52 protein-coding genes, 2 tRNA genes, 2 pseudogenes and 1 riboswitch (1 of these 57 only partly in view) are annotated in these 55,292 nt (G+C 72.0%); of the genes and pseudogenes, 23 read left to right on the top strand and 33 right to left on the bottom strand.

What is annotated here, in order from left to right; all coding sequences use genetic code 11:
- Window positions 1–155: 155 nt before the first annotated feature.
- Complete coding sequence (locus GA0070624_RS04920; protein WP_091337024.1) at window positions 156–2,012, bottom strand: acyl-CoA dehydrogenase; 1,857 nt, start codon at window positions 2,010–2,012, stop codon at window positions 156–158.
- A gap of 138 nt (window positions 2,013–2,150) precedes the next feature.
- Entirely contained in the window at window positions 2,151–2,819 is a 669-nt protein-coding gene (locus tag GA0070624_RS04915) for an NAD(P)-dependent oxidoreductase (protein ID WP_091337023.1), read from the bottom strand.
- An 88-nt stretch (window positions 2,820–2,907) separates the two neighbouring features.
- On the opposite strand from GA0070624_RS04915, the gene GA0070624_RS04910 reads away from it, so the two are divergent.
- Complete coding sequence (locus tag GA0070624_RS04910; protein WP_091337021.1) at window positions 2,908–3,396, top strand: MarR family transcriptional regulator; 489 nt, start codon at window positions 2,908–2,910, stop codon at window positions 3,394–3,396.
- Between the two features lie 9 nt (window positions 3,397–3,405).
- Here GA0070624_RS04910 and GA0070624_RS04905 read toward each other — a convergent pair whose 3' ends face one another.
- On the bottom strand, window positions 3,406–4,533 hold the full coding sequence (locus GA0070624_RS04905; RefSeq protein WP_091337019.1) for a PP2C family protein-serine/threonine phosphatase: 1,128 nt from the start codon (window positions 4,531–4,533) through the stop codon (window positions 3,406–3,408).
- Between the two features lie 100 nt (window positions 4,534–4,633).
- The gene (locus GA0070624_RS04900) at window positions 4,634–5,269 is read right to left on the bottom strand and encodes a septal ring lytic transglycosylase RlpA family protein (RefSeq protein ID WP_176731597.1); all 636 of its coding nucleotides are present in this window, start codon (window positions 5,267–5,269) and stop codon (window positions 4,634–4,636) included.
- Window positions 5,270–5,475: 206 nt separating this feature from the next.
- Here GA0070624_RS04900 and GA0070624_RS04895 point away from each other — a divergent pair, with 206 nt between their 5' ends.
- Both GA0070624_RS04895 and GA0070624_RS04890 read left to right on the top strand, forming a co-directional pair.
- The gene (locus GA0070624_RS04895) at window positions 5,476–6,018 is read left to right on the top strand and encodes a phosphoribosyltransferase family protein (protein ID WP_091337017.1); all 543 of its coding nucleotides are present in this window, start codon (window positions 5,476–5,478) and stop codon (window positions 6,016–6,018) included.
- Between the two features lie 33 nt (window positions 6,019–6,051).
- Window positions 6,052–7,071 carry a questin oxidase family protein gene (locus GA0070624_RS04890; RefSeq protein WP_091337014.1) on the top strand — a complete coding sequence of 340 codons (1,020 nt, stop codon included), beginning with the start codon at window positions 6,052–6,054 and terminating at the stop codon, window positions 7,069–7,071.
- Here the strand turns inward: GA0070624_RS04890 and GA0070624_RS04885 are convergent.
- Both GA0070624_RS04885 and GA0070624_RS04880 read right to left on the bottom strand, forming a co-directional pair.
- Window positions 7,064–7,594 carry an alpha/beta fold hydrolase gene (locus GA0070624_RS04885; protein ID WP_091337013.1) on the bottom strand — a complete coding sequence of 177 codons (531 nt, stop codon included), beginning with the start codon at window positions 7,592–7,594 and terminating at the stop codon, window positions 7,064–7,066. The genes GA0070624_RS04890 and GA0070624_RS04885 overlap by 8 nt on opposite strands.
- 100 nt (window positions 7,595–7,694) lie before the next feature.
- Window positions 7,695–9,149 (bottom strand): NF041680 family putative transposase, encoded by a 1,455-nt coding sequence (locus GA0070624_RS04880; RefSeq protein ID WP_091337012.1) that lies wholly within the window; start codon window positions 9,147–9,149, stop codon window positions 7,695–7,697.
- A 139-nt stretch (window positions 9,150–9,288) separates the two neighbouring features.
- On the opposite strand from GA0070624_RS04880, the gene GA0070624_RS04875 reads away from it, so the two are divergent.
- Window positions 9,289–9,720: an ASCH domain-containing protein gene (locus GA0070624_RS04875; protein ID WP_091337010.1), complete on the top strand. Its 432-nt coding sequence runs from the start codon at window positions 9,289–9,291 to the stop codon at window positions 9,718–9,720.
- A gap of 12 nt (window positions 9,721–9,732) precedes the next feature.
- Here the strand turns inward: GA0070624_RS04875 and GA0070624_RS04870 are convergent, their stop codons facing one another.
- From GA0070624_RS04870 to GA0070624_RS04860, 3 genes and pseudogenes are all read right to left on the bottom strand, one after another.
- Complete coding sequence (locus tag GA0070624_RS04870; protein ID WP_245718665.1) at window positions 9,733–10,620, bottom strand: LLM class flavin-dependent oxidoreductase; 888 nt, start codon at window positions 10,618–10,620, stop codon at window positions 9,733–9,735.
- A gap of 56 nt (window positions 10,621–10,676) precedes the next feature.
- Window positions 10,677–11,057, bottom strand: a pseudogene (locus tag GA0070624_RS04865) (hypothetical protein); the annotation flags it as partial.
- A gap of 48 nt (window positions 11,058–11,105) precedes the next feature.
- Window positions 11,106–11,672, bottom strand: a complete 567-nt coding sequence (locus tag GA0070624_RS04860) for an NUDIX hydrolase (RefSeq protein WP_245718664.1) — start codon at window positions 11,670–11,672, stop codon at window positions 11,106–11,108.
- Between the two features lie 78 nt (window positions 11,673–11,750).
- On the opposite strand from GA0070624_RS04860, the gene GA0070624_RS04855 reads away from it, so the two are divergent.
- Both GA0070624_RS04855 and GA0070624_RS04850 read left to right on the top strand, forming a co-directional pair.
- Window positions 11,751–12,716, top strand: a complete 966-nt coding sequence (locus tag GA0070624_RS04855; protein WP_176731596.1) for an alpha/beta hydrolase family protein — start codon at window positions 11,751–11,753, stop codon at window positions 12,714–12,716.
- A gap of 53 nt (window positions 12,717–12,769) precedes the next feature.
- On the top strand, window positions 12,770–13,222 hold the full coding sequence (locus GA0070624_RS04850; RefSeq protein WP_141714931.1) for a hypothetical protein: 453 nt from the start codon (window positions 12,770–12,772) through the stop codon (window positions 13,220–13,222).
- Here the strand turns inward: GA0070624_RS04850 and GA0070624_RS04845 are convergent.
- Complete coding sequence (locus tag GA0070624_RS04845) at window positions 13,212–13,991, bottom strand: maleylpyruvate isomerase family mycothiol-dependent enzyme (RefSeq protein WP_091337005.1); 780 nt, start codon at window positions 13,989–13,991, stop codon at window positions 13,212–13,214. The genes GA0070624_RS04850 and GA0070624_RS04845 overlap by 11 nt on opposite strands.
- Window positions 13,992–14,185: 194 nt before the next feature.
- Between GA0070624_RS04845 and GA0070624_RS04840 the strand changes: the two genes are divergently transcribed.
- The 3 genes from GA0070624_RS04840 (at window position 14,186) to GA0070624_RS04830 (ending at window position 16,127) form a co-directional block, all read left to right on the top strand.
- A complete protein-coding gene (locus tag GA0070624_RS04840; RefSeq protein ID WP_091337003.1) occupies window positions 14,186–14,674 on the top strand; it encodes an RNA polymerase sigma factor in 489 nt (162 codons plus the stop codon).
- Window positions 14,667–15,371, top strand: coding sequence for a hypothetical protein (locus GA0070624_RS04835; RefSeq protein WP_091337002.1), 705 nt, complete (start codon window positions 14,667–14,669; stop codon window positions 15,369–15,371). Before GA0070624_RS04840 ends, GA0070624_RS04835 begins: the two co-directional genes overlap by 8 nt.
- 306 nt (window positions 15,372–15,677) lie before the next feature.
- Complete coding sequence (locus GA0070624_RS04830; protein WP_091337000.1) at window positions 15,678–16,127, top strand: iron chaperone; 450 nt, start codon at window positions 15,678–15,680, stop codon at window positions 16,125–16,127.
- 297 nt (window positions 16,128–16,424) lie between these two features.
- Here GA0070624_RS04830 and GA0070624_RS04825 read toward each other — a convergent pair.
- Window positions 16,425–16,498 (bottom strand) — tRNA-Gly (locus tag GA0070624_RS04825).
- A gap of 303 nt (window positions 16,499–16,801) precedes the next feature.
- Between GA0070624_RS04825 and GA0070624_RS04820 the strand changes: the two are divergent.
- Window positions 16,802–16,984: pseudogene (locus GA0070624_RS04820) on the top strand (zinc metalloprotease); the annotation flags it as partial.
- Between the two features lie 72 nt (window positions 16,985–17,056).
- On the opposite strand, the gene GA0070624_RS04815 reads toward GA0070624_RS04820, so the two are convergent.
- Window positions 17,057–17,617, bottom strand: coding sequence for a pyridoxamine 5'-phosphate oxidase family protein (locus GA0070624_RS04815; RefSeq protein WP_091336998.1), 561 nt, complete (start codon window positions 17,615–17,617; stop codon window positions 17,057–17,059).
- 96 nt (window positions 17,618–17,713) lie between these two features.
- Here GA0070624_RS04815 and dcd point away from each other — a divergent pair, with 96 nt between their 5' ends.
- Window positions 17,714–18,292, top strand: a complete 579-nt coding sequence (gene dcd / locus GA0070624_RS04810) for a dCTP deaminase (RefSeq protein ID WP_091336996.1) — start codon at window positions 17,714–17,716, stop codon at window positions 18,290–18,292.
- 68 nt (window positions 18,293–18,360) lie between these two features.
- Here the strand turns inward: dcd and GA0070624_RS04805 are convergent, their stop codons facing one another.
- From GA0070624_RS04805 to GA0070624_RS04780, 6 genes are all read right to left on the bottom strand, one after another.
- Window positions 18,361–19,395: a C40 family peptidase gene (locus tag GA0070624_RS04805; protein ID WP_091336995.1), complete on the bottom strand. Its 1,035-nt coding sequence runs from the start codon at window positions 19,393–19,395 to the stop codon at window positions 18,361–18,363.
- A 12-nt stretch (window positions 19,396–19,407) separates the two neighbouring features.
- Window positions 19,408–19,543, bottom strand: a riboswitch (cyclic di-AMP (ydaO/yuaA leader).
- Window positions 19,544–19,833: 290 nt separating this feature from the next.
- Entirely contained in the window at window positions 19,834–20,850 is a 1,017-nt protein-coding gene (locus tag GA0070624_RS04800) for a C40 family peptidase (protein ID WP_245718663.1), read from the bottom strand.
- 162 nt (window positions 20,851–21,012) lie between these two features.
- Entirely contained in the window at window positions 21,013–22,017 is a 1,005-nt protein-coding gene (locus tag GA0070624_RS04795; RefSeq protein ID WP_091336994.1) for a hemolysin family protein, read from the bottom strand.
- The gene (locus tag GA0070624_RS04790) at window positions 22,010–23,314 is read right to left on the bottom strand and encodes a hemolysin family protein (protein WP_091348166.1); all 1,305 of its coding nucleotides are present in this window, start codon (window positions 23,312–23,314) and stop codon (window positions 22,010–22,012) included. Before GA0070624_RS04790 ends, GA0070624_RS04795 begins: the two co-directional genes overlap by 8 nt.
- Before the next feature lie 176 nt (window positions 23,315–23,490).
- Window positions 23,491–25,689: a (Fe-S)-binding protein gene (locus GA0070624_RS04785; protein WP_091336992.1), complete on the bottom strand. Its 2,199-nt coding sequence runs from the start codon at window positions 25,687–25,689 to the stop codon at window positions 23,491–23,493.
- A 357-nt stretch (window positions 25,690–26,046) separates the two neighbouring features.
- A complete protein-coding gene (locus tag GA0070624_RS04780; RefSeq protein ID WP_091336990.1) occupies window positions 26,047–26,310 on the bottom strand; it encodes a cell division protein CrgA in 264 nt (87 codons plus the stop codon).
- Between the two features lie 230 nt (window positions 26,311–26,540).
- On the opposite strand from GA0070624_RS04780, the gene GA0070624_RS04775 reads away from it, so the two are divergent.
- From GA0070624_RS04775 to GA0070624_RS04760, 4 genes are read left to right on the top strand one after another with little or no spacing between them, the layout of a single operon-like run.
- Complete coding sequence (locus tag GA0070624_RS04775; protein WP_091336989.1) at window positions 26,541–27,347, top strand: DUF881 domain-containing protein; 807 nt, start codon at window positions 26,541–26,543, stop codon at window positions 27,345–27,347.
- Window positions 27,344–29,368 carry a class E sortase gene (locus GA0070624_RS35540; RefSeq protein WP_245718662.1) on the top strand — a complete coding sequence of 675 codons (2,025 nt, stop codon included), beginning with the start codon at window positions 27,344–27,346 and terminating at the stop codon, window positions 29,366–29,368. Before GA0070624_RS04775 ends, GA0070624_RS35540 begins: the two co-directional genes overlap by 4 nt.
- A 2-nt stretch (window positions 29,369–29,370) precedes the next feature.
- The gene (locus GA0070624_RS04765; RefSeq protein ID WP_091336988.1) at window positions 29,371–29,664 is read left to right on the top strand and encodes a hypothetical protein; all 294 of its coding nucleotides are present in this window, start codon (window positions 29,371–29,373) and stop codon (window positions 29,662–29,664) included.
- A gap of 4 nt (window positions 29,665–29,668) precedes the next feature.
- Window positions 29,669–30,319, top strand: a complete 651-nt coding sequence (locus GA0070624_RS04760; RefSeq protein WP_091336986.1) for an aminodeoxychorismate/anthranilate synthase component II — start codon at window positions 29,669–29,671, stop codon at window positions 30,317–30,319.
- A 183-nt stretch (window positions 30,320–30,502) separates the two neighbouring features.
- On the opposite strand, the gene pknB is transcribed toward GA0070624_RS04760, so the two are convergent.
- The 7 genes from pknB to GA0070624_RS04725 all read right to left on the bottom strand — a co-directional run bounded on the left by pknB (window position 30,503) and on the right by GA0070624_RS04725 (window position 39,408).
- On the bottom strand, window positions 30,503–32,314 hold the full coding sequence (pknB, locus tag GA0070624_RS04755) for a Stk1 family PASTA domain-containing Ser/Thr kinase (protein WP_091336980.1): 1,812 nt from the start codon (window positions 32,312–32,314) through the stop codon (window positions 30,503–30,505).
- Entirely contained in the window at window positions 32,311–33,678 is a 1,368-nt protein-coding gene (locus tag GA0070624_RS04750) for a serine/threonine-protein kinase (protein ID WP_091336978.1), read from the bottom strand. The genes pknB and GA0070624_RS04750 overlap by 4 nt, the downstream gene beginning before the upstream one ends.
- 1 nt (window position 33,679) lies before the next feature.
- Window positions 33,680–35,194: a peptidoglycan D,D-transpeptidase FtsI family protein gene (locus tag GA0070624_RS04745; protein ID WP_091336976.1), complete on the bottom strand. Its 1,515-nt coding sequence runs from the start codon at window positions 35,192–35,194 to the stop codon at window positions 33,680–33,682.
- Entirely contained in the window at window positions 35,191–36,624 is a 1,434-nt protein-coding gene (locus GA0070624_RS04740) for an FtsW/RodA/SpoVE family cell cycle protein (RefSeq protein WP_176731979.1), read from the bottom strand. Before GA0070624_RS04740 ends, GA0070624_RS04745 begins: the two co-directional genes overlap by 4 nt.
- An 85-nt stretch (window positions 36,625–36,709) precedes the next feature.
- A complete protein-coding gene (locus GA0070624_RS04735; RefSeq protein WP_091336970.1) occupies window positions 36,710–38,128 on the bottom strand; it encodes a PP2C family protein-serine/threonine phosphatase in 1,419 nt (472 codons plus the stop codon).
- Window positions 38,125–38,610 (bottom strand): FHA domain-containing protein FhaB/FipA, encoded by a 486-nt coding sequence (locus GA0070624_RS04730; protein ID WP_091336968.1) that lies wholly within the window; start codon window positions 38,608–38,610, stop codon window positions 38,125–38,127. Before GA0070624_RS04730 ends, GA0070624_RS04735 begins: the two co-directional genes overlap by 4 nt.
- Window positions 38,611–38,616: 6 nt before the next feature.
- A complete protein-coding gene (locus tag GA0070624_RS04725; protein ID WP_091336965.1) occupies window positions 38,617–39,408 on the bottom strand; it encodes an FHA domain-containing protein in 792 nt (263 codons plus the stop codon).
- Between the two features lie 208 nt (window positions 39,409–39,616).
- On the opposite strand from GA0070624_RS04725, the gene GA0070624_RS04720 reads away from it, so the two are divergent.
- The 3 genes from GA0070624_RS04720 to GA0070624_RS04710 all read left to right on the top strand — a co-directional run bounded on the left by GA0070624_RS04720 (window position 39,617) and on the right by GA0070624_RS04710 (window position 41,686).
- A tRNA-Leu gene (locus GA0070624_RS04720) sits at window positions 39,617–39,702 on the top strand.
- Window positions 39,703–39,809: 107 nt separating this feature from the next.
- Window positions 39,810–40,883, top strand: a complete 1,074-nt coding sequence (locus GA0070624_RS04715) for an NAD-dependent epimerase/dehydratase family protein (RefSeq protein WP_091336964.1) — start codon at window positions 39,810–39,812, stop codon at window positions 40,881–40,883.
- The gene (locus GA0070624_RS04710) at window positions 40,880–41,686 is read left to right on the top strand and encodes a WecB/TagA/CpsF family glycosyltransferase (protein WP_091348161.1); all 807 of its coding nucleotides are present in this window, start codon (window positions 40,880–40,882) and stop codon (window positions 41,684–41,686) included. The genes GA0070624_RS04715 and GA0070624_RS04710 overlap by 4 nt, the downstream gene beginning before the upstream one ends.
- Before the next feature lie 65 nt (window positions 41,687–41,751).
- On the opposite strand, the gene GA0070624_RS04705 is transcribed toward GA0070624_RS04710, so the two are convergent.
- Entirely contained in the window at window positions 41,752–43,761 is a 2,010-nt protein-coding gene (locus tag GA0070624_RS04705; protein ID WP_091336962.1) for a S8 family serine peptidase, read from the bottom strand.
- Between the two features lie 216 nt (window positions 43,762–43,977).
- Here GA0070624_RS04705 and GA0070624_RS04700 point away from each other — a divergent pair, with 216 nt between their 5' ends.
- Entirely contained in the window at window positions 43,978–44,577 is a 600-nt protein-coding gene (locus tag GA0070624_RS04700) for a hypothetical protein (RefSeq protein WP_091348157.1), read from the top strand.
- On the opposite strand, the gene GA0070624_RS04695 is transcribed toward GA0070624_RS04700, so the two are convergent.
- The 3 genes from GA0070624_RS04695 to GA0070624_RS04685 form a co-directional block, all read right to left on the bottom strand.
- Window positions 44,545–44,952 carry a hypothetical protein gene (locus GA0070624_RS04695; RefSeq protein WP_091336957.1) on the bottom strand — a complete coding sequence of 136 codons (408 nt, stop codon included), beginning with the start codon at window positions 44,950–44,952 and terminating at the stop codon, window positions 44,545–44,547. The genes GA0070624_RS04700 and GA0070624_RS04695 overlap by 33 nt on opposite strands.
- 145 nt (window positions 44,953–45,097) lie before the next feature.
- Window positions 45,098–45,319, bottom strand: a complete 222-nt coding sequence (locus GA0070624_RS04690; protein ID WP_091336956.1) for a DUF397 domain-containing protein — start codon at window positions 45,317–45,319, stop codon at window positions 45,098–45,100.
- The gene (locus GA0070624_RS04685; protein ID WP_091348154.1) at window positions 45,289–46,170 is read right to left on the bottom strand and encodes a helix-turn-helix domain-containing protein; all 882 of its coding nucleotides are present in this window, start codon (window positions 46,168–46,170) and stop codon (window positions 45,289–45,291) included. Before GA0070624_RS04685 ends, GA0070624_RS04690 begins: the two co-directional genes overlap by 31 nt.
- 618 nt (window positions 46,171–46,788) lie before the next feature.
- Here GA0070624_RS04685 and GA0070624_RS04680 point away from each other — a divergent pair.
- Both GA0070624_RS04680 and GA0070624_RS04675 read left to right on the top strand, forming a co-directional pair.
- Window positions 46,789–47,073: a hypothetical protein gene (locus GA0070624_RS04680; protein WP_091336955.1), complete on the top strand. Its 285-nt coding sequence runs from the start codon at window positions 46,789–46,791 to the stop codon at window positions 47,071–47,073.
- Between the two features lie 98 nt (window positions 47,074–47,171).
- Window positions 47,172–47,615 carry a hypothetical protein gene (locus tag GA0070624_RS04675; protein WP_176731594.1) on the top strand — a complete coding sequence of 148 codons (444 nt, stop codon included), beginning with the start codon at window positions 47,172–47,174 and terminating at the stop codon, window positions 47,613–47,615.
- 3 nt (window positions 47,616–47,618) lie between these two features.
- Here GA0070624_RS04675 and GA0070624_RS04670 read toward each other — a convergent pair whose 3' ends face one another.
- The gene (locus GA0070624_RS04670) at window positions 47,619–48,359 is read right to left on the bottom strand and encodes a PASTA domain-containing protein (protein WP_091336954.1); all 741 of its coding nucleotides are present in this window, start codon (window positions 48,357–48,359) and stop codon (window positions 47,619–47,621) included.
- A 189-nt stretch (window positions 48,360–48,548) separates the two neighbouring features.
- Between GA0070624_RS04670 and GA0070624_RS04665 the strand changes: the two genes are divergently transcribed.
- Entirely contained in the window at window positions 48,549–49,901 is a 1,353-nt protein-coding gene (locus GA0070624_RS04665; RefSeq protein ID WP_245718661.1) for a hypothetical protein, read from the top strand.
- Window positions 49,902–49,998: 97 nt separating this feature from the next.
- Here GA0070624_RS04665 and GA0070624_RS04660 read toward each other — a convergent pair whose 3' ends face one another.
- Both GA0070624_RS04660 and GA0070624_RS04655 read right to left on the bottom strand, forming a co-directional pair.
- Window positions 49,999–51,477: a glutamate-cysteine ligase family protein gene (locus tag GA0070624_RS04660; RefSeq protein ID WP_091336953.1), complete on the bottom strand. Its 1,479-nt coding sequence runs from the start codon at window positions 51,475–51,477 to the stop codon at window positions 49,999–50,001.
- 257 nt (window positions 51,478–51,734) lie between these two features.
- On the bottom strand, window positions 51,735–52,316 hold the full coding sequence (locus GA0070624_RS04655; protein ID WP_091336947.1) for a YceI family protein: 582 nt from the start codon (window positions 52,314–52,316) through the stop codon (window positions 51,735–51,737).
- 102 nt (window positions 52,317–52,418) lie between these two features.
- On the opposite strand from GA0070624_RS04655, the gene GA0070624_RS04650 reads away from it, so the two are divergent.
- Entirely contained in the window at window positions 52,419–52,919 is a 501-nt protein-coding gene (locus GA0070624_RS04650) for a MarR family winged helix-turn-helix transcriptional regulator (protein ID WP_091336946.1), read from the top strand.
- Between the two features lie 220 nt (window positions 52,920–53,139).
- Here GA0070624_RS04650 and GA0070624_RS04645 read toward each other — a convergent pair whose 3' ends face one another.
- Window positions 53,140–55,292, bottom strand: partial view of an ATP-binding protein gene (locus GA0070624_RS04645; RefSeq protein ID WP_091336945.1) — the 3' portion only. It continues 619 nt past the right edge of the window; the window shows 2,153 of its 2,772 coding nt (coding positions 620–2,772); its start codon lies beyond the right edge, outside the window — the gene reads right to left on this strand; it ends in the stop codon at window positions 53,140–53,142.

Below are 55,292 nucleotides of genomic sequence, written 5' to 3'. Positions count from 1 at the left end.
GCCCTTGGGCGTGTACCTGCGGTGGTCCGCGACGGTTACCCGCCAGCCCGCCCGGCTACCGGTCCGGGAGTCGAAATCACGACGGCGGCCGGCGAGCTCGCGCTCGCCGGCCGCCGGGTATCAGTGCCGAACCGGACTCCTCACCCCATCGGGGCTCAGAACGCCTCCTCCGGGAGGTCCATCAGCTCCAGGTCGGCGCCCTCGATGATCCGCCGGTCGGCGCCGATGCGGGGCAGCACCTCGCGAGCGAAGAACCGGGCGGCGGCCACCTTGCCGGTGTAGAACGCCTTGTCGGCGGCGGACACCTCGCCGTTCAGCGCCCGCAGGGCCACGTCGGCCTGCTTCTGCAGCAGCCAGCCGACCACCAGGTCGCCGACGGCCAGCAGGAAGCGTCGGCTGCTCAGGCCCACCTTGTAGAGGGCCCGGGCGTCGCCGCTCTGCGCCTCGCCGAGCCACCCGGTCATCACGCCGAGGATGTTCTGGATCTCGGCGAGCGCCTTGCCGAGCGCCTGCCGCTCCTCCTTGAGCTGGCCGTTGCCGCCCTCGGAGGTGATGAACTCCTGGATCTCGCCGGCGACCGCCATCAGCGCCTTGCCGTTGTCCCGGACGATCTTCCGGAAGATCAGGTCGAGGCTCTGGATCGCCGTGGTGCCCTCGTAGAGGGTGTCGATCTTGGAGTCCCGGACGTACTGCTCCAGCGGGTAGTCCTGGAGGAAGCCGGAGCCGCCGAAGGTCTGCAGCGCCTCGTGGCCGAGCAGCTCGTACGCCCGCTCGGACCCGACGCCCTTGACCAGCGGGAGGAGCAGGTCGTTGACCCGCTTGGCCAGCTTGGTGGCCTTCTCGTCGCCGGCCGCCTCGGCGATGGCGACCTTGTCCTGCCAGCCGGCGGTGTAGCAGACCAGCGCCCGCAGACCCTCGGCGTACGACTTCTGCAGCATCAGCGAGCGACGCACGTCCGGGTGGTGGGTGATGGTCACCCGCGGCGCGGTCTTGTCGGTCATCTGGATCAGGTCGGCGCCCTGCACCCGGTTCTTGGCGTACTCCAGGGCGTTCAGGTAGCCGGTCGAGAGGGTGGCGATCGCCTTGGTGCCTACCATCATCCGGGCGTACTCGATGATCATGAACATCTGCCGGATGCCGTCGTGCTTCTCGCCCAGCAGCCAGCCCTTGGCCGGTACGCCGTGCTCACCGAAGGTCACCTCGCAGGTGTTGGAGACCTTCAGGCCCATCTTGTGCTCGACGTTGGTGGCGAAGACGCCGTTGCGCTCGCCCAGCTCGCCGGTGTGCTCGTCGAAGTGGTACTTCGGCACCACGAAGAGCGACAGGCCCTTGGTACCCGGGCCGCCGACGCCCTCGACGCCGGCCGGGCGGGCCAGCACATAGTGGACGATGTTGTCGCTCAGGTCGTGCTCACCCGAGGTGATGAAGCGCTTGACGCCCTCGATGTGCCACGAGCCGTCCGGCTGCGGGACGGCGCGGGTACGGCCGGCGCCCACGTCCGAGCCGGCGTCCGGCTCGGTGAGCACCATGGTGGAGCCCCACTGCTTCTCGATGAAGAGCTTGGCCCACTTCTTCTGCTGCTCGGTGCCCTCGACGTGCAGCACGTGCGCGAACGACGGGCCGGAGGCGTACATCCAGATCGGGGCGTTCGCGCCGAGCACAAGCTCGGCGAGCGACCACCAGAGCGCCCGCGGCGCGTTGGTGCCGCCGAGCGCCTCGGGGAGGTCCAGCCGCCAGAACTCCGAGTCCATGAACGCCTGGTACGACTTCTTGAACGACTCCGGCAGCGGCGCGGTGTGCGTCGCCGGGTCGAAGACGGGCGGGTTGCGGTCGCTGTCCGTGTAGCTCGCGGCCAGGTCCTCGCGGGCCAGGCGGTCGACCTCGGAGAGGAAGCTGCGGGCGGTCTCGACGTCCAGGTCCGTGTACGGCTCCTGGCCGAACGTCCGGTCCGCCCCGAAGACCTCGAACAGGTTGAACTCGAGGTCCCGAAGGTTGCTCTTGTAGTGGGTCATGCTCGCTGGCCCCGCTTCCGGACAGGTTACCGATCAGTAACCCCGACTGTATTACTCGCGGGTAGCGGTCGACAAGCCGATCAACCAAGTGACGCCGATTACACACTTCCGGTTCAGCTTCCGACCCTCCGGCGTCCGTCAGTTCGCCACGCCGACGGTCCGCCCGACCGACTCGGGCTGGTCCAGCGAGTGAAGCATCAGCTGGGCGACGTCGGCCCGGGAGACGGTCAGGCCGCCCCGCACGTTGCGCCCGTACGCCGTCCGGTAGGCGCCGGTCAGCGGCTTGTCGGTCAGCCGGGGCGGGCGGACGACCGTCCAGTCGAGGCCGCTGTCCCGCAGTATCTCCTCCATCAGCGCGAGGTCGGCGTAGTGCCGGCGGAGCACCCGGCGAATCGCCGGCCCCAACACGAAGCGCATCAGCGGCCCGTCGCCCGGGTCCCGCTTGGGCGGGTGCGGCCGGCCGGGGGACGGCACCACGCCAACCGGCGCGGCGCTGACCACCACGATCCGTCGTACGCCGGACTCCCTCATCGCCTCGACGATCGCCCCGGTGCCCCGGGCGGCGATGCCGGCGTCGACCGCCGAGCGGGGGCCCAGGCCGGAGAGCACCGCGTCGGCCCCCGCGACCGCCGCCCGCAGCGTCGCCGGATCGGCCGTCGCCAGGTCGGCAGCGACCACCCGGACCGGTACGCCGGCCAGCCGCCCCGGCTGACGTGCCACGGCGGTGACCTCGTGGCCGGCGGCGACGGCCTGGTCGACGAGATGCCGGCCGATGCCACCGGTGGCACCGAAGACGGTGATTTTCATGGGTACGCCTTCCGTCGGCGACCGCGCCCGGCGGCCGATCCTCGTAAGATATGGGAACCGTAAACATCTGATACGAGGCTCGAACAATATGGATTCCGTAGCATCTGAGGACGCGCGTCGCCACCGCCGGACCGCCACCCGGGTCAAGGACGCGATGCGGGAACTGAGCAACCAGCTCGGGCTCCTCAACCACCACGTCGGCGTACGCCTCTCGCTGCGCGACGTGGACCTGGACTGCCTCGACCTGATCGCCCGGCACGGGCCGATCAGCCCGGGGGCGCTGGCCCGGCGGGCCGGCCTGCACCCGGCCACCGTGACCGGGATCCTCGACCGGCTGCAGCGCGGCGGATGGATCGTGCGGGAGCGGGACCCGGCCGCCGCCGACCGCCGCTCGGTCACGGTCCGGGCGCTCCGCGAGCGCAATGCGGAGGTGTACCGCCTCTACGCCGGCATGAACGCGTCGATGGACGAAATCTGCGCCGGGTACGACGCGAGCCAGCTGGAGCTGATCGCCGACTTCCTGCACCGGGCCGGCGAGGCGGGGCGACGGGCCGCCGACGAGCTGGCCGACGGCTGAGCGCCGGCGTCAGCTCTCGGCCGCGCCGACCTCCCAGCTCGGCACGGCGGCGGCCGCGCCGCTGCGCGGGCCGGTGTATTCCATCAGCACCAGCGCGATGTCGTCGTCGAGCCGGCCGTGCACCCACTCGACCAGGGCGGTTTCCAGCGACGCCAGCCCGTCGGCGACCGTGCCGTGGCCGAGCAGTCGCCAGGCCCGGTCGGCCGTCGGGAAGAACTCACCGTCCCGACGGGCCTCGCCGAGGCCGTCGGTGAAGAGCAGCAACCGGTCGCCCGGTTCCAGGCGTTCCACCCTTGGCCGGACGACCGGCATGAAGCCGAGCGGGGGCGCGGGCGCGGGCGGTTCGAGGGGGATCACCGCGCCTCGGCGCAGCAGCAGCGGTGACGGGTGTCCACAGTTGACGATGGTGAGGGTGCCGCCCCGCTCCTCCACCAACGCGGCGGTGACGAAATCCTCGTCGCCCACGTTGCGGGCCACCGCCCGGTCCAGATCGGTCACCACGGCCCGCAGGTCCGCCCGCTCGTACGCCACGTGCCGGTAGGAGCCGAGCACGATGCTGGCCAGGCGGACCGCGTCCAGCCCCTTGCCGCGGACGTCCCCGATGATCATGCGTACGCCGTACGGGGTGTCCATCGCCTCGTACAGGTCCCCGCCGATCTCCGCGGTGGCGGTGGAGGAGATGTAACGGCCCGCGACCGACAGGGTGCCCACCTGCGGGCCGAGCGGCCGGAGCACCGCCTGCTGCGCCACCGCCGCCAGCTTGGACAGCTCGGCGATCTGCTCGGCCTGCCGCTGGCGTACCGCGGCGACGGCGGCCGCGATCCCGGTGGCCAGCGCGATGCCGGCCACGTTGACCGCGGTGACCAGCGACATCGTCCGCTCGGCGAGGGCGAAGCCGGCCCCGATCACCGTGGCCAGGGCGCCCACTCCCAGCACCACCCGCCAGGAGGCCAGCGCCGCGGCAAGGAACGGAGCGCCGACCATCAGCGCGACGTAGTGGGCCGGCCGACCGTCGGCCAACTCCACTGCGGAGGCGAGTACGAGCAGCCCGAGGGCCGCGCCGAGGCCGGCGCGGGATCCGGGGCTCAGCGGGCCGCGGCCCGACTGGAAGGGTTGCGTGCGTACAACGGACAGCATGCCTGATGGACGGGAATGGGTGAATGGACCTGACCCCTCGTCCGAGGCCGTTCTGTCCGGCCGGTCCGCCCCGGCGGCCTGATCGCCGTCGGTCACCCGATCAGCCGAGCACCTCGTACGTCACGGTCAGCTCGCCGAGTCCGAGGGGGGCGATCGCCGCGAACGCGGCCCGGGAGAGGTCCAGGCAACGGCCGTCGACGAACGGGCCGCGGTCGTTGATCCGGACGGTGACGGACTTGCCGTTCGCCGGGTTGGTCACCCGGACCCTGGTGTTGAACGGCAGGGTCTTGTGTGCGGCGGTCAGCGCGTCCGGGTTGAAGCTCTCGCCGTTGGCCGTCGTCTGCCCCTCGTCGTAGAAGGACGCGCCGCAGGAGCCGCTGCTGACCACCTTGGCGGCCGCCGCGGTCCTCGTCGCGGTGACGCTGGGCTGCGGGCTGGCGGTGCGGGCCTTGCTCCGGGAGGCGGCCTGCGTGCGGGTCGGCGTCGGCGTGGCCGTCGCCTTCGGTGACGGGCTGAGGCTCGACGAGGCGGTCGCACTGGGCGACGCGGACGGGGAGGTGGGGGCGAGGGTGCTGGGCACGGCCTCGGCGACGGTCGGCTCCGGGGCGGCCTGGCCCGAGGTCAGTTGGACCGCGCCGACGGTGCCACCGACGGCGAGCGCCACGCCGACCGCCGCCGTCGCCGCGATGGCCGCGGGCGAGAACCTGCGGGTACGAATGTGGTGCTTACCAGCCACCGGCCCGGTCCTTTCGTCAGCTGAGCAAACCGGCTCGGACCGTAACGAGAGAGCTACATCCGAAGTCAACGTGATCATTGTGATATGCCCGTATTTGCGGGGATACGTGTAGACGATCATCCGGCCGACGGTGGGCCGATCGTAGGAACAGCCGCTGCCCCGCACCGGTGCCTCATCACCTCGCGTCGGTATCGCAGGATGGTGCCGTGCTGAGCGAACGCCTGGTCGAGCTGTTCCGCTGGGTCGATCCCGGTCCGGAGAGCGACCACCTGGTCAGCGACGTCTCCGGCTGGTGGCGGGACCCGGAGGTGCTGGTCGCACTCGGTCCCGCCCTGGTCGCGCCCTTCCGGTCCACCCGGCCGACGGTCGTGCTCGCCCCGGCGGTCACCGGCCTGCTGCTCGGGCCGCTGGCCGCGACCGCGCTCGGGGTCGGGTTCGTGCCGGCGTACAAGGCGGGCGACGGGCGGCTGCCGGCCGGGGCGGTCACCTGGGCGCAGAGCCCACCGGACTTCCGCGGTCGCCGGGTCGCCCTCGGAGTTCGGGACCGGCACCTCGGCCCCGGCGACCGGGTGCTGGTGGTGGACGACTGGGTGGCCACCGGCGCCCAACTGCGCGCCCTGTACGAGATCTGCGCCGACCGGGGCGCCGAGGTGATCGGCACCGCCACCGCGGTGACCGACTGCCCGCCGGAGCTCGCCGCCGAGCTGCGGGTCCATGGTCTGATCGACGCCGCCCGACTGCAGGCTTGACCTGAAGCGCGGTTGAGCTCCGAGGATCGCCGCATGGACGACGGCATCCTGGACGAGGCGTACCGACGGCTGCACGGGACCGGCCCGGAGTTCGAGGGCTGGCTCTCCAACCACGGCCCGATGGCGGTCGAGGCGCTGGTCCGGCACGGGCACGGTACGCGCGTACACCGGTGGCTGGACGACTACCTGCGCCGGCTCGACGAGCTGCCCCGCGGGCTCCGGCCGATCGACGACTGGCGCGAGGCGCTCGGCGACCCGAAGCGGGCCGGCGACTGGCTGGCCCACTTCGATCGCGAGCTGCGCGAGCGGCCCTGGCGGGCGGTGCTCGGGACCTGGTGGCCGCGGCTGCTGCCGGGGATCGCGGCCGGCGCCACCCACGGCGTGATCCGGGTCGGGCACGCCGTCCGGGTGCTGCGCGAGGACGGCGCCGCCCCGGACCGGCTGGCCGAACTGGGCCAGGCGCTGGGCTACTGGGCCGCCCGCTGGCAGCCGGTGCCCGGGGTCGGCCCGCTCACCGGCCGGTCCGACGTGGCGGCCGCGTTGGCCGGGCTGCCCCGGATCGCGGAGCGGACCGGCGGCATCCGGGAGCGGCTGGGCCGGCTGCCGGACGTATCGGAATGGCCAGGTGCGGTCGCGGCGCTCCGCCCACCGACGACCCCGGCGGAGGCGGAGCGAACGCTCACCGACCTGGTGCACCGGGCCGGCCTGGACTACCTCCGGTTCGGGCACGGCAACCCGGTGATGCTGGTGCACGCGGTGACCGCGCCGACCGCGGTGCTGCGTACGCTGCCGGCCCTGGATCCGGTGGTCTGGGCGCCGAGCGTCGCCGCGGCCTGGTCCGCCACGGCCGCCGTGACCTCGGTGTACGCCCCGCCCGCGCCCGCCTCGCTGCCGGCGGTCGCGCCCGGCGGCCCGGCGGAGATCTTCGCCCGGGCCGCCCGGCACGGCGACGCGCACGTGGTGAAGCTGGCCGACGCGGTGCTCGACGCGCACGCGGCGACCGGCGACGACCGGGTGCTGTTGGCGGCCGGCTACGCCGCTCAGCTCATCTGACGAACTCCTCGACGGCGGTGCAGACCCGGCCCAGCGCCTCGGCGGACCAGGCCAGCGGGCCCGGAACCATCAGCGCGTGGTCGCCCTCCTCGATCTCCAGCACGTGGGGGGTGAGCCGGCGGGCCAGCGACCCGTCCCAGGACGGGTCCGCCGTCCCGCCGACCAGCAGGTACGGCGCGGTGGCCCGGCGCAGCGCGTCGACCACCTCGGCCACGTGGAGCAGCGGGGTGAGCCAGACGGCGGCCAGCCCTCGGTCGGCGGCGAGCGGCGTGGCCAGTGAGCCGAGCGACTTGCCGACCAGCAGGTCGGTCGGCTCGGTCAGCGTCGGGGCCACCTGCCGAGCCACCCAGTCGATGGCCGCTCGGGGCCCGTCCTGGTTGGGTGCGAACCGCTCCGGTACCTGCCAGCTGATCCCGTGCAGCGCAAAGCCGACGCGGCGCAGCGCCTCCCCCGCGTAGAGGAAGAGCGGGTACCGGGTGTCGTAGCCTCGGCCGGGAATGAGCACCGCCCGCCGGTCCGCCATGGCCGCCTCCTCTCGACAACCGGCCCACCGTATCGCCAGCCGACCGGCGGTGGGGTGGCAAATCGACGACAGGAGATCAACCCGGCGACTAGCTTGTTTTTTAACCTTCGCGTTTTTGCTGGTCGGCTTGGTTGCGGGCGCGGTGGATGGTTTTACCGACGTCGTGGCGGGGTGCGCGGTGTCGGTTGGGGCTGCCGGGTGGACGTCCGGGGCCTGGCCGGGTGGGTTTTGGTGCCTGCGCGGGATGGCTGGTCTTCGGCCGGAGGTTCCGAAACCCGCGGCGGACCCGGGCGGGGCTCAGGCGTTCGGGTCGGGTGGGGTCGGCGGGTCGTTCCCAGGGACGATGCAGGTCGTCGGTGAGGCCGCGGGCCAGCCGTAGTTGGGTGTGTGCGGTGAGGATCAGCCAGGTCCAGGTGTCGGCCGCGTTCGGGTCGCGCAAGCGGGGTCGGGTCCAGCCGAGGGTCTGTTTGAGCAGCCGGAAGGTGTGCTCTAGGTCAAAGCGGCGTAGGTAGGCCTGCCAGAGCAGATCAACCTGGGCGGCGGTCAGATCAGGCGTGGAGCACCACAGCCAGATCGGTTTGGGGTTCTGACCGGAGGGGACGCGGTCGACGGTCAGCCGCAGCAGAGTGCCTTCCAGGATCGGCAGCGGCCCGGTGTGGCTGATCCAGGCGGCGCGGCGGGTCAGCCGGGGATGCACCCGGTTCCAGGTGCGGGTTTGTGCGGTGCCATAGCGGGAGGTGGCGGTGTGGGTGTGGTGGGTTGGCTGGGGCCAGGTGGTCCTGGTCTCGTCGGACAACCGCAGTTCCGGGCCGTGGTGGCGGGGCCGGCCGATCGTGGTCGGGGTGCGGGCCGGTGCCGGTAGGCGCATCACCCGGCTGGAACGCAGCCGCCCGAGGATCTCGACCGGCAGATCACGCAGGTCGTGGGTCAGGCGGGCGGAGTCGTAGCCTGAGTCGGTCACGATCAGGATCGGCGGGTCACCCTCACGCCAGTGTCCGGCGGTGATCAGCCGGTCCACGACCTCCCGCACCTGCGCACAGGACACGGCCGTCTCGTCGTCGGCCGGACCGAGCCGGACCGCGTCGAGCAGCGCGGTCCAGGAGGTAGCGCCGGTCTCCAGGGCGGCCACGATCGAATACGGCCAGCCGGGGACTCGCTGGTCCTGGGCGCGGGTCTGCCCGGTCACGTGGCAGTAGAGCCGGTCCGGGCTGGTGTGGGCTTCCCGGCGCAGCCACGCGGACACGTCCACCGCAAGCACGATCCGCCCGTCAGCGGCCAGCGGGACCGGCAACGCGGCCACGGCCCGGCGCAACCGGGCCAGCTCCAGACGCCCGTGGTTGACCGCATCGTAGAGCGCCCCATGACCCCGGCGATGTTCGGCGGTCAGGCTCAACCCGACCAAGCTGTCCACCGGGCCATCCGCGCACAACACCGCGTCGGTCAGCTCGAACAGGGCGTCCGCCCGACGGGTCAGACAGCCGTAAAACTCTTCCCGGAACCCTGCGAGTCGCCGCAGCGACTCGACGCGGCCAGCGGGGTCAGGCACACTGCTCATCACGGCCTTCGGTTGTGAGTCATGTTCTTCTTTGGCGAGACGACATGATCACCGAAGGCCGTCTTCGTGTCCACCCACGACGGCGCGAAACATCAGGCCAGAGAGCCGAAGGTTAAAAAACAAGACTAGCCTCGGCAGGATGTGGCCCCGCATCGGTGGACTGCGCTCGCTCAGCCTCGGCACGCCGGGGGAGCTGCGCGCCACGCTCAACACCCTCGTGCTGGCCGGCGTGAAGACCGCGACCGCCGGCCTGATCACCGAGTACGCCGAGGAGAACGAGGAGCTGGAGCACGTCGGCGAGCGGCTGGTCCTGGTCGACGACCACGACGCGCTGGTCGGCGTCGTCGAGGTCACCGGCGTCGAGGTGGTCCGCTTGGCCGACGTCTCCTGGGATTTCGCCCGCTCCGAAGGGGAGGGTGACCGGTCCATCGAGGAATGGCGGGAGGGGCACAGCGCCTACTGGGCCCGGCAGGGCACCCCGGTCACCGACGACACCCAGATCGTCTGCCTCCGGTTCAAGCTGGTCTCCGCCGCCGACGGCGGCATCAGCACCGGCGACCTCAGCACCTGACCCGCGGCCGGCTCAGGCTCGGCGCAGCTCCGGCAGGAGCCGGGTGGCGACGTCGACCAGGATCTCCTCGTCGCCGGCGTACCAGCTGCTGGCCCGCGGCCAGTGCGTCACCACGTCGGTGAAGCCCAGGTCGGCGGCCCGGCCGACCTGCTCGGCGAAGAAGTCGGCGCTGCTCAGCGAGAAGACCGGGGCCGCGTCCAGGGAGAGGTAGCGGTCGAGGGTCGCCGGGTCGCGGCCCGCCGTGGCGAGGGTCTTGTCGAGCCGGGCGGAGAGCTCGGCCACCGAGTCCCACCAGCTCTCCAGGTCATCGCCGCCGGCGCCGGTGGTGACCCAGCCCTGGCCGAAGCGGGCCACCAGCCGCATCGAGCGCGGGCCGTTGGCCGCGATCACGAACGGCACCCGGGGCTGCTGGACGCACCCGGGGTTGTTCCGGGCGTCCACCGCGGCGAACCAGTCGCCGCGCCAGGTCGTGCCGTCCTCCCGCAGCACCAGGTCGAGCAGTTCGGTGAACTCGCCGAACCGGTCCACCCGCTGCCGCGGCGGCAGCGTCTCGCCGCCCAGCACGGTGGCGTCGAAGCCGATGCCCCCGGCGCCGAGGCCGAGCAGCAGCCGGCCGCCGGAGACGTCGTCCAGCGCGGTCACCTGGCGGGCGAACGCCGCCGGGTGCCGGAAGTTGGGCGAGGCGACCAGGGTGCCGAGCCGGATCCGGGAGGTCACCGTCGCGGCGGCGGTCAGCGTGGTCATCGAGTCGAACCACGGGCCGTCGACCAGGTCCCGCCAGCCCAGGTGGTCGTACGTCCAGGCGTGGTCGAAGCCCCACTCGTCCGCCCGCCGCCAGCGGCGCTGCGAGTCCGACCAGCGCTGGTCGGGGAGGATCACGATGCCAATCCGCATGATCACCAGAGTACGGCCCGGCCGGCCGGCCCGGGGGTCGGCTCGGCCGGCCAGGCCGGCAGCTACTCCGCGACCACGTCGGCGACGACGCAGGCGATGTTGTCGGGCGCTCCCTGGGCGTACGCGAGGGCGATCAGCTGCTGGACCACCTGGTCGGGTTCGGCCGCCGCGCCGAGTGCGGTGTGCAGCGCCGCGTGGTATCGCAGCAGATACGCCCTGGTGTCACCGATGTGCACCAGAGCCAGCTGCGAACCGCGTCGGAGCAGCGCCGTCAGGGTGCTGACCGGCTGCTGGTCGTCCGTCGCCGCCTTCCGCACGGTGCGGTCGGCCTCCGCGACCGCCTCAGCCAGCAGGGTGAGAAGTTCGGCAGCGGACCCGCCGGACAGCTCCAACGGCTTGAGAGCGTTGATCGCGGCGGCGCTCGCCTCGGCACCGCCGGGCCCACCGGCACGACCAAGGCTGTGGCTTCCCGAGGGTCAAGGTCAACCCGATCAGCGTACGGGCAGCCTGGCCAGCATCCGGCCCAGGTGCGGTTCGATCGTCGCCGGGTCCGCGTCGGCCACCTCCCGCGCGGTCCACCACCGCACGGCACGGAACTCGCCCGGGTCGGGCGTCAGCGCCTGGTCGCGCCGGCCGCTCAGGACGAACCACAGACTCACATCGGTGTGCCGCTCCTCGGGCGCGCCGACGGTGTCGGTGACGGTGAGGAAGGCTGGGCGCTCGCCGAACCCGGGCGAGAACACCGCCGGCACGCCCAACTCCTCCAGAACCTCCCGCCGTACGGTCTCGGCGGGGTGCTCGCCCGGCTCCACGTGACCGCCGCTGGGCAGCCACATCCCGGCCTTGATGTGGTCGACCAGCAGCACGCTGCCGTCCGCCTCGTCGCGCAGCAGGAAGTACGCGACCAGGTGCGGCGAGGGGGTGCGCGGCTTGGCCCGACGGAAGATGTCGCCCGTCCCGGCCAGCCAGGCCAGGCACTCCGCCCGGTGCCGCGCCTCCAGCTCGTCCATCGGCGTCAGCGCCTCGACCAGCGCCCGAATCTCGCTCTCCACCCGCATCCCGCGATGCTGCCAGCCGGATACGACAGCGACCACCCGGCGGTGACCGGCGTAGATGACGCTCGCTATGTTGAGGGCGTGCTGTTCGAGCCGGTGGTCGCGGAGCTGTCGTTTGAGCACAACGACAACGAGCTGGTCGGCGATCTTGTCCGTCCGCCCTGGCCGGGTCCGTACCCGGCAGTGGTCTTCGTTGAAGGCTCCGGGCCTGGCGGACGCCGCCAAGGCTCCTGGCCCACCAGGCTTGCCGCAGCGGGCTTCGCGAGCCTCGCCTACGACAAGCCCGGCTCCGGAGCGTCGACCGGCGACTGGACCCGTCAGACCATCGCCGATCGCGCGGAGGAGACGGTGGCGGCGGTCCGGGCATTGAAGAGCCGCGACGAGGTGCTGCCCGATGCCGTCGCGCTGATCGGCGGCAGCCAGGGCGGCTGGGTCGCGCAACTCGCGGCGTCAGGGGAGGAAACGGTTGCGGCGGTGGTGAGCGTGTCAGGCCCGGGCGTGACCGTGCTGGCCCAAGAGGAGTACCGGCTCCGTCACCAACTCCGCGCGGAGGGCTTCACCAGCACAGACATCCGGGAGGCGTTGGCGCTGCTACGCGAGCAGGTCCAGCGCGTTCGCTCAGGCGACGACCCGGTACGGGTACACGCCGCGCAAGCACGCTGGCACGACGCTCCCTGGTATCCAATGCTCGCCGGAACAACACCTCAGTCGATCGCGTTCCTCGCGGGCATCGCAGACTACGATCCGGCCCCGGCACTGGCAGCCCTGTCATGCCCGCTGTTGGCTATCTTCGGCGCCGACGACCTGCTCGTGCCAGTCGAGGACAGCGCGCGCGCAATCACCAACACCCTGAAGAAAGCGCACCATACCGATCACGAAATCGTGGTGTTCCCCCACGCCGACCACAACATCCGGATCTATTGCGGCGAAGGGACCCCGCGGATCAGCCACGGCCACTACAAGCCTGCCGAGCGCGCCCCAGGCTTCGACGAACTCGTCGTCACCTGGCTACAGCGCCGTCTCCGGTTCGGACCGCCGGTGGCCTGACAGGCCGCGTCCCCCCAGCATCGGCGACAGCCATCGTTCGTACCCTGTGGGCCATGGCCGATGATCCACCCAGCTCACGCCCGCCACTCCGACGCGGGCCGCGCACGTTGATCGCGGCGCTGCTCGTGCTCGGGGTGATGGTGCCGTCTCTGATCATCCGCGAGCTGATCGAGGCCAGGATGGGCAGCGGCCCGCTGGCCGACTTCGGCTGGACAGCAGTGCCAGCAGCCGCAACGGCCTGGCTTGCGCCGCGCGTTTCCTACCGCCGGCGTGATGCCCTGTTGTGGTTGGTCGGCCCGGGCCTGTACATCTTCGCGGTGATCGCCTGGCGGCTGGCCTTCCTGCCGTATCGCGACTGGACGCCTCGGCCCGATGAGGCGTCTCGCCTCCGCTGGCTTCACGACCCTGAACACGCCGGGATGTTGGTACCTGCCCGCGGAAGCCAAGTAGGTGGACCAATGTGCCGCGGCGCGTGTCCCACGGGGCGGCGGAGCGCTACGGCGTGATGGACAGGTGACCCAGGATCTGGCCGCCGAGCCCGGTGTCGCCGGCCACGGTCACGTCGGCGTGGTGGGGCAGGATGCGACCACAGCTGAGCCGGGCGAAGCTTTCCCAATCCATGCTGAGCAGGCTCGTCACCGGCTCGGAGTTGCCCGAGACCAGCCGTCCGCGACGGTCGTCACCGACCAGGACCGAGTGGTCGAACGCGATCGGGCCCGCCACGCTGAACCGCACCACCGATCCGGACGGGGCTCCGGCGCGCTTGGCCACGACGACGGGCAGCGCCGATATGAACTGTCCACACGCGATCCGTGCGCCAGGCGAGTCGAGGTTGCCCGGCCGTCCGACTGCTCGGCGGATGTCCTGCTCGTGTACCCAGACATCGAACGCACGGTGGCGCCACAGCGTGCCCAGCGGGACGGGCTGACCCCACGCGGTGAACGCCGGTTGCTCGGGATCCGGCGGCACCTCGGCGGTCTGCGCGCACCGCTGCCGGTACACCTCGCGTAGTTCGTCGAGCACCTTCGGGGGTGACGTGTGCCGTCGCGCCGCGACCGGCTCATCCGCGATGTGCGCGATACCCCGCTCGGGGCGCGGATGGCCGGCCGCCATCCACAGCTCGCCGCCGATCAGGTGGGAGTACACGTCCTTGACACTCCAGCCGGGGCATTCCGTCGGCGAGTTCCAGTCACTGTCGGCGAGCGTCTCTCCGATCACCAGGACCGATTCCAACGACTCCCGCCAAGCCGCGATGCTGTCGTCCAGCTCAGTCATGCCCGCAGCATGAACACGGGGCCGTCACGGCGCAACGATCGGCGTCCGTAGGTGACGCCGATCACATCCGTCGCTGGATCTACCTTGGCCGGCCGGTGGAGTCTTACGCGGACGCGTGCGCCCTGTGCGACGGCGAAATCAAGTTCGTCCTGGAGGATCGCAACGTTGTGACCCGGCCCTGCGTGTAGTCGTCGATGACGGACTTCGACGACTTTTACGCGGCGCACTACGCCGACCTGACCGTGCAGGTCTACGCCTACTTCGGCGACCGGCACGAGGCGCAGGACGTCGTCCAGGAGGCGTTCTGCTGGGCGCTCGCCCGGTGGCGGCAGGTCTCCGGCTACGACGACCCCGCCGCCTGGGTCCGTCGGGTCGCCTGGAACCTCGCGACCAGCCGCTGGCGGCGGATCCGCACGATGCGGGCGTTTCACCTCCGGGAGCGCGGTGAGCCGGTCGTCGAGGGGCCGGGACCCGACCGCATCGCGCTGGTAGAGGCCCTGGCCTCGCTACCGGCCGCTCAGCGCCGGGCGATGGTGCTGCGCTACCTCGCCGACCTTCCGGTCGCCGAGATCGCCGACCGCGAGGGGGTGCCCGAGGGCACCGTCAGGTCATGGCTGCACCGCGGTCGCACCACGCTCGCCGTGCGGCTCCGCCCCGCACACACGGAGGTACCGCATGCCTGAGGAACTCACCGAGGAGCAGACCCGGGAGGCCTTCGCCCTCCTGCGCGCCGAGGCGCTGACGCACATCCGCCCACCGGGAGCCGCGGAGGCGCTGCGGGCGGTACGCCGTCGCCGCCGCACCGGCGTGGCCGCGGTCGCCGCCGGCGTGGGGCTCGCGGTGGCCGGCGGCGCCGCGGTGGCGAACCTGGTCGACGCCGACCGATCCGCCCCGCCGCCAGCGGCAGCGAGCCCCTCGCCGTCCCCGTCGGCGCTGTCCGCGGCCCAGCTCGACGACCTGGCGTCCGCAGCGGCCGCCGCGCTCGGGACCAAAGACGTGGACAACAGGAAGCCCAGGAGTGAGGGCAAGGGGCCGATCATCATGAGCGGCGGGGGGCCCGTCCTGCGCGGCGACCAGGGCATCAGCGGCACCGGGTACAGCGAGAACAAGACCGGCGTCTACGTATTCGAGGTCCTGTGCGTCGGTGAAGGGACGCTTCGTGCGCGCTTCTGGGCCGGAACCTCGACCGCGAACGCGGCCGGGAGCCGGCCCACACCCCCGCCCAACTCCCCCGACCTGCAGGTGCCCTGCGGCGACGAGCCGACGCCGGCCACGGCCAGCGTGCGCGCGCCCTGGCCGGAACGGGTCTACGTCTCGATCGAACCCGACCAGGCGGCCGTCGGGCGCGCCGCCTACGCCTCCCTCGTCCGCGTACCGTAGCTCCGCGGCTCAGAGGCAGAGCTTGCCGTTGGGGAACAGGTCGACGAACAGGCAGTGTCGTCGGTGGACGCCTTGTCCTCCGTCGACTGCTGCGCGACATTCGTCCGCCAGTTGATCTGCGACACCTCAGCGCGCCGATCGCGGCAGACCCGACCGATCCCTCAGTGAAGAGCGCCGCTACTCATACGCCTCGGCTGGCCCCGATCCGATCAGGAATCGAGAAGCGCCAGGGTGTCGTCGGGCCTAGCCTTCCTTGAAGATGGCCGGCACCGCGCCGAGCCTTGAGCGTCGAAAGGCAGCCCGGAAATGCCCGCGAAGAATTCCAAGACCGAGTCCGACGGCTTCAGCGCCGAGGAGCGTGCCGCGATGAAGGAGCGCGCCGCCGAGCTGCGGGCCGAGGGCAAGAAGGGTGCCAAGAAGGCCGACGCGCTGCAGGCGGTCCTAGACAGGATCGCGGAGATGGCGCCGGAGGATCGTGCGCTCGCCGAACGCGTGCATATGGCGGTGACCGCTACCGCCCCGGAGCTGTCGCCAAAGACCTGGTACGGGATGCCCGCCTACGCGAACGCGGACGGCAAGGTCGTCGTCTTCTTCCAGGACTCGGGCAAGTTCAACTACCGGTACTCGACCCTGGGCTTCCAGGACGCGGCCAACCTCGACGACGGGGACCTGTGGCCGGTGTCTTACGCGCTCCAAAAGTGGAGCCCCGTGGTAGAGAAGAAGGTCGTCGAGCTGGTGAAGGCTGCGGTCTCCTGACTGTTGCTCGCGATCGCCGCGCGTGGCGCTCGGTTAGCGGTGCGGACGGCTCCGCCTCAGCACCCGCCGTCACGACCCTCCGAGCCACATCTCTGAGCGCTTTCTCGAATGCAGCCACGCGTGAAGGACAGGCACCGACAGCGGTCGATGAGTGCGTGTGACCTGCGGAAAAATCGGATCGCACCACTGGCATCGGGTGGCCAGCCTATGGCCCGTGGATGGCCCGGCACCGGAAAGGTGATTTCCCACAAACCGAAGGCCCCGGCCTGGGACTCGTCCTGGCCAGGGCCTTTCGTGTGGAGCGGGTGACGGGAATCGAACCCGCACTGTCAGCTTGGGAAGCTGATGTTCTGCCATTGAACTACACCCGCAGGCGGCACCACTGTACCTGACGTCACCGCCTCCCTGCACCCAGGCACCCCCGGCGCGCCCACACCCGGCTCCGCCTGCGACGGAACCCGGCCTGACCCGATCTTGAGTCACCGTCATGCGCCGAAGTGACAGAAAGTTTCCCTGCGGCAATATATGGACGTTCTCAAATGGATTCATCGGCTGTGACGTCTGCCACACGTTCTCCGACCCGGCGCGACATGTCCCCCGTTCGCGCCGGCAGAAAGAGGTGGGCCCATGGGACTCCGTCCCAACCTGCTGACCCGGCGTGCCGCCAGCGTCGCGTCGACGACACCCCGGCGGAGGCGTCGCCCGCGTTCGAGTGCCCGGCGGGGCGGGACACCTGCACCACGCCCCGCCTCGACCCGATCACCAACTTCATGGACTACACCTACGACTCGTGCATGCACCAGTTCACCGTTGGGCAGGCGAGCCGGATGCTGACCGCGTGGAACGGCTACCGCGCGGCCGTAACGCGACGTACCGCAGCCGGTGCCGGCTCCGTCAGACGACGGGGCCGGCACCGGCGTCTTGCGGCCTCAGGCGGCGGGTCGGCGGGTGTCGAAGCCGTGCCGGCCGCGCAACCGACCCTCCGGCCCGGCCGACGGCCGGGTCGCTCGGGCGGCCGCGCGGGGATCGAGCCACACCTGCACCGCCGGCCGACCGGAGCGGCCTCCCTGGCTGGCCGGGCCGGCCTGGTCACGGCGGGCGAGCATCGCCACGTCGACCGTGAACTCGAAAAGCCGCCAGTCGACCTGCGGCGCGGCCCGGCCGGTCGCGGCCACCCGCGCCACCCGCGCCTGGTCGGTGACCGGGCGGGCATGACCGGCGACGTACGCCTCGTCGTCGGTCTCCTCGGGCGGGAACGAGTGCAGCGCGTACCGACCGTCGCGTTCGAGGTCGCGGCGCTTGGGCGAGTCGATGACGAAGCAGAAGAGCCCCTCATCGGTGATGACCGGGGAGACCGGGTGGACCCGGGGGCCGCCGTCCGGGCGGACCGTGGCGAGATAGCCGAAGCCCGGCCCGTACTGCTGCATGAGAAGGCGGATCTCGTCAGCGAGTCGGGGCTCGTCGGCGGCGAATTCGGACCAGGAAGCCATGTGGACAGTCTATCGAACATATGTACGAGAGGCGAGCGAGACGCGCCAAGTCATCCGCTCCGGTGAGGGCATCCGGCACCGCGCTATGGTGTGCGAATGCTGCTCTCCGACCGGGACCTCGTCAGCGAGATCAAGGCGGGCACGCTCGCGTTGGAACCCTTCGAACCCATGCTGGTGCAACCGTCCAGCATCGACGTACGCCTGGACAGGCTCTTCCGGGTCTTCAACAACCACCTCTACACGCACATCGACCCCGCCGTGCAGCAGGACGACCTGACCTCGATGGTCGAGGTGCCGGAGGGCGAAGCGTTCGTGCTGCACCCGGGCGAGTTCGTGCTCGCCTCGACGCTCGAGGTGATCTCGCTCGGCGACCAGCTCGCGGGTCGCTTGGAGGGCAAGTCCAGCCTGGGCCGGCTCGGGCTGCTCACCCATTCCACCGCCGGCTTCATCGACCCGGGCTTCTCCGGGCACGTCACGCTGGAGCTCTCCAACGTGGCGAACCTGCCGATCACCCTCTGGCCGGGGATGAAGATCGGCCAGCTCTGCATCTTCCGGCTCTCCTCGCCGGCCGAGCACCCGTACGGCTCCGCCATCTACGGGTCGCGCTACCAGGGGCAGCGCGGGCCGACACCGAGCCGCTCCTGGCAGAACTGGCGCACCTGGCCAACCCGCTGACCCCGGCACGCGTTAGCAGGGGCCCCTTCCTCGGCATGAGACGTTAAGAGGGGACCCCTGCTTGCACCTCAGCTCGGGTGGCCGTAGCTGTTGATCGGGCCGTCGTCGATGCGCTTCATCTTGATCGGCACGCCGGCCTGGGAGGCGTGCACCACCCAGCCGTTGCCGACGTACATCCCCACGTGGTGCAGGTCGCTGTAGTAGAAGACCAGGTCGCCGACGCGCAGGTCGGCCCGACTCACCCGGGCGGTCACCGCCCGCTGCTGCCGGGCGTTGTGCGGCAGTGAGACGCCGGCCTTGGCCCAGGCGGCCATGGTCAGGCCGGAGCAGTCGTACGAGTCCGGACCGTCGGCTCCCCAGACGTACGGCTTGCCGATCTGGGCGCAGGCGAACTTCGCCGCGATGCCGCCGGGGCCGGAGACGTATTCCGAGGGGCAGGGGGCGGGCCGCAGCGGACCGGCGCCGCCGCTGCCGTACACCTTGAGCCGGAGCTTCTGCAGCCGGTCGATCTCGGCGTTGATCTGCTTCTTCTTCGCCGCCAGCTGGGCCTCGGTGCGGGTGAGCTGGGCGATCATCTCGTCCAGCGGCTTCTTCTTGGCGGCCAGCTGGTTGCGCAGGTCGAGGACGTTCTGTACCTGCTGCTGCTGCCGGTGAGCGAACCGGTCGAGCAGTTCGAGGCCCGTGACCACGTCACTCGGCGACCGGCTGCCCAGCAGCGCGTTCACCGTCGAGACGCTCTCACCCTTGTACGCCTCGGCGGCGAGGCCACCGACCTGGCCCATGGCGAGGTCAACCTGAAGCTGCAGCGGCGCGATCTGCTTGGCGAGCACGTCCGCCTGCTTCCGCTTGCGGGCGAGGTCCTGACGTGCGGCGTTGTGCTGCTCGATGATCGGCTCGAGCTTGTTCCAGTCCTGGTCGATCTGGCGCTCGATCTCGGCGATCGACGGCTCGGCATGGGCCGCCGTGGCGCCGCCGGTCAGGATGACGGCGATGCCGGCCAGGGCGGCGAGGGCGGTGGTGAAGCGGGACCAGCATGAACGCGGCGCAGCCGCGACCCGGTCGATCGACCGGACCGACGGTGGCCACGGGGCATGATGTGCCACCGGGCTCCGTACTCCTTCTTCGCTGACCGCCTACCGGGTTAGCTGACGGGTTCGGGCGAGAAGGGAGCCGCCCTACCGCACTGCTGCGGATTCACCCCAGGTACCTGGGTCCCCGGCTCGCCCGGAGGCGACTCGGCGGTGTCGGACCGTCACCGCCCGGGTGGGCGGTGCTGCTACCGGTCGACGATGAATCAGAGTAGAGACGGTCGTTATCGATCCGCAACTCGCGACGCCATGACACTCCGTACGCACTTTCCACGCCCTCTGAAGGTTTCCTTCACGCAACATCATTAACCGGTAAGCTATTGACCGGAACGGGAACCTGGACGACGTACAGATCCTGCCGGCCTCGGTGGGCGCGCCGCAGTAGTCACCGGTCCACAGGACGAAGGCCCCCGGTCGAGCGACCGGGGGCCTTCATCGTCGTGGCGGCCGGGATCAGGTGACGCGGCGGAAGCCGGCCACCGGCATGTAACTGATCTTCGACACCTGGACCGGCTTGCCGGTCCGGGGCGCGTGCACCATCAGGCCGTTGCCCAGATAGAGGCCCATGTGGTGCAGGTCGCTGTAGAAGAACACCAGGTCACCCGGACGGGCGTCGGAGCGGGAGACGGCCCGCCCCTCGTTCCACTGGTCGCCGGTGTGGTGCGTCAGGTAGATGCCGGCCGCCTTGTAGGCGTACTGGGTGAGGCCGGAGCAGTCGAACGAGTCCGGGCCGTCGGCACCCCAGACGTACGGGTCGCCGACCTGGGCGCAGGCGGTCCTGATCGCGATCCGCGCGGCGGAGCTGACCACGCCGTCGATGGCGGGGCAGCCCTCGACCCGCACCGAGGTCTTCGGCAGCATGGCGGTCAGCCGCTTGATCTCGGCGTTGATCGCGTTCTTCTTCGCCGCCAGCTCGGCCTGCTGCTTCTTCTGGGTGGCGATCAGCTCGTCCAGCTTCCGCTTCTGCCGGTTGTACTTGTCGCGGATGGCGAGCACGCCGGCGACCTGCTTGTGCTGCTCGGCCGCGAGCCGGTCGAGCATGGTGAGCTGCTCGGCGAGCGTGCCGGGCCTGGTGGTCACCAGCAGGGCGCCGATCTCCTGCGACGGGCCATCCTTGTAGTAGTGGGCGGCGATGTCGCCGACCCGGTTCAGGGCGAGCGCCGACTCCAGCTCGAGGGGCGCGATCTTCTTCTGCAGGTCCGCCGACCTCTTCTGGTTGGCCTTGAGCTGGGCGCGGATCTTGTTGTAGTCCTCGATGGTGGGCTCGAGCTTCTCCCACTGCTTGTCGATCATCGCGTCGATCTCGTCCACCGAGGGCGCTGCGTGCGCCGGAGCGGCCACGAGCCCGGCACCGACCGCGACGGCCGCGACCAGGGTGAGCAGACGATGTACGACCCGGCGCACACCGACCGGTCGGACGCGCGGCTGACTCGGGGCGTGACGATGGAGGGGCATGGTTGCCACCGGCACCGACTCCTTTGCAACCGACCGCGGGCGCCTCGAGAGAGGGAAGGTCGAGGCAGACGACCCACAGCGGTCGGTGCCCCACATTAGGGAAGGCCGCCAGTGGAATCAAGGTGGCCTAATCGGCTTTCACATTTGCGCAACCGGTTGCGCACCAAGGGTATTCATTCACTTTCCAACGATCGCTGTCAATACGTCATCGAGCGTCACCACGCCCAGCGGTCGGCGGCCGTCGCTCACCAGGACCATGTGCCGACGCTCGCGGCGCATCGACAGCAGCAGGTCGGCCAGCGTACGGTCCGGCGGGACGACCGCCAGCGGCCGGTAGACCTCGGCGGGGACGGGAGCGCGGCGGCTCGCGCCGGCGTACCCGAGCACGTCCTTGACGTGCACGAAACCGAGCACCCGCCGGTTGGACCGCTGCACCACCGGGAAGCGGGACCGGCCGGTCCGGGTGGCCAGCACCTCCAGTGACGCGGGCGAGACGTCCTCGGCCACCGTGGTCACCGTCGACCACGGTTGCAGGGCGTCGGCCGCCGTCCGGCTGTGCAGGGCGAGAGCGCCGGTGATCCGGGCGTGCTCCTCCGCGTCGAGCAGTCCCTCGGTCCGCGCCTGGGAGACCAGCCCGGCCAACTCCTCCGCGGTGAAGACCGTCTTCACCGCGTCGGTCGCCTCGATCCGCCACCAGCGCAGCACCTGCCGGGCCGCCCAACGCATGGCCAGCAGCAGCGGCTTGGTGGCCACGCAGAAGGCCAGCATCGCCGGTCCCAGCCAGAGCGCGGACAGCTCCGGACCGGCCAGGGTGATGTTCTTCGGCACCATCTCGCCGACCACGGTGTGCAGGAAGACCACCACACCGAGGGCGATCACGAAGGCCACCGGGTGCACCGCCCCGGCCGGCAGGCCGAACGCTTCGAACGGCGCCTCCAGCAGGTGGGCCAGCGCCGGCTCGGCGATCGCGCCCAGCCCCAGCGAGCAGATCGTGATGCCGAGCTGCGCCCCGGCGATCATCAGGGGGATCTGGTTCATCGCCGACAGCGCCCACCGGGCCGGCTTCGAGCCGGCGGTGAGCGGTTCGATCACCGTACGGCGGGACGCGATCAGCGCGAACTCGCTCCCCACGAAGAAGGCGTTGCCGAGCAGCAGCAGGACGGCGACCAGCAGCTCACTCATCGTCGGCGGGCTCCTCGGGGCGGAGCACCCGGACCTGCTCGACCCGGTGCCGGTCGACCTCGACGACGGTGAACTCGTACCCGCCCTCCTCGACGGTCTCGCCAGCGGCCGGGATGTGTCCGAGCCGGGCCATCAGGAAGCCGGCGAGCGTCTCGTACGGCCCCTCGGGCAGCCGGAAGCCGGTCTGCTCGGCCAGCTCGTCCTCGCGCAGCACGCCGTCGACCAGGACGGTCCGCTCCCCGCCCGGCACGGTCAGCTCGACCGGCCCGAGGTCGTCGACCGCGTCCGGGTCGAACTCGTCGGCGATCTCCCCGACCAACTCCTCGACCAGGTCCTCCACGGTCACCACGCCGTCGGTCCCGCCGTACTCGTCGACCACGATGGCCAGGTCGGCGTCGGCCGCCTTCAGCGCGGCCAGGACGCCGTCCAGGTCCAGGCTCTCCGGGACGTACACCGGCTCGCGGGCGACCGCGGCGACGGTGGTCGAGGCCCGGCGGGTCAGCGGCACGCCGAGCGCGTCCGGCACCCCGGCGACCCCGGTGACCAGGTCGAGGGTCTCCTCGAAGACCGGGAACCGGGTCCGTCCGGTCTCCCGGGAGAGGTCCAGCAGCTCGGCGACCGTGGCGGTGGCCCGCAGCGCGATCACGTCGACCCGAGGCGTCATCGCCTCGGCGGCCCGCTTGTCGCCGAAACGGATGGTCCGACGCAGCAGCATCGCGGTGTCCGGTGGCAGCGCGCCGGCCTGGGCCGAGATCGCCGCGAGCAGCCCCAGCTCCTCCGGCGATCGGGCGCTGGCCAGCTCCTCCTGCGGCTCAATGCCGAGCTGCCGGACCAGCCGGTTCGCCGAGTTGTTCAGCCCCCGGATCAGCCAGCCGAACGCGCGGGAGAAGCCGCGCATCGGCCCGGCGGTGGCCAGCGCGGCCGGCATCGCCCGGGCGAGCGCGGCGTTCTTCGGCACCAGCTCGCCGAAGAGCATCGAGATCAGCGTGGCCAGGGCCAGGGCGAACAGCGGGCTGAGCCGGTCCGCTCCGAGCGGGCGCAGCAGCGGGGCGAAGAGCCGGGCCAGGGCCGGTTCGGCCAGGTAGCCGGTGAGCAGCGCGGTGATGGTGATGCCGAGCTGCGCGCCGGAGAGCTGGAAGGAGAGTTCCCGCAGCGCCCGGCGTACCGTCGCCGCGCGGCCGTCGCCCTCGGCGGCCCGCCGGTCGATCTCGGCGCGATCGACGGTGACCAGCGCGAACTCGGCCGCGACGAAGAACGCGTTGCCGGCGGTCAGCAGGACGAAGCCGGCCAGGGGCAACAGCGTGGTGACCAGAGGGCCGTCGATGATCGCCTCACCTCGGGCGCGATTCTTCCACGGGGCCGCCGGTTGGACGAGTGCCCGCCCGGCCGCCCCCACCGCCCGCTGACGACACGACGACGGTGGCGCCCGTGGGTGCCACCGCCGTCGTGCGTCCAGCGGTCCTGGGGTACGCCTCAGCCGGCGATGGGCTCGCTCTCCTTCTCGCCGGCGGCGTCCGTCGGCTTGACCGAGCGGAGCAGCACGCTGGCGACGTCGACGACCTCGACCTGCTCGCCGGCGCCCTTGCCGTTCACCCCGTCGTTGAGCATCGTCGAGCAGAACGGGCAGCCGACCGCGATGGTCTTCGCCCCGGTCGACATGGCCTCCTCGACCCGCTCCACGTTGATCCGCTTGCCGATCTTCTCCTCCATCCACATCCGGGCGCCGCCGGCACCGCAGCAGAAGGAGCGCTCGCTGTTGCGGGGCATCTCGGTGATCTCGGCGGAACCGAGAGCACTCCCGAGGACCTCGCGCGGCGGGGTGAAGACCCGGTTGTGCCGGCCGAGGTAGCAGGGGTCGTGATAGGTGACGCCGCCGTCCACCGGCTGCACCGGGGTGAGCTTGCCGGTGCTCACCAGGTGAGCCAGGAGCTGGGTGTGGTGGACCACCTCGAAATCGCCGCCGAGCTGCCCGTACTCGTTGCCCAGAGTGTTGAAGCAGTGCGGGCAGGTGGCCACGATCTTGCGCTTGCTCTTCTCCCGGCCCTCGAACGCCTCGTTCAGCGTCTCGACGTTCTGCTGGGCGAGCATCTGGAAGACGAACTCGTTGCCGATCCGGCGGGCCGGGTCACCGGTGCAGGTCTCGCCCTCGCCGAGGATGGCGAAGGAGACGCCGGCCTCGTGGAGCAGCGTGGCGACCGCCCGGGTGGTCTTCTTGGCCCGGTCCTCGAACGCGCCCGCGCAGCCGACCCAGAACAGGTACTCGAAGTCCTCGACCTCGCCGACCCGCGGCACCTCGAAGCCGAAACCCTTGGTCCAGTCCTCGCGGGTGTTCTGCGGGGCGCCCCACGGGTTGCCCTTGTTCTCCAGGTTGCGCAGCATCACCCCGGCCTCGGACGGGAAGCTCGACTCGATCAGCACCTGGTAGCGACGCATGTCGACGATGTGGTCGACGTGCTCGATGTCCACCGGGCACTGCTCGACGCAGGCGCCGCAGGTGGTGCAGGACCAGAGCACGTCCGGGTCGATGACGCCGTTCTCCTCGGCCCCGCCGATCAGCGGGCGGTCGGCCTCGGCCAGCGCCAGCACGTCCACGTGGGCAAGCTGGGCGGCGGTCGCCTTCTCCTCGCCGGTCAGGTCCTTGCCGCCGCCGGCCAGCAGGTACGGCGCCTTGGCGTACGCGTGGTCGCGCAGGCTCAGCACGAGCAGCTTCGGCGACAACGGCTTGCCGGTGTTCCAGGCCGGGCACTGCGACTGGCAGCGGCCGCACTCGGTGCAGGTGCTGAAGTCCAGCAGGCCCTTCCAGGTGAACTGCTCGACCTGGGCGACGCCGAACTGGTCCTTCTCCGGGTCGGCCTCCTCGAAGTCGAGCGGCTTGCCGTCGCTCATCATCGGCCGCAGCGCGCCGAGGCCGGAGCCGGCCCGGCCCGGGTTGCGCTTGAAGAAGATGTTGGGGAACGCCAGGAAGCGGTGCCAGGCGACGCCCATGGTGACGTTCAGCGAGATCACGATGAGCCAGGTCATCGAGATGACGATCTTGATCAGCGCGGCGACGCTGACGCCGGCGGTCCAGGCCGGCAGCGCGGCGCCGATCGCGTGGCTGACCGGGGTGGCCCAGACCGGGTACTCGAAGTGGTCGGTGGCGACCTTGAAGCCCCGGATCAGGAAGCCGAAGATCAGGACCAGCAGCACGACCCACTCGACGAAGTAGCCCTGCCACATGGTCGAGCCGGTGAACCGGGAGCGGCCGCCGGGCCGGGTGGGCCGGTTGCCCAGCCGGATCGCCATCAGCACCAGGATGCCGACCAGGCCCAGCACGCCGATGAGCTCGGTGGCCAGGCCGAAGACCGTCGTGGGCCCGATGATCGGCAGCCCGCCGCCCGGCGTGACCACCTCGAAGTACGCCTCGAGCACCAGCAGCGAGAGCACGATGAACGCGATCATCACAAACCAGTGCGCGGCGCCCACCACGCTCCACCGGAGCATCCGGGTGTGGCCGGCGGTCTCCGCCAGCATCGTCTTCGTGCGGGTGCCCTTGTCGGTGAACCGCTCCGGCGCGGGTTGACCCAGCCGGATGACTGCCACCATCTTCATGACCGCGCGTACCGCAAGCCCCACCGCGACCGCGGTGATGGCGGCCGCGAGGATCGTGGTGACGATCTGGACGCTGCCCATCGAGTTGGCCTCCCGGTCTGCTGCCTGTCGAGCGGCTCGGCGACCGGGCCGGCTCAGCGCGCGGTAGCCGTTCCGTCGCTACCGCAACCCCGACCCGACCGGTCGATGACCTCGCTCCGCTCGGTCATGCAGTGCAGCCTACGCGCAAGGTTACCCAGCAGTAACGTGAGTAACCTCGCATCGGCCGCGCCGCCCTGCGCACACCTTAGGTGGGCCGAGCCGGCTGCGCCGGACAGGGGCGTCGTGGCGTGAGGTTCATCCACCCCCGTACGACGGGAGAACCGGGCAGGGACGACCATCCGGCGCCGGACAGGCGAACGGCCCGACCCCGAGGGGCCGGGCCGGACATCGCGCGGGTCAGCGCCAGCGGGAGAGCAGGATCAGGGAGGCGACCATCGCGCCGAAGCCCACCGCGAGGTTCCAGTAACCCCACGTCGCGACCGGGTACGCCTGCTCCGAGAGGTAGTACACGACCAGCCAGCCGATGCCGGCGACGATCAGCGCGACGGCGGTGACCGGCAGCCAGACGGGGCTAGGCTTGCGCGTCGCCGCCGTCGCCGTCGGACGCACGTCCGTCGGCGGGGTGTACACCTTCTTCTTGCGGACCTGAGACTTGGGCACGACGCTCTCCAGAGGGGGTGACGACCTCGTCCGGCCTGACAACCGGGCGCGGGGGCGACGGTCCATGGCCAATAATGTTCGACAGCTAGCGTAGTCCCGACGGCCCGTCCCGGCCACGAATGGGGTCAGTCCGGTGCACGGAGTGACCCGAAAGGGCGGACTTCTTCGGGTCGGGCAGGCGGGTCCGCGGCGGCGCGGCCCGGCACGAGACGACGGGGAAGGAACGCTCGGTGGAGTACACATCCGGCGCCGCCTCCTGGCAGAAGGTCCTCCGGCGGGCGGTCGCCGGCCTGCTGCCGCGACGACCACGGCAGCGACGACCGGGCTGGTCGATCGGGGTGCCGTTGATCGCCGCCGCGGCCGGGCTGCTCTTCACCACCACCGCGACCACCGCCGGCGGCACAGCGCTCCGCGAGGACCGCCGGCCTCAGCTCACCCAGCTGATCGAGGACCGACGCGAGCAGGTGGCGGCGAGCGAGCTGCGGGCCGCCCGCCTGCGCGCCGAGGTCGAGAGCCAGACGGCCGCGCTGGCCGACACGGACGGCCCGATCAAGGACCAGCGGGACCGGGCCGCCGCGAGCCGGCAGGCCGCCGGGTTCACCGCGCTCACCGGGCCCGGGGTGACCATCGAGCTGAACGACGCGCCCCGGCGCGCCGACCAGACCCTGCCCAAAGGTGCCAGCAACGACGACCTGGTCGTCCACCAGGGCGACGTCCAAGCGGTCGTGAACGCGCTCTGGGCGGGCGGAGCCGAGGCCATGTCAATCATGGATGTCCGCGTGCTCAGCACCAGCGCGGTACGCTGCGTCGGTAACACCCTGCTGCTGCACGGCCGGGTGTACTCCCCTCCGTTCAAGATCGTGGCAATCGGCGACCCCGCTGAACTTCAGCAGGCCCTCGCCGCCTCCGAGGGAGTCCGGTTGTTCAAGGAAGCGGTCGAGCACTATCAGCTCGGCTACAAGGAGACCGTTTCCACGGTGCGGGTGCCGGCGTTCGAGGACTCGACCGCCCTCCGGTCCGCGACGGTGCCCCGGTGACACCCGAGGACCGCGCCAACGGCCGGGACGGCCGCCACCGCGACCGGAGCGACGAGCCCACCGCGTTCATCCCCAAGGTCGACCGTCCGGCGCCGGCTGACGCGGGGCGATCCGCGCCGCCGCGTACGGCTCCAGCCGACCCGCTCGACCTGCCCTGGCCGGACCGCGGCGCGGCGCGCTCCGCGGCGCCCCGCCCGCCGGACGCCGTCCCCGCCGAGGAGTCGACGCCGCGTCCGACCACACCTGACCCGGGAGGCGCCCCCGGACGATCCACGGCGAGCCCGGCACCCGGAGCTTCCGCCAGCGGGACCAGTGAGCACTCCGCCCGCCCGGGCGACGCCTTCCGCTCCCCGCCGCCGGCCTGGCCCGGCAGCTCCCAGATCCGACCGCCGGCGCCGGCCGCCGCGCACCGGCCGGCCGCGTCAGCTCACGAGTCCGGCCAGCCGGCAGCGTCCGACTGGTTCGGCACCACGGGCCAGCCCACCCACCGGGCAGCCGCCGCCCCGCCGGCCGACCAGGCCACCCCGCGCCCGGTCGCCGCCCCGCCGGCCGACCCGCCCGCGCCACGCGCGGTCACCACTCCGCCGGCCGACCCGCCCGCGCCGCGCGCGGTCACCACTCCGCCGGCCGACCCGCCCGCGCCGCGCACGGTCACCACTCCGCCGGCCGACCAGCCCGAGCACCGCGCGGGTGCCGCCCGGCGCGGCCCGGCCGAGGAGCCGCCGACCCAGGCGTCGGGCCCGACCATCGACACGCCGCCCGCCCGCCCGCTCACGGAGGCGCCCACCACCCCGGGGGTACGACCGGCGACCGTCGGCGAGGCGCCGACCGCGATCATCCCCAAGGTGGCCTCCCGATCGGAGAGCCGTTCCAGTACGACGTCCCCGGCCGACCGTGCATCGGCCGCGGCGGCGGACGGCCGCGCTGCCGCTCTTCGCGCCGCAGCCCCGGTCGACGGCCGCGCCACCGGCGTACCTCCGACCGGAGTACGGGAGGAGGGCGGCCCGGCGCGCCCCGGAGCAGGTAGGGCCGAACCCGCACGGCCCGGAGCAGGCGGGGCCGAACCCGCACGGCCCGGAGCAGGCGGGACCGAGACCGCACGGCCCGCGGACCCGGGAGCGACCGCCGTGATCCCGGCCGTCACCAGTCGTCGGGCCGGCAACCCGGCGCTGGACTCGACCGCGCTGATGGGTGCGGTGCCGCCCGTCCGGGACACCGGCGACGGGGAGCCCGACCCCCCGGCCGAACCGCCGCGCCCCAGGCGGGGCGAGCGGGTGGTGCAGCTGCGGCCCGAGCAGACCGGCGAGGGTTACAAGAGCGTCTACTCCGAGCTGACCCGCCCCTCCCTCGCGTCCCGGCTCCGGACCGGCATCCGGGTCACCGGCGAACTGCTGATCACCTTCGGCCTGGTGGTGCTGCTCTTCGCCGGCTACGAGATCTGGGGGAAGTCGGCCATCGTCAACGCCCACCAGGACGACCTGAGCAGCCAGCTGGCCCAGGAGTGGAGGCCGACCGGCGACCCGACGGTCGGGCCGACCGGCCCCACGGCGAAGCCGACGCCGCCGGTGCACGGCAAGCCGATCGCGGGGCTCTACATTCCCAAGCTGGACAAGCAGTGGGTCGTCGTCGAGGGGGTCACCCAGGCCGACATCCGGTACGCCCCGGGCCACTACCCGAAGAGCGCCATGCCGGGCGAGCTGGGCAACTTCGCCGTCGCCGGACACCGCAACCGGGCCACCTTCTGGCGGCTGGACGAGCTGAACCCCGGCGACGACATCGTCGTCGAAGGCAAGACCGAGTGGTTCATCTACAAGGTCTACAAGACCCGGATCGTCAAGCCGAACCAGGTCGAGGTGGTGGCGCCGGTGCCGATGGAGCCGGGCGCGAAGCCGACCGAGAAGCTGCTGACCCTCACCACGTGCAACCCCAAGTTCGACAACTACCAGCGGCTCATCGTCCACGCCCGGCTGGACCACGTGCTGGCCAAGTCGGCGGGTCGCCCGCCGGAGCTGGGAGGCTGACGATGTACGGGTGGATCTGGCGCAAGCTCCCGTTCGGGCTGGCCGGCAAGCTGACCGGCTCGGTGCTGATCGCCGCCGCGGCGGTGGCGCTGCTGTGGTTCGTGGTCTTCCCGTGGGCCGAGCCGCTGCTGCCCTTCGACGACGTGCAGGTCACCCAGGATTCGGGCGTGCCGGGCGACACCGGGGGGCAGACCGGGGACTCCGGCCCGGCCGGGGACGAGCCGACCGGCGACCCGCACGAGCTGCCCTACAGCACCCACTCCAACAACGCCCCGCCTCCCACCGGGAGCAGGTGAGCCGATGCGCGTCCTGGTGATCGACAACTACGACTCGTTCGTCTTCAACCTGGTGCAGTACCTGGGCCAGCTCGGCGTCGACTGCGAGGTCCGGCGCAACGACGAGATCGACGTCGCCGAGGTCGGCCGGGTGGGCGCGGCCGGCGTCCTGCTCTCGCCGGGGCCGGGCAGCCCGGACCGCGCCGGGATCTGCCTGGACGTCATCCGCGAGTACGCGGGCAAGCTACCGCTCTTCGGCGTCTGCCTGGGCCACCAGGCCATCGGCGAGGCGTTCGGCGCCACCGTGACCCGGGCGCCCGAGCTGCTGCACGGCAAGACCTCCGAGGTACGGCACCACTCGGTCGGTGTGCTCGCCGGGCTGCCGGACCCCTTCACCGCGACCCGCTACCACTCGCTCGCCGTACTGCCGGAGACGCTCCCGGACGAGCTGGAGGTCACCGGCTGGACGGGGACCGGCGTGGTGATGGCGATGCGCCACCGGAGCCTGCCGATCGAGGGCGTCCAGTTCCACCCCGAGTCGGTGCTGACCGAGGGTGGTCACCTCATGCTGGCGAACTGGCTCGCCGTCTGCGGCTTCCCCGAGGCGCGGGAGCGGGCGCCGGAGCTCGCCGCCGAGGTGGACGCCCGCCGCCGCGCCGCCTTCGCCGCCGCCTGACCCGGGCCGCGCTCCCGGCCGTTCCGCCACCGATCCCACCGGCCAGGCCGTCTGGACCGATCGGTCTTGATCCACTCCATTTCCGCGACGTTGCTGCATCACGGTCGATCGGACGCCCCAACGTCGGGGAAATGGAGTTCATCGCTCGACGGACCGGCACATCTCGTGCCGGTCCGCCGGAGCTCACTGGGTGGCCGCTCCGGGTGGCGCGGTGGTGGGCACCGGCCACCCGCCACCGCCACCCGGCGTGGTGGGCGTAACGCTGGGGTCCGGGGTGGGCGAGCTGGGCGTTTCGGTCGGCTCCGGCGGCGCCATGCCGATCTCGATGGTGACCGTCTTGCCCTTCTCCAGCGGTTCGTTGGCATCCGGCCGCTGCCTGGTGACCGTGCCGACCTTGTCGGGCCCGACCTCGTCGCCGTCCACGACCTTCACCTTGTAGCCGGCCGCCTTCAACGTCCTCTCGGCCAGCTCCCGGGTGAAGCCCACCACCTCGGGCACCTCGTTGATGTTGCCCCGGGACACCTCGACGATGACCTCGGAACCCTCCGTCACCTTGCTGCCCGAGTCCGGCGTCACCTTGGTCACCTGCCCCTCGGGCGCGCCGCTGTCCACGAGCTTCCGGGTGACCGTGAGCTTCAGATCCTCGAGCTGCTGCTTGACGCTTTCGAAGGTGCCACCGACCAGGCCGCGCGGGATGGTGACCTGCTGGGGGCCGCCGCACAGCTGGTAGGTGACCTCGCGCTTCTGTTCCAGCTGGGTGCCGGGGGCGGGGTTCTGGTTGACCACCGTGCCCTTCGTGCAGTCCGTGCCGGCAACCGGATCACCGAGCAGCGGGGTGAGTCCCGCCTGCTGGATCAGGGTCCGGGCGGCGGCCTCCGTCTGGCCCTTCAGGTCCGGGACGGCCGCCTTCGCGGTGCCGCCCTGGTTCATCAGCAGGGCGGCGACCAGGGCGATCACTGCGAGCACGCCGAGCGCGGCGAAGGTGGCGATCACCCAGCCGGAGCTCTTGCGCTTGCGCGGGTCCCCGACCCGGGCCGGCATCTGCCGGGTCTGCGGCCCGACGACCTGCGTCGGGTAGCCCGCCGCCGCGCCGGCCGGGGACATCGGGGCGGTCTCGGCCTCGCGCAGCACCGGGGTGGCCAGCACGGGCCGGCCGGCGGCCGCGCGGAGCAGGTCCGCCCGCATCTCGCCGGCGCTCTGGTACCGGTTGAGCGGGTTCTTCGACAGCGCCTTGAGCACGATCGCGTCGACGGCCGGATTGACGTCCGGGTTGAGGTCGCTCGGCGTCGGCGGCGCCTCCCGGACGTGCTGGTACGCGACGCTGACCGGGCTGTCCCCGACGAACGGCGGGTGCCCGCAGAGCAGCTCGAAGAGGACACAGCCGGCCGCGTACACGTCGGAGCGGGCGTCGACCGCCTCGCCGCGCGCCTGCTCCGGCGAGAGATACTGCGCCGTGCCGATGACCGCGCTGGTCTGGGTCATCGTGGTGGCGCCGCTGGCCAGCGCGCGGGCGATACCGAAGTCCATCACCTTGACCTGGCCGGTCTGGGTGAGCATCACGTTGCCCGGCTTGATGTCCCGGTGGATGATGCCGTGCCGGTGGCTGAACTCCAGCGCCGCGCACATGTCGGCGCAGATCTCCAGCGCCCGGCGCGGCTGGAGCCGCCCCTCGGTGCCCAGCACCTCCTTCAGGGTCCGTCCGTTGACGAACTCCATCACGATGAAGGGCAGCGTCTCGCCGGTCGGCGCGGTCTCCTCGCCGGTGTCGTAGACGGCGACGATGGCCGGGTGGTTGAGCGAGGCGGCGTTCTGCGCCTCCCGGCGGAACCGCATCTGGAAGGTCGCGTCCCGAGCCAGGTCGGCGCGGAGCATCTTGATCGCGACGTCCCGACCGAGCCGGAGATCGCGACCGCGGTGCACCTCCGCCATGCCGCCGTAGCCGAGCAGCTCGCCGACCTGGTACCTGCCACCGAGCAGGCGGGCCTGCGCTGTCATCGCGTCTCTCGTCCTTCGCTCGTCGTCGTCTCGCCGCCACCCGGCTGGAGCCGTACCACACGACGGTACGACGTCCGGTCCAGATCGTCGCCTCCCTGGGCCCACGCAGCGCCAGAGGTCACGCTCGTCACGCTCACCGGAGCGAGCGCCCCTGCGTTGCCGGACCCCCCGCTCTGCTGGGAGTTGTAGGAAATCACGCCGGCGCAGATCAGAACCAGCACGGCCACCAGGATGGCGACCAGCCACAGCCCCGACCTGGACCGACGGGGGGCCGGCGGGGCGGCCGGCTGCCGGGCGTACCCGATTGGGTTGTGCTGGCGGGCCGGCGGGACGGCCGCCGCCGCGCGCGGGGACTGCGCCACCGGCGGCCGCGGCGGCGCCACCGCGGTCGGCCGGGACGCCGCGACCGGCGGCCGCGGCGTCACCGCGGGCGGGCGCGGCTGCTGCCGGGACGCCGTCGGGACCTGGGCCCGAGCGGACGGCGCGCCCGGTGAGGCCGGTACGCCGGAGATCTGGCCGGGGTGGCCGCCGGTGCGGGCCTGCTGCGACAGGGCCAGCTTGGCCTGGCGGGCGACGCTGGCCAGCGCGGCGGCGCTCGGCCAGCGGGCCGCCGGATCCTTGGCCATGGCCCGCTCGACGATCGCCTTCACCTGGGGCGGGATGTCGCCGGGCAGCTGCCGGGGCGCCTCGCGGACGTGCTTCATGGCGATCTCGAGCGGGTTGTCCCCCTCGAAGGGACGCCGACCGGCCAGGCACTGGTACGCGACCACGCCGAGCGCGTACACGTCGGAGGCGGCGGTGGCGACCGCCCCGGTGGCCTGCTCGGGCGAGATGTAGGAGGCGGTGCCGAGCACCGAGCCGGCCGCGGTGAGCTGGCCGACCAGGTCGGAGCGGGCGATGCCGAAGTCGGTCAGCACCAGCGTGCCGTTCGGCCGGACCAGCAGGTTGCCCGGCTTCACGTCGCGGTGCACGATGCCCTTCTCGTGAGCGGCGTGCAGCGCCTCGGCGGCCTGGGCCACCAGGGCCATCGTCCGGGCCGGGGTGAGCCGGCCGACCCGGCTCAGCGTCGAGGAGAGCGGGTCGCCCTCGACGTACTCCATCACCAGGAAGGCGACCTGCTGGTCGCTGCCGAAGTCGTAGACGTCGACCACCCCGGGGTGGTTGATGGTGGCCATGGTCCGCGCCTCGCCGCGGAACCGCTCGGCGAAGCCCGGCTCGTCGAGCAGCGCGGGCAGCAGGCTCTTCACCGCGACCGTACGGCCCAGCACCTGGTCGGTGCCGCGCCAGACGTCGCCCATGCCACCGCTCGCGATCCGCTCGTCGAGGCGGTATCGGTTGCCGAGCTGGACGCCGGGGCTGAGCATCTCAGCGGCTCCCGGAGTCGGCGATGGCGGCCTGCATGATCCGGCCGGCGATCCGGGCCGCCTCGGCGCTGCCGCCCTTGCCGGCCTGCTCCAGCTCCACGCAGACCGCGGAGACCGGGGTGCCGTTCTTGTCGATTGCGAAGCCGATGAACCAGCCGTGGTCCGGGGTGTTCGGGCCGGACTGGGCGGTGCCCGTCTTGCCGCCGACCGTGTAGCCGTCGATCTGCGCCTTCTGGCCGGTCCCGCTCTCGACCACGCTGACCATCATGTCCCGCAGGTCGCTGGCGACCTGGCCACTCACCGGCCGGCGCAGCTCTCGCGCCTTGGCGGTGTAGTAACTGGTGGTGCGGTCCGGGGCGAGCAGCTGCTTGACCAGGTACGGCCGCATCTGACTGCCGCCGTTGGCGACCGCCCCGGCGATCAGGGCCCCCTGCAGCGGGGTCATCCGCACGTCGCGCTGGCCGATGGAGGACTGGGCCAGGGCGGCCGGGTCGGTGGCCCCGCCCGGGGCCTCCATGTCGCCGGTGTGGCTGGCCGCCACGGGCAGACCGCCGTCGCCGAGCTGCCCGACGTTCAGGTCCTCCTGCTCGAAGCCGAACTGGCGGGCCTTCTCCTTGAGCTTGTCGGCGCCGAGCCGGACGCCGAGCTGGGCGAAGCCGGTGTTGCAGGACTCGGTGACCGCCTCGTTGAGGCTGACGGTGGTGCCGGCCGGCCCCGGGCAGATGCTCGGCGCGGCGTTGCGGATCGGCTGGCCGGAGGTCGGCGGGGTGTAGCTGGTGCCGGCCGGGATCTGGGTCTCCTTGGTGATCCCGTTCTCCAGCGCCGCCGCGGCCACCACGATCTTGAAGGTCGAGCCCGGCGGCAGCGTCTCCGACAGCGCCCGGTTCGCCAGCGGGCGGTCCGGGTCCTTCTCCAGCCTGTTGTACGCCGCCGTGGCCTCGTTGGTGTCGTGGTTGGCCAGCGGGTTGGGGTCGAAGCTCGGCATGGAGACCAGCGCCTGCACCGCCCCGGTACGCGGGTCGATCGCGATCGCCGCGCCCTTGGTCGCCCCCACCTGGTTGTCCCGCAGCTGCTTGAAGGCCGTCTCCTGAGCCCGCTTGGAGAGCGTGAGCAGCACGTTGCCGCCACCGGTCTTGTTCCCGGTGAACATGTCCTTCACCCGGTCGCCGATGAGCTGATCGCTGGTGCCGGCGAGGAAGTCGTTCTCGACCTGCTCGATGCCCTTGTCGCCGAGGTTGACCGGCTTGTAGCCCAGCACGTGCGCGTACATCTCGCCGCCGGGGTAGCTGCGCTGGAACTTCAGCTTGCCGCCGGTCTCCTTGCTGAGGGCGTACGCGGTGCCACCCACCTCGATGTTGCCGCGCTTGCGCTCGTACTCGGCCACCTGGACCCGGCCGTTGTAGTCGCTGTTGCGGTATTCGTCGGCCTTGTAGGCCTGGATCCAGTTCAGATTCGCGAAGAGCAGGCCGAACAGGATCATGACGACGACGCCGACACGGCGCAGGGGTGCGTTCACGGCCGAATCACCTCCGTGGGGGCACCGTGCAGCTGCTCGGGCGGACCGCCGCTCGGGCGGGCCGCCGGACCCCCGCCGGGCGTCACCGGGCGGCGAGCGCCGTCGGAGACCCGGAGCAGGACCGCGATGAGCAGCCAGTTCGCCATCAGCGACGAGCCACCGGCGGAGAGGAACGGGGTGGTCTGGCCGGTCAGCGGGATGAGCTTGCTGATCCCACCGACGATCACGAAGACCTGGAGGCCGAGGGTGAAGGCGAGGCCGCCGGCGAGCAGCTTGCCGAACGAATCCCGCACTGCCAGCGCCGCCCGCAGCCCCCGCTCGACGATCAGCAGGTAGACCACGAGCAGCGCGGAGAGGCCGAAGAGGCCGATCTCCTCGCCGATGCCGGCGAAGATGAAATCGGTCTGCACCTCGGGCAGCAGGGTGGGCTGGCCGCCGCCCGGGCCGGCGCCGAAGAGGCCGCCGGTGCCGAGGGTGAGCAGCCCCTGCACCAACTGGTAGCCGCGGTCGTACGGCTCGGCGAACGGGTCCAGCCAGATCTGCGCCCGATCGTAGAAGTTGGCGAACGGCCCGCCGACCGTGCTGCCGAGCAGGTACGCCAGGTAGGCACCGCCGAAGAAGAGGACCAGACCGATGAGCAGCCAGCTCACCCGTTCGGTGGCGATGTAGAGCGTCACCACGAACATGCCGAAGTAGAGCAGCGAGGTGCCCAGGTCCTTCTCGAAGACCAGGACCAGGAGGCTGATGATCCAGACCCCGAGGACCGGACCGAGGTCGCGCCCGCGCGGGAAGTCGATCCCGAGCACCCGCCGGCTGGCCAGCGAGAGCACCTCGCGCTTGCGGACCAGGTAGTAGGCGAAGAAGGCGAGCAGGGCGAGCTTGGCGAACTCACCCGGCTGGATGGAGAACCCGCCGATCCGGATCCAGAGCTTCGCCCCGTTGATCTCGGAGAACCGCCCCGGCAGCACCGCCGGGATCATCACCAGCACGATGCCGGCGAGCCCCAGGGTGTATGCGTACCGGGAGAGCGAGCGGTGGTCCCGCATCAGCGCGAGCAGCCCGGCGGCGAGTATCACCGAGAGCAGCGTCCAGGCCAGCTGACGCCCGCCGGTACCGGCGAAGATGGCCAGGTCCTCCCGGTCGGCCGGCGCCGCCTTGGCCAGGTCGTACCGGCGCAGGAAGCCCACGCCGATGCCGTTGAGCAGGGCGACCGCGGGCAGCAGCGCCGGGTCGGCGAAGGGTGCCAGCCAGCGGATCACCAGGTGCAGGCCGAGGAAGACGAGCCCCAGGGCGGCGGCGGGCATCCAGAAGTCCGAGGTGACCGTGTCCAGCACGTTCGCCTCGACCGTCGCCGCGTACGCGGCCACCAGGACCATGGCGAGCAGCAGCAGCGACAGTTCGGCGTTGCGCCGGGACCGGGCCAGGCGCACGCCGGGCTGCTCGCCCGTCGAGGCGGGCGAGGCTGCCGGTACGGCGGCTGCGGTCACGGAAGGGTCCTCGCTGTCGAGCGGACGCTCACTCCGGCGACCGGCAGCCAGCCGGGTCGACCGGCGGGACGGTGTCGGAGGGGACGGCGTCGGGCGTGGTGGTCGGCGCGGGGGCGGTGGGAGCGGTGGGGGCGACCGGTCGGCCGGTGCCGCTGGGGGCCGGTGCGACCGGAGTGATGGTGGGCGCGGGGGTGACCGCCGCGGCCGTCGGGCTGGGCGGGCAGATCGGCTTGAGGTTCGGGTTGGCCGGGTCGTCGCTGGTCAGCTCGGCCAGCCGGCGCAGCGCGTCCGGCTCGCTCCTGGCCTGGATGCCCTGCTTGACCTGCTCCTGCGCGGCCAGGGTGAGATCGTCCAGCTTGGCCTCGCTGGTGGAGTGGACCCGGGACAGGTCGAGGCCGGCGATCTGGCCCGGCACGCCGCGGAAGACGGCGAGCTGACCCTCCTCGGTGGTGCCGACGTAGTACTGCCGCTGGGTGTAGCTCCACCCGGCGAAGAGGCCGCCACCGAGGATGACCAGCAGCGCCAGCAGCATCGCCGCGGTGCGCACCGGGCGGTGCCGGCGCCGCTCCGGCTCGTCCTCCCGATCGTCCGCCGGGTCCTCCGGGGCGGCCGGGCGCGGGGCGGAGAGCGCAGAGGCGCGGGCGGCCGGGGTGGAGACGTCGGCCGAGGTGGTCATGCCGCGGTCCCGGGCGGCGGCGCCGCCGACGATCGGGGACGCCTCGACGATGTCCTGGTCGGTGGCGTCGGCGATGATCACCGTGATGTTGTCCGGGCCGCCGCCGCGCAGCGCCAGCTGCACCAGGCGTTCGACGCACTGCTGCGGGTCGGCGTATTCCCGCATGGTGTCGGCGATGGTGTCCGCGCTGACCACGCCGGAGAGCCCGTCGCTGCAGATGAGGTAACGGTCGCCGGGAAGCACCTGGCGGACGCTGTACTCCGGGTCGATGTCGCGACCGTCCAGCGCCCGGGTGAGCAGCGACCGCTGCGGGTGGCTGCTCGCCTCCTCCGCGCTGATCCGGCCCTCGTCGACGAGCATCTGGACGTAGGTGTCGTCCTTGGTGATCTGCGCGAACTCGCCGTTGCGCAGGAGATAGGCCCGCGAGTCACCGATGTGCACCATGCCCAGCTTGCTGCCGGAGAAGAGGGTGGCGGTGAGCGTGGTGCCCATCCCCTCCAGCTGCGGGTTGGCGTCAACGGTGTCGCGGAGCTGCTGGTTGGCGGTGCCGACGGCCGATCGCAGCGCGTCGACGAGGGCGTCCCCGGGGACGTCCTCGTCGAGGGGCGCCATGGCACCGATGACGATGTTGCTGGCGACGTCACCGGCGGCCATGCCGCCCATGCCGTCGGCGACGGCGAGCAGCCGCGGTCCGGCGTAGACGGAATCCTGGTTACCGTCTCGGATCAGACCGCGGTCGCTGTGGGCCGCATAGCGCAGGGTCAGAGTCATGGCCGTAATTCGAGAGAGGTGCGGCCGATCCGGATCGGCACGCCGAGGGGGACGGGGGTCGGTCCGGTGACCTTAGCGCGATCCAGGTAGGTGCCGTTAGTGGAGCCGAGATCTTCGACGAACCACTGCCCGTCGCGCGGCACGAGCCGGGCGTGCCGCGCGGAGGCGTAGTCGTCGGTGATCACCAGCGTGGAATCCTCGGCGCGTCCGATGGTGATCTGAGCCTCGCCGAGGGTGATCCGGGTGCCGGCCAGCTGGCCGGCGGTGACCACCAGCTGGTGCGCGGCCCTGCCCCGCTTCACCTTCGCCGGCTTCGCCGCCGGCCCGATCGAGGCACCGATCCCGCGCGGCGCGGCCACCAGCCGACCTAACCGCGCTCCCGCGAAGAGGTCTCGGCGGATGACCCCGACCACCGTGAACACGAAGATCCACAGCAGGATCAGGAACCCGAACCGGGCAACCGTGATGACGAGTTCGGGCAACGCGGGTCAGCCGTCCACGCGGAAGGTCAGGGTGGTCGTGCCGAGCTGGATCATGTCGCCCGGGTTGAGGGCGACGGCGGAGACCCGCTGGCCGTTGACCATCGTGCCGTTGGTGGAGCCGAGGTCGGTCAGCACGACCTGGCCGCCGTCGAAGTCCAGCCGGGCGTGCCGGCGGGAGATGCCGACGTCGGGCAGGCGCAGGTTCGCCTGGTCACCGCGGCCGATCACGGTCGAGCCCATCTGCAGCGGGTAGGTGCGACCGTCGCCGGAGACCAGCCGGACGTTGCGGCCGCCACCGTGGCCGGGCGGAGGACCGTAGCCGCCGCCCTGGTCGTACGCCGGGTACGCCGGCTGGCCGGCGTCGTAGCCGCCGGGCGCGGAGACCGGGGCGACCTCGCCGCCGGTGTAGACCTCGGCGGTGACCCGGAACATGCCGGTGTCCAGCCCCTCACCGCGCTCGACCTCCACGATCACGTCGCCGTAGACCGTCCAGGCCTGCTCGCCGATGAACTCCGCCTGCGACTGGGCCAGCTCCTGGGCCAGCGCGGCGGCGTACGGCGCCAGCCGACTGTGGTCGTACGGCGAGAGATCGATCACGTAGCGGTTGGGCACCAACGTGCGCCCACCGGCCAGGATCGCCTTGTGCGCCTCGGCCTCCCGCTGCATGGCGTTGAGGATCTCCACGGGGTGGACCACCCCTTTGAAGACCTTGGCAAAGGCCCCCTCGACCAGGCCTTCCAGACGCTTCTCGAAGCGTTGCAGCACGCTCACCGGCTCCTCCTCGGGTTCCGAGGCCATGATGGTATCCGGACACCGCCCCCGCAGCTCACACGCCGCTCGGCGGCTACCGGCGGCCCGTTCGAACGGACCCCTCGCGTCGTGCTACAGTTTCGTCCGCCACGAACGGTGATCGCTCGTGGCGATGACCGGGATCAGCGTAATATGTTTCGGCACCCGCCGCAGATGGCGGGACCGGGATGAGCTACGGTGTTTTGGGTCAAGCCACGGGGAAGTGGCGGAATGGCAGACGCGCACGGTTCAGGTCCGTGTGCCCGAAAGGGCGTGGGGGTTCAACTCCCCCCTTCCCCACCACCACGAGGGCTCCGCACGTCGCGGGGCCCTCGCGTCGTATCGGGGCATGGCGGACGTCACGCTATGCTCCGATGGTTTCCCTGCCTCCTATCGACCAGGAGTGGCGTGTGAGTGTCGCGTTGGTGACCGGATCGGGCGGTCTGATCGGCTCCGAGGCGGTCCGGCACTTTGCCGGCCTCGGTCTCGACGTGGTCGGCATCGACAACGACATGCGGCAGGAGTTCTTCGGCGCCGAGGCGTCGACCGCGTGGAACGTCCGGCGGCTGACCGACGAGCTGGGGTCGGCGTACTCCCACCACAGCATCGACATCCGGGACCGGGACGCGCTGGCGAAGCTCTTCGCGCGGTACGGCCGCGACATCGCCGTGGTGATCCACACCGCCGCCCAGCCGTCCCACGACTGGGCGGTACGCGACCCGTTCACCGACTTCGACGTCAACGCCGGCGGCACCCTCAACGTGCTGCAGAACGTCCGCGAGCACTGCATCGAGGCGCCGGTGATCCACTGCTCAACCAACAAGGTCTACGGCGACCGGCCGAACGCCCTTCCCCTGGTCGAGCTGGAGACCCGCTGGGAGATCGAGCCGGGGCACCCGTACGAGCAGGGCATCCGCGAGGACATGTCGATCGACGCCTGCCTGCACTCGGTCTTCGGCGCCTCCAAGGTCGCCGCGGACGTGATGGTGCAGGAGTACGGCCGCTACTTCGGCATGAAGACCGCCTGCTTCCGGGGCGGCACGCTGACCGGGCCGGCCCACTCCGCCACCGAGCTGCACGGCTTCCTGGGCTACGTGATGCGCGCCAACATGGAGCGCCGGAAGTACCGGATCTTCGGCTACCAGGGCAAGCAGGTCCGGGATGCGATCCACAGCTCCGACGTGGTCTCCGCGTTCGAGGCGTTCTTCCGCAACCCGCGCTCGGCGGCGGTCTACAACCTGGGCGGCGGCCGGCACTCCAACATCTCGATGCGCGAGGTCTTCATGCTGGCCGAGGAGATCACCGGCCATGAGATGATCAGCGAGTACGTCGAGGCGAACCGGATCGGCGACCACAAGTGGTGGATCGGCTCGAACGAGGCGTTCCAGGCCGACTACCCGGACTGGAAGCAGATCTACGACGTGCCCATGATCGCGCGGGAGATCTACGAGGCGAACGTGGACAAGTGGGTGCCGCAGGCATGACCACCGACACCAAGCGGAACGTCCTCGGCGTACTGGTCGACGCGACCGACTACGCCACGGCGACCGACGCGGTGGTCGCGGCGGCACACGAACGCCGTCCGCTGGCCCTGACCGCGCTGGCCGTGCACGGGGTGATGACCGGCGTGCTCGACCCGGCGCACAACGCCCGGCTCAACGCGTTCGACCTGGTCACGCCGGACGGGCAGCCGGTCCGCTGGGCACTCAACCTGCTGCACGGCGCCGGCCTCACCGACCGGGTGTACGGCCCGGAGCTCACCCTTCGGGTGCTCTCCCGCTTCGCCGAGGAGGGGCTGCCGGTCTACCTGTACGGCTCCACCGAGGAGACCCTGGCCCGGCTGGTGCCCGCGCTGGAGGAGAAGTTCCCCGCCCTCAAGATCGCCGGCGTCGAGCCGTCGAAGTTCCGCGGCCTGCAGCCGGGCGAGGACGTCGAGATCGCCGACCGGATCAGGGCCAGCGGAGCGCGGCTCGTCCTGGTCGGGCTGGGCTGCCCCCGCCAGGAGGTCTTCGCGTACGCCATGCGGCCGCTGCTGGACATGCCGCTGATGGCGGTCGGGGCGGCCTTCGACTACCACGCCGGCCTGCTGCGCAACCCGCCCGGGTGGATGCAGCGCGCGGGGCTGGAGTGGTTCTGGCGGCTCGGGCTGGAGCCGAAGCGGCTCTGGCGCCGGTACGTGATCCTCAACCCGGCCTACCTGGCCCGCCTCGCGGCACAGAAGACCGGCCTGTGGAAGGCCACCCCACCGCCCCCCGCCACCGAGCGCCCCGCCAGCTTCGCCGTCTGACCGCGGAACGACGCCCGGCGGCCACCTGTGCAGCGTGACCGCCGGACGCCGGTGGGAAGGTTGGCTCAGGAGACGTTCAGCGCCGTGTCGTCGAGGACGAACGAGGTCTGCAGGGACCAGTCCTCCACGCCGGTGAACTTGATCTGGATGGTCTGGCCGGCGTAGGCGCCCAGGTTGAACGACTTCTGCGCGTAGCCGGTGTTCTTGTTCAGGTTCGAGTAGGTGGCGAGGGTGGCCAGCACCGAGCCGCTGCTGTTGAGCACCTGCACCCGCAGCGTGTCGTACGCGGTGCTGGTGGTGGTCTCGGCGGTGTCGATGTGCAGCCAGAAGCTCAGGCTGTACGACGAGCAGCCGGCCGGCAGGGCCACCGACTGGGCCAGGGTGTCGGTGTGCGAGGTGCCGTAGCCGTCCAGCCAGGCGTTCCACGTGCCGGAGCGGGGCGGCTGGCCGGACGAGCCGTACTGGCCGATGACGCCGGAGGTGGCGGTCCACCCGGTGTTCCCGGACTCGAAGCCCGGGTTGGCGAGCTTCTGGCCGGCGCCGCTGCAGCCACCGGTCCCGCTGACGGTCAGGGAGTACGTCGCCGTCTTCGTGCCCGAGGCCGCGGTGCCGCTGACCGTGACCGCGTACGTGCCCGCCGGGGTGCTCGCCGAGGTGGTGATGGTGAGGGTGGACGACCCGCCGGAGGTCACTGTGGACGGGTTGAACGAGGCGCTGGCGCCGGCCGGCAGGCCGCTCGCCGAGAGGCTGACCGACTGGGCCGAGCCGCTGGTGGTCGCCGTGGTGACGGTGGCCGTCACCGAGCCGCCCGCCGCGGTGGAGCCGGAGGTCGGCGACACCGCGAGCGAGAAGTCGTTGGTCGGCGGCGGGGGGCTGCCGTTGACGACGTAGAGCAACCGGTTCGGGGTGCCGGTGCCGACGTTGGTCACCACGTTCGGGGTGGCGTTGTTGACCAGGCTGTCCCGCACCTGCTGCGGGCTCCACGACGGGTTGGCCGAGAGCACGAGCGCTGCGGCGCCGGCCACGTGCGGCGTAGCCATCGAGGTGCCGCTGATGGTGTTCGTCGCGCTGTTGCTGGTGTACCAGGCGGAGGTGATGTTGACGCCCGGCGCCAGGATGTCGACGCAGGTGCCGTAGTTGGAGAAGCTCGCGGCGGCGTCGTTGTTCTGCGTGGCGCCGACGGTGATCGCCGACGCGACCCGGGCCGGGGAGAAGTTGCAGGCATTCTGCCGGTTGCCGAAGATGTCGCCGTTGCCGGCGGCCACCGCGTAGGTGATGCCGGAGTTGATGGAGTTGGTGACCGCCGTGTCGATCGAGCTGTTGGCGGAGCCGCCGAGGCTCATGTTCGCCACCGCCGGCCTGACCGCGTTCGCGGTGACCCAGTCGATGCCGGACACCACCTGGGCGTTGGTGCCGCTGCCCTGGCAGTTGAGCACCCGGACGCCGACGATCTGAACGCCCTTGGCCACGCCGTACGAGGAGCCGCCCACGGTGCCCGCGACGTGCGTGCCGTGGCCGTTGCAGTCGTCGGCGGAGCCGCCGTCCACCGCGTCGAAGCCGGAGACCGCCCGGCCGCCGAAGTCGTTGTGCCCGTACAGCACGCCGGTGTCGATGATGTAGGCGCGCACGTTGCTCGCCGTGTTCGGGTAGGTGTAGGAGCTGTCCAGCGGCAGGTTGCGCTGGTCGATCCGGTCCAGGCCCCAGGACGGCGGGTTCGTCTGGGTGCCGGCGATCGAGACCGTGTGGTTCTGTTCCACGAACGCCACGGCGGGGTCGGCGGCGATCCGTGCGGCGGCCCGCGCGCCGACCCGGAGCTCGAAGCCGCGCAGCGCGGTGCGCCAGGTGCGGGCGACGGTGCCGCCGTGCCGGGCGGTCAGCCGCTGCGCGGTCGCGGCGACCCGGGCGGGGGCGACCGCACTGTCCTTCAACACGACGATGTAGCTGTCGGCCACCGCGGTTGCGCCGCCGGCGTTCCGGATCACTCCGGACGGTTCGGCGGCCAGTGCGGGCGAGGCCGCCGCGAGCATCGCCAGGGCGGCCACGCCGACGAGTACGGACCTGTGTGGGAGACCCATCTCCCTACCTCCCTCCGACCGGCACACGATCGTCCGCCCGGAGCGGCAGGCAGATCGACGATTACCGATCAGGCAGAGACTAGGCCAGCGGTGGAGGAAGGTTGAACATGTCGAAGTCTCCATATCGCCGTGGGATGGCCCCTACGGGCCGAGTTGGGGGGCGGACCCGGGACCGGCCCGGATTCGGTGGACGTCGTACCGGGCAAGGCTGACGGCATGGATGACCAGCTCGCGGTTCTGCTCCCGGTCGCCGTCGTGTGGCTGGCCGCCGGCGTCGTCGCGGACGGACTGCCCCGGCCGCGCCGCGCCCGCGCACTCCGCCGGCGTACCGGATGGTTGTCCGCGCTGACCCTGACCGGCCTCGGGCTGACGGCCGCGGTGCTGGTCGCGGACCTGCAGAGCGCGGGCATGACGCCGTTCGACCGGGCCGCCGCCGGCCTCGCCCTCGCGGCGGCCCCGGCACTGGTGGTCGCGGCCTGCACGGTACGGCGGGTGCGGCGGCTGTGGGCCGGCGCCGGCGCCTTCGCCGCGGCGCCAGGGACCCCGGCCCCGCACGGCCTGCGCGCCGCCGCGGCGCACCCGCTGATCGCGCTGCCACTGCAGGCCACCGCCCTGGCGGTCGTCCCGGCGGTCATCTCGGCGGCGGGCGTCGACCTCTTCGCCGGGCCCGCCGTGACCGGGCCCGCGATCACCGTCGGCACCCTCGGCGTGGCCGCGATCGGGGTACGCCACGCGCTGCGGCACAGCCGGCTCGCCGAGCGGGCGATGCCGGACGCCGCCGCGTCACCGCGAGCGGCCAGCCCCCTGCACGTATAGCAGCTCGAGGATCGCCCGGGTCGCGTCGAACCAGCGGTCCAGCCAGCCGGGCGGCGGCACGCTGCCCCTCGGGGGCAGCTCCATCAGCAGACCGCGCAGCAGCGGATGGTCCACCAGGGACTCGGCCGACTCCATCGGCCAGCCGGTCGGCGGGAAGGACGGCTCGGTGAGCGGGTTCGGGTCCAGCGACGGCAGCGACAACGGCGGATCGGCGTGCTCCGGTGTGGACGAGGAGCCGTCCCGGCCGCCGCTCTCGGTGTCGGTGGAGACCACCTCGGTGAGCACGGTGTCCCGGCGGGTGCCGCGGTACTTGCCGCCGAACCGCTCCGACTTGCCGGGACCGTTGGTGACGTTCCCTGAACCGATCGTCGTCATCCCTCTCGCCTGCCTCGCTCGGTTGCCGATCCCCTCGGCGGGTGGCCGACCAGCGCCGTACCGACGGGTTCAACGAGGCGGCGGCGGAAGTGGCGACGGGTGGGCGGTGGATCCGGCGGACCCACCGTCCACCCGGTACGCCGGATCAGGCCCGGACGAACGCTCCGTCCCGGGCGCCGGAGACGAAGGCGTGCCAGTCGCTCGGGGCGAAGACCAGGGCCGGGCCCGTCCTGTCCTTCGAGTCCCGCACGCCGACCGCCCCGGTCACGTACGCGACCTCCACGCAGTTGTCGCAGTTCGGCCCGCTCTTCGAGCTCTTGAACCAGGTGGCGTGGGTCAGGTCCACGGGGAACTTCTTGGTCGCCATTTCCACAACGGCTCCTCTGCAAGTTTTGCGATGTATGCGATGGATTCCTCGGGCCGTATGGCTGCTGCCCGTATGTGATCGAAGATGAAGCTGTACTTCTGCAGTTCGTCGCTCTTCTCGAGGAAGAGCCCCCCGGTGGCGTTCTCCGCGTACACGACATCGGGATCACTCGGTTCGGGGAAGCTGAGGATCGTGAAGGTGCCGTCCATGCCGGCGTGCGCCCCCACCTCGAAGGGCAGGACCTGGAGCGTCACGTTCGGCAGTTCGGCCACCTCTACCAGCCGTCTGAGCTGGCCACGCATCACCTCGTCGCCACCCACCGGCCGGCTCAGCACCGCCTCATCGAGCACCACCCACAGATCGACCGGATCGTCCTGGATCAACAACGACTGACGGCCCAGACGGACACGCACCCGTTGCTGGACCTGATCGGCGGAGAAGTCGGGCCGGGCGGCCCGGATCATCGCCCCCGCGTACTCCTCGGTCTCCAGCAGGCCCGGCACGACCTGTTGTTCATACGCCCGGATCGAGCTGGCCGCCGCCTCCAGCCCCACGTACGCCCCGACCAGCACCGTGCTGTACGGATGCCACCAGCCCTTCTGCCGGGCCTCCCGGGCGATCTGCACCAGCTCGTCGCTCTCGGCGCCCACCACCCCGTAGATCCGGAGCATGTCCCGAACGTCGCGCGGGGTGGCGGTGGTGTGACCGGTCTCGATGCGGGAGATCTTCGAGGCGGAGCACTCCAGCTGCTCGGCGACCGCCTCGATGGTGATGCCGGCGGCCTCCCGCCGGCGGCGGAGTTCCGCCCCCAGCCGTCGACGCCGGATGGTGGGGCTGCGCCGCACGCTCACGGGGCCACCCCGCGGGTCGCGGGACGGGAACGCTGGCTGCTCGCGCTCATCCGCCACCTCCGGTCGATCGCGCCCGGCTCCTCGCCCGCCGAGGGCGCGACCGTCGTACGGCGGGCGATCGTTCGCGGCAGGGGTGATGCCGGTACTCGACCGGCCGCGACGGGCGAAACCGGCGTCCAGTCTGCCGCCCCGGTGCGGAGGCATCAAGCGTCGCACTGACGTGTCCGCTCATCTATCGGCAAAAGTCGAGGTGCAACTTGCACGAAGCACGACGCTGGTGCACTCTGTCGATATGGCGAAGGTCACTCACCGTTCCCAGATGATCTCTCGGCGTGGTGGTTCCACCCGCCGCGGGACGCGGGCGGCGAGCCGACCGGATTTGCCACCCCGGGGTGATGACCCCGCCGCTGGACGCCGGATGGCTGCGGCGGCGGGCGCGGTAACCCGGGAGCAGCCGGGTGATGGTCGGGTGGCGACGCGCAGATCGCGGGTACGGCCCGACCACCGCCGACACCCTGATCAAGGTCCACCAGGCACGACCCCGCCACCGGGCCGATCCGTCCCCCGATTCAGCTTCCCGCCGGCTCGCCCGCCGGCCGATTCCTCCCAGGAGCTCATGTGCTTCCCCGCTCCGGTGACGTACTGCACGTGACCCGCACGGCGAGTGTCCAGTTCCTTCGACCCATCATGTTCCGGGTGATCCGGGTGCACGACTGGCCCACCTACGACGGCTGGGTGTGGCTCGACGGCTACGAGTTGAACGCAACGGGGGACGCGATCAACCGGCGGTCGATCTTCGTGCAGGCAGCCGGGCTGCGCCAGCTTCCGGCGACGCCGGCGATGCGCCCGAATCCCGTACGCACGCTTCGCCCGCTCGCCCGGACCCCGGTCCGGGTGGGCTGACCCCGGATTGCCAGGTCGGGGCCGTGTCGTCGCCATAGAATCGGTACGCCTACCCCGGCGAAGTCTTCACCCCGCGCGTCCCGGACCCTGAACCTGGGATGGCCATGGTCAATCTGCCCGCCGCGCGGCGGCACCACAGGTCCCGTATCGGTTACGCCTTTGGGCTTCTGGCGCTGGTCGGCGCCGCCACCACTCTCGTGGTCGTGGTCCGCTACCCCGCCCTCTCCTCCACCGAGCAGTTGAGCGAACCGGTGCCAGCGCCGGAGATCACCGTGGTCGGCGAGGGATCCTTCCCACCCACCGAGCCGGAGGAGCCCGGCTGGGCGGGGCCCGGCGCGGATTCCATCGGCCGGGACGCCGGTGCCGCACCCGTGGGCGGCGAGGCGGGCGGCGGTGGCGGGCTGGCGGAGGCCCCGGCCGGCTCGAACGGCGTACGCACGACGGACGACGTCAGCCGGTCCCTGTTCTATTCGGGACTGCTGGGCCTCACCATCTCGCTGGCCGGGCTCGGGCTGGTCGGCACCAGACGCCGGATGTGGTGACGGTCAGGGGGTCGGACTGGGCGTGGGAGTGCCGGCGCCGGTCGTCGGCGCCGCGGCCTGGGCGACCACGAGGGTGACCTGCTCGCCTTCGGTAATCAGCTCGCCCGCACCGGGGTCGGTCTCGAGCACCGTGCCCGCCGGGCGGTCCGAGATGCGGGTCTCCACGCGGTAGCCCACGCCCAGCCGGTCGAGGATGGCGCGGGCGGTGGCCTCCGACAGGCCAACCAGCGGCGGCATCGGCACCCGGGCCGGGGCCGTGGTGGCAGGCGGGGTCGTCGGCGGCTCGGTGCTCGGCGCCGCCGACGTGGGCGCGGCGGAGGTCGCCGGGGCGGAGGTCGGCGGGAACGAGGGCGAGGACGACGGCGCGGGTCCCTCGTCCGCGGCGCGCAGCGCCAGCCAGACGCCCAGCCCGATCAGCGCGAGCAGCACCAGGGCGAGGATGCCCAGCAGGATCGGCATCCACCAGCGGCGGCCCGCCTGTTCCTCGGTGTACCACTCGGTGGTCTGCTCCCGGTAGCCGACCGGCCGGGGCGGCGGGACCTCGGCCCGCCCGGACCAGGCCGACGGCGGGGTGGGCGGCATCGGGCGGGTCGAGTCCACCGGCTCCTGCCGTTCCGTCCGCTCACCGTCCGGCGGCAGGGGACGGGTGGTCTCGCCCGGCTCCTGGCCCGTGCGATCGGGCGGCAGCGGCCGGGTGGCGTCCGCGTTCTCCCCGGCGGGTCGCTCCTCACGATCGTCGCTCATCGTCCTCTCCCCACCGGGTTGGGCGCCGCGGGCCCTCGACCGTCAAAGCTAACCGTCGGGGAGGCCATCGGCAGGGATCAGCGCGGCGAGCCGCCCGGCATGGTGTCGGCCGCCAGGCCCGCTGCCGCGGCCGGTCGCGGTTCCCGCCACCACTCGCCCCACCGACCACGGGGCGCTACGCTCCCCGGCATGGCCAGACGGGGCTGGGGAGGATCGGTCGCCACCGCGATCGGCGTCGCTGCCGGTGCGGGCGCCGCGCAACTGGGCTTCGGCTACGGCCTGGGCATCATCGACTGGACTCCGGCCGACGCCGCCCAGGTCGAGGCGGCGTGGGTGGCCAGCCTCGCCTGGGCCACCTGGATCTCCGCCACCTCGGTCGTCGCCGGCGCGGTGTGTGCGCAGCGGCTGCACGACCGCGGCCTCGGCGACCAGGATCCCGACGGGACGTTGCGGAAGATCACCCTGGCGGTCGCCGCGGCGGTCGGCGGGCTGATCACCGTGCTGCTGGTCGCCGTACCGGCCCGCACGGCGAGCGTGCCGGACACCTTCTTCCCGCAGAGCACCGCCGCCGGTTACGCCGCCGTCGGGCTGCTGTTCGGGGTGCTGGTGGCGAGCTGGGCGCTGCGCTCCCGGGCGGCGGCCACCAACGTCGTCGCCACGACCGGCTGGCTCTGGCTGCTCGCCGTGATCGCGGTTGCCGACGGGGTCCGCTCCGGACGGGGCCTGACCAGCGCGCAGCTCGGCATCTGGCAGATCAGCGTGGACAGCGGCCGGATCTGGATCCGGGACTACTTCTACTGGCCCGGGGCGCTGCTCTCGGTGGGCTCCGCCCTGGTGATCGGCGCGCTGGCCGCCCGGCGTACCGCCCGGCTGCCCGAGCGGCGAATCGGTGCGGCGGCGTCCGGGGCGGCCGGGCCGCTCCTCGTCGCGGTGGCGTACCTGCTGGCCGTGCCGAGGCTGGCGGCGATCGCCACGGAGCAGGTCTCGGCCCACCTGATCGCCCCGTACGCGGTGATCGCGGGGGTGGGCGGCTCGGTCCTGGTGGCCGCACTGGCCCAGCGGGCCGACCAGCGCGCCGCCACGCGGGAGGCCGGAGTGACCCTGCCCCGGCAGCGCACGGGCGAGCCGGACGACCTGCCTACCGAGCACCCGCGGGGAACCCTGGACAAGCCGACGGCCGGCAAGGCAACGGGCACTCACGAGCCGGCGGCGACGGGTCGGCCGGTGGGCGGCCGCGGTCGGGCCGGCAGTTCCGGTCCACCGCCCGCGGCGACGGAAACGACCGAACCGACCGCCGACTCGGCTCTGGCGGTGGCGGAAGCCGGCGAGCCGGGCGGCTCGGCCACCGGCGCGGCCACCCGGAACCGATCCACGACGCGCCCGGCCCGCGCGAGCTCGACCGGTCGAACCGAGGCATCGCCGGCGGATGAGCCGGCAACGGGAGCGCCGTCGGAGGCGACCACCACCAGCCAGCCGGAGAGCGGCACGACCACCCCTCCGACCACCGGACCGAAGACCCGCCCCGGTCGCCGCAGCCGCTGATCCCGCCACACGCCGGGCCACGACGGGGCCGACCATTCGGCGGGGCTGGCCAGGTGAGCCCGGGCCGCCATCGGCCGGCATGGGGCGGGGCCGATGGTCAGTCGGCTGGCCAGGTGTGCACCGGCTCGTTGCTGCGCTGCAGTTCGGCGTAGCGCTCGACCATGTGGTGCAGCGCCGCGTTCCGGTCCATGCCCCGGTGCCGCTCGGCCGCCCAGACCGTCTCGGTCTGCCAGACGGCGCCGTTGCGCCCGGTGCGGCAGCGCTGCTCGATGATGCCGAGCAGCCGGTCCCGCTCGGCCGGGGCGACGCCGAACCGGTCCAGCCCCTGCGCCGCCTTCGGCAGCAGGACATCGAGCACCAGCTTGGCCACCGGCACCTCACCGAGCCGGGGCCAGTGCAGTACGGCGTCCATGCCGCGCCGGGCGGCGGCGTGGAAGTTCTCCTCGGCGGAGCTGAAGGTGAGCTGGCTCCAGATCGGCCGATCCGCCTCGGCCAGCCCTCGGGCCAACCCGAAGTAGAAGGCGGCGTTGGCCAGCATGTCCACCACCGTCGGCCCGGCCGGCAGCACCCGGTTCTCCACCCGCAGGTGCGGACGGTCGTTCATGATGTCGTAGACCGGGCGGTTCCAGCGGTAGACGGTGCCGTTGTGCAGCCGCAACTCGCTCAGCTCGGGCACCCCGCCGGCGTGCAGCACCTCGACCGGGTCCTCGTCCTGGCAGATCGGCAGCAGCGGGGGGAAGTACCGTACGTTCTCCTCGAAGAGGTCGAAGATCGAGGTGATCCAGCGTTCGCCGAACCACACCCGGGGGCGTACGCCCTGGGCCTTGAGCTCGTCGGGGCGGGTGTCGGTGGCCTGCTGGAAAAGGGCGATCCGGGTCTCCGCCCAGAGCTGCCGGCCGTAGAGGAACGGCGAGTTCGCGCCCACCGCGACCTGGGGGCCGGCGATGGCCTGGGCGGCGTTCCAGTAGTCGGCGAAGCTGTCCGGCGCGACCTGGAGATGGAACTGGAGGCTGGTGCAGGCGGCCTCGGGTGCGATCGAGTCATTGTGCGTCTGCAGCCGCTCGACGCCACGGATGTCGAGGTCGATGTCCTCGCCCCGGGCGCCGACAATCTGGTCGTTGAGGGCCCGGTAGCGCTCGTTCGTGGAGAGGTTGTCCACCACCAGGTGGCGCTCGGTGAGGGTGGGCAGGATGCCGACCAGGACGATCTTGGCGTCCGACTTCGCCGCCCGTTCGTCGGCGCGGGTGAGGCTGTTGCGCAGGTCCTGCTCGTAGTCGGCGAAGCCGCCACCCTCGATGAGCCGGGGCGGGGCGTTCAGCTCCAGGTTGAACTGCCCCAGTTCGGTCTGGAAGAGCGGGTCGGCGATGTCGGCGAGGATCTGGTCGTTGCGCATGGCCGGCTCGGCGGCCGCGTCGACCAGGTTGAGTTCGATCTCCAGCCCGGTCATCGGGCGGTCGGCGTCGAAGCCGAAGTCGTCCAGCATCAGCGCGAAGACGTCCAGGCACCGCCGGACCTTCTGCCGGTAGCGGGCCCGATCCTCCCGGGAGAAGGCGCCCTGCTCGACGTCTCTGCCCATGTGTCCTCCCGGCGCGAGGCGCAACGGAACAGTATCGTTCCGGAACGCATTGTGAACCATTCACGTTACGAGCGCCTAGATCGAGGAGCCTGGGGTCGGACCTCGACGGGCGCTCATGCCGAATCCCTACCCAGCCCGTCCGCGGCGCACCCGGTGGCGCCGCCGAATAAGCCGTGACAATTCGCACCCGTCCGGACGTACGCGAACGGGCCCGCGCCGTCGGTGACGGCACGGGCCCTTCGCGTCCTGCGGGGCGATCAGGCCTGGCGGATGGCCTCGCCCTCGATCTCGATCTTGATCTTCTTGCCGACCAGGACGCCGCCGCGCTCCAGGGCGACGTTCCAGGTGAGGCCGAAGGCCTCGCGGTCGATCTCGGTGCTGGCGGAGAAGCCGAAGATGTCCTGACCGAACGGGCTGCGGCCGACGCCCTCGAACTCGACCTCCAGGTCCACCGGACGGGTGACGTCCTTGATGGTCAGCTCGCCGGAGAGGATGAACTGGTTACCGTTCCAGGACTTCACGCCGGTGCTGCGAAACTCCAGCGTCGGGAAGGCCTCCACGTCCAGAAAGTCCCCGCTGCGCAGGTGCGCATCGCGGTCAGCCATTGCGGTGTGGATGCTGGCCGCCTGGATGGTGGCGGTGACGGAGGACTGCATCGGGTCCTCCGCGACGGTGATCGTGGCGGTCGCGTCGCCGAACTCACCGCGTACCTTGCTCACCATCATGTGGCGAGCGACGAAGCCGACCCGCTTGTGAGCCGCGTCCAGCAGGTATGTGCCGGCGGCCGGGATGGTGAGGCCGTTCCAGTCGCGGGTAACCGATTCGGTGCTGCTGGTCATGGTGCTGTCCTCCCGGGGAAGTTTGTTAAGTAGCCCAACGGCTGACTCAGCAACTATAGCCATGACAATATTCCGTGTGTCAAGTACTGCTAGGATAGGTGCGTGGACCAGAACGTGTTCGACGATCCCCGGATCACCGCCGTCGGCCTCCTCGTCGAGGCGCACGCCGGGCTGTCGGCCCGGTTCGCCGCCGAGCTCGACGAGCACGGCCTCTCCCCGGTCGAGTTCGAGGTGCTGATGCGGCTCGCCCGCTCACCCGGCAACCAGCTGCGGATGACCGACCTCGCCGCGCAGACCTCACTGTCCACCAGCGGGGTGACCCGGGTGGTCGACCGGATGGAACGCGACGGCCTGCTCTGCCGCAGCGCGTGCCCCTCCGACCGGCGCAGCTCGTACGCGGTGGTCACGCGCGCCGGAATGGAACGGCTGGAGGAGACCCTCCCCGGGCACCTGCGGATCATCGAGCAGTGGTTCACCGGCCAGCTCGAACCGGCCGCGCTCGAGGCCCTGCTCGACGGCCTCCGTCGGGTACGCGACGCGGTCCATCCGGGCGCGACCGCCGGCAGCGCGCCAACCGAGGAGCCGGCGTCGGCCAACTGCTGACCCCGGTCAACCTCGCACCGGCAGAAAGACCGGCAGAACCGGCCGATATCCAGGCTAAAAGTGCCCGGAATCGACCAAATCCTCCCAGCGGGACGGATAGGCTTCGGTCAGCGGGGGGGCACCGGGAGGTGCCGGCGCGAGCGATGAGCGAGGGGCAACACCAGGGGGCTTCTTCGCTCGCGCCACCCCCGCTCTTCTGGACCGGACCTCCAGGGTCTCCTCATTCACGCACCGCACGGACCGCCGGCTCCTGGCCCTCCCACCTAGCCTCGCCGTCGCGGCGCGCGCCCGGCTTGCGGCGCGCCACCAGCGCGTACAGCAGTTCCTCCTCCTGCGGCAGCAGACTGATCCCGCTCGCCCGGCGCACCCGGTCGAGCCGGTCCAGCACCGCGACGTCGGCCGTGCTCGCCGCCAGCCCGACGAGCGCCTCGACGACGTCGCGCCGGTCCTGGCCGGTGGCGCCGGCCTCGGCCGCCGCGGCGAACCACTCGGCCGCCAGCTCCCGGTCGCCCCGGTGCAGCGCCAGGTTGCCCTCGATCAGCGCGCAGACCGCGTCCTCGGGTCGGTTGCCCGCGGAGCGCGGCGAGCCTCCGGCGCCGGGCCGCCCACCCACCGCCAACTCCGGGCCGCCCGCCGCCAACTCCACGCCGCCGGCCGGCTCCAGGCCGCCGGCCGGCTCCAGGCCGCCCGCCGGCTCCGGGCCGCGCAGCGCCGACTCCGGGCCGCGCAGCGCCGGCTCCGGGCCACGCGGCGCCGGCCCGGGCGCCCCCGCCGAACGCAGCTCCGCCACCACCTCCAACGCCTCGGTGGCCCGGCCGTCCTGGGCGAGCGCCAGCCCCACCGTGCCGAGCACCCGGCGCCGGTGTCCCGGGTCACCCAGCTCGGCGAGCGCCGTCGCGACCCGGCGCCCCTGCTCCACCGCGTCGACGTACCGGCCCTCCAGCCGGGTCACCTCGGCCAGGTTCGCCCAGGCGAGCACCCGCAGCCGCAGTTCGCCGCGCTGGGCCGCCAGCCGCTCCACCACGGCCAGTCGGCGTCGCGCCCCGGCCAGGTCGCCGACCCGGATGTCGTGCCAGGTGAGGTTGTTCTGGGCGACCGCCATGTCCCGCACCCGGCCGTGTCGGGTCGCCAGCTCCAGCACCGCCTCGGCCTGCTCCCGGGCCTCTTTCTGATCGCCGGTCGCGTGCAGCAGGGCGCACAGCACCGTCCGGGTGGACAGTTCCCCGGTCACGTCGCCGGCCTCCCCGAAGACGATCAGCGCGGCCCGCGCCGCCGGCAGTTCCTCCGCCCCCGCCCCGTGCTCGGCCGCCAGCCGAGCCACTCCGAGCAGCGCCCAGGCGCGCAGCACCGGGTCCGCGTCGGCAGTACGCGGGTCGGCCAGCAGCCGGCGCAGCCACTGCCGCCCGAAGACGTCCCGACCGCGGAACCGCCACCAGCGGGGCAGCGCGGCGGCCAGCCGGAGCGCGGTGACCGGGTCGTCGACGGCGGCGTGCGCCAGGGCGGCGTTGATGTCGCTGGTCACCTCGTCGAGCAGCTGCACCGCGCCGGTGAGTTCCGCGCCCACCAGGTCCGGGGCGGTCCGGGTCACCAATCCGGCGATGACCAGCGCGTGCCGGCGCCGGACGCCGGCCAGCTCGCCCGCGCCGGCGGCCTGCTCGGTGGCGAAGTCGCGTACGGCGTCGAGGAGGCGGAACCGGAACGGACCGGTGCCCCGGACGCTGAGCAGGCCGAGTTCGAGCAGCCGGTCCAGCAGCGGGACCGGGTCCGCGCCCGCCGCCCCGTCGGCGCGGTCGGCGAGCAGCTCCTCGGCCAGCTCCAGCGACCACCGGTTGCGGAACGCGGAGAGCCGGCGCAGGGCCGCCCGCTCCTCGGGAGCCAGGAGGTGATAGCTGGTGGCGACCGCCTCGCGCAGGGTCAGCACGCCATCCGCCCGGTCCCAGCCGGGGCGGCCGTCGGGCGCGGCGGGGAGGTCGAGGACCCGATCGCCGTACCGGTCGAGCAGCTCGGTGACGTCGAGGATCCGGCCACGGGCGGCCATCAGCTCGATCGCCAGCGGCAGCCCGCCCAGCCGCCGGACCAGCGCGGCGAGGGCGGCCAGCTCCGCCGGGCCGGGCGGCTCGCGGCGCACCTGGCCCAGGCGGGTGGTGAAGAGCGCCACCGCCGGCCAGCGGGCCAGCTCCGCCGGACCCGATGGGACGATCCCGGCCGGCGGCACGTCGAGCGGCGCCACCGGCCAGACCCGCTCGCCGGGCAACCCGACCGGGTGCCGGCCGGTGACCAGCACCCGCAGCGTCGGGGCCGCGGTCAGGAGCTTCTGCAGGGCCTCGGCCACCGGGTCGGGCGCGCGTTCCACCGCGTCCACCATCAGCAGCG

It is taken from the genome of Micromonospora rhizosphaerae (assembly GCF_900091465.1).
Taxonomy (GTDB): Bacteria; Actinomycetota; Actinomycetes; order Mycobacteriales; family Micromonosporaceae; genus Micromonospora; species Micromonospora rhizosphaerae.
Note: the sequence above shows the minus strand (reverse complement) of the source record. Positions and strands in the feature narration are given on the sequence as shown.

Excerpts from the sequence above, each read along its gene's own strand:
- GA0070624_RS04920 (WP_091337024.1), bottom strand. The coding sequence starts at position 2,012 with ATGACCCACTACAAGAGCAACCTTCGGGACCTCGAGTTCAACCTGTTC.
- GA0070624_RS04915 (WP_091337023.1), bottom strand. The coding sequence starts at position 2,819 with ATGAAAATCACCGTCTTCGGTGCCACCGGTGGCATCGGCCGGCATCTC.
- GA0070624_RS04910 (WP_091337021.1), top strand. The coding sequence starts at position 2,908 with ATGGATTCCGTAGCATCTGAGGACGCGCGTCGCCACCGCCGGACCGCC.
- GA0070624_RS04905 (WP_091337019.1), bottom strand. The coding sequence starts at position 4,533 with ATGCTGTCCGTTGTACGCACGCAACCCTTCCAGTCGGGCCGCGGCCCG.
- GA0070624_RS04890 (WP_091337014.1), top strand. The coding sequence starts at position 6,052 with ATGGACGACGGCATCCTGGACGAGGCGTACCGACGGCTGCACGGGACC.
- GA0070624_RS04885 (WP_091337013.1), bottom strand. The coding sequence starts at position 7,594 with ATGGCGGACCGGCGGGCGGTGCTCATTCCCGGCCGAGGCTACGACACC.
- GA0070624_RS04880 (WP_091337012.1), bottom strand. The coding sequence starts at position 9,149 with ATGAGCAGTGTGCCTGACCCCGCTGGCCGCGTCGAGTCGCTGCGGCGA.
- GA0070624_RS04875 (WP_091337010.1), top strand. The coding sequence starts at position 9,289 with ATGTGGCCCCGCATCGGTGGACTGCGCTCGCTCAGCCTCGGCACGCCG.
- GA0070624_RS04860 (WP_245718664.1), bottom strand. The coding sequence starts at position 11,672 with ATGCGGGTGGAGAGCGAGATTCGGGCGCTGGTCGAGGCGCTGACGCCG.
- GA0070624_RS04850 (WP_141714931.1), top strand. The coding sequence starts at position 12,770 with ATGGCCGATGATCCACCCAGCTCACGCCCGCCACTCCGACGCGGGCCG.
- GA0070624_RS04845 (WP_091337005.1), bottom strand. The coding sequence starts at position 13,991 with ATGACTGAGCTGGACGACAGCATCGCGGCTTGGCGGGAGTCGTTGGAA.
- GA0070624_RS04840 (WP_091337003.1), top strand. The coding sequence starts at position 14,186 with ATGACGGACTTCGACGACTTTTACGCGGCGCACTACGCCGACCTGACC.
- GA0070624_RS04835 (WP_091337002.1), top strand. The coding sequence starts at position 14,667 with ATGCCTGAGGAACTCACCGAGGAGCAGACCCGGGAGGCCTTCGCCCTC.
- GA0070624_RS04830 (WP_091337000.1), top strand. The coding sequence starts at position 15,678 with ATGCCCGCGAAGAATTCCAAGACCGAGTCCGACGGCTTCAGCGCCGAG.
- GA0070624_RS04815 (WP_091336998.1), bottom strand. The coding sequence starts at position 17,617 with ATGGCTTCCTGGTCCGAATTCGCCGCCGACGAGCCCCGACTCGCTGAC.
- dcd (WP_091336996.1), top strand. The coding sequence starts at position 17,714 with ATGCTGCTCTCCGACCGGGACCTCGTCAGCGAGATCAAGGCGGGCACG.
- GA0070624_RS04795 (WP_091336994.1), bottom strand. The coding sequence starts at position 22,017 with ATGAGTGAGCTGCTGGTCGCCGTCCTGCTGCTGCTCGGCAACGCCTTC.
- GA0070624_RS04785 (WP_091336992.1), bottom strand. The coding sequence starts at position 25,689 with ATGGGCAGCGTCCAGATCGTCACCACGATCCTCGCGGCCGCCATCACC.
- GA0070624_RS04765 (WP_091336988.1), top strand. The coding sequence starts at position 29,371 with ATGTACGGGTGGATCTGGCGCAAGCTCCCGTTCGGGCTGGCCGGCAAG.
- GA0070624_RS04760 (WP_091336986.1), top strand. The coding sequence starts at position 29,669 with ATGCGCGTCCTGGTGATCGACAACTACGACTCGTTCGTCTTCAACCTG.
- pknB (WP_091336980.1), bottom strand. The coding sequence starts at position 32,314 with ATGACAGCGCAGGCCCGCCTGCTCGGTGGCAGGTACCAGGTCGGCGAG.
- GA0070624_RS04750 (WP_091336978.1), bottom strand. The coding sequence starts at position 33,678 with ATGCTCAGCCCCGGCGTCCAGCTCGGCAACCGATACCGCCTCGACGAG.
- GA0070624_RS04735 (WP_091336970.1), bottom strand. The coding sequence starts at position 38,128 with ATGACTCTGACCCTGCGCTATGCGGCCCACAGCGACCGCGGTCTGATC.
- GA0070624_RS04725 (WP_091336965.1), bottom strand. The coding sequence starts at position 39,408 with ATGGCCTCGGAACCCGAGGAGGAGCCGGTGAGCGTGCTGCAACGCTTC.
- GA0070624_RS04710 (WP_091348161.1), top strand. The coding sequence starts at position 40,880 with ATGACCACCGACACCAAGCGGAACGTCCTCGGCGTACTGGTCGACGCG.
- GA0070624_RS04705 (WP_091336962.1), bottom strand. The coding sequence starts at position 43,761 with ATGGGTCTCCCACACAGGTCCGTACTCGTCGGCGTGGCCGCCCTGGCG.
- GA0070624_RS04700 (WP_091348157.1), top strand. The coding sequence starts at position 43,978 with ATGGATGACCAGCTCGCGGTTCTGCTCCCGGTCGCCGTCGTGTGGCTG.
- GA0070624_RS04695 (WP_091336957.1), bottom strand. The coding sequence starts at position 44,952 with ATGACGACGATCGGTTCAGGGAACGTCACCAACGGTCCCGGCAAGTCG.
- GA0070624_RS04690 (WP_091336956.1), bottom strand. The coding sequence starts at position 45,319 with ATGGCGACCAAGAAGTTCCCCGTGGACCTGACCCACGCCACCTGGTTC.
- GA0070624_RS04675 (WP_176731594.1), top strand. The coding sequence starts at position 47,172 with ATGGCCATGGTCAATCTGCCCGCCGCGCGGCGGCACCACAGGTCCCGT.
- GA0070624_RS04670 (WP_091336954.1), bottom strand. The coding sequence starts at position 48,359 with ATGAGCGACGATCGTGAGGAGCGACCCGCCGGGGAGAACGCGGACGCC.
- GA0070624_RS04665 (WP_245718661.1), top strand. The coding sequence starts at position 48,549 with ATGGCCAGACGGGGCTGGGGAGGATCGGTCGCCACCGCGATCGGCGTC.
- GA0070624_RS04660 (WP_091336953.1), bottom strand. The coding sequence starts at position 51,477 with ATGGGCAGAGACGTCGAGCAGGGCGCCTTCTCCCGGGAGGATCGGGCC.
- GA0070624_RS04655 (WP_091336947.1), bottom strand. The coding sequence starts at position 52,316 with ATGACCAGCAGCACCGAATCGGTTACCCGCGACTGGAACGGCCTCACC.